General features: G+C 69.6%; 60 protein-coding genes and 1 pseudogene (1 of these 61 cut by a window edge). 26 read left to right on the top strand and 35 right to left on the bottom strand.

The genetic code is table 11. The features are described from left to right. Together AC3RXY_RS10030 and AC3RXY_RS10025 are read left to right on the top strand one after the other, a co-directional pair. A protein-coding gene (locus AC3RXY_RS10030; protein WP_491510775.1) for a Pls/PosA family non-ribosomal peptide synthetase crosses the window boundary here: on the top strand, positions 1–3,045 show its 3' portion. Its footprint begins 885 nt before the window's first position; 3,045 of the gene's 3,930 nt are visible here — the last part of the coding sequence; the start codon falls outside the window, past its left edge; its stop codon occupies positions 3,043–3,045. Positions 3,046–3,054: 9 nt separating this feature from the next. Beyond that, complete coding sequence (locus AC3RXY_RS10025; protein ID WP_491510774.1) at positions 3,055–4,422, top strand: M1 family metallopeptidase; 1,368 nt, start codon at positions 3,055–3,057, stop codon at positions 4,420–4,422. 12 nt (positions 4,423–4,434) lie between these two features. Here the strand turns inward: AC3RXY_RS10025 and AC3RXY_RS10020 are convergent, their stop codons facing one another. Next, a complete protein-coding gene (locus AC3RXY_RS10020; RefSeq protein ID WP_491510773.1) occupies positions 4,435–5,124 on the bottom strand; it encodes a 4'-phosphopantetheinyl transferase family protein in 690 nt (229 codons plus the stop codon). 164 nt (positions 5,125–5,288) lie between these two features. Here AC3RXY_RS10020 and AC3RXY_RS10015 point away from each other — a divergent pair, with 164 nt between their 5' ends. Both AC3RXY_RS10015 and AC3RXY_RS10010 read left to right on the top strand, forming a co-directional pair. Beyond that, entirely contained in the window at positions 5,289–5,996 is a 708-nt protein-coding gene (locus AC3RXY_RS10015; protein WP_491510772.1) for an ABC transporter ATP-binding protein, read from the top strand. Beyond that, the gene (locus tag AC3RXY_RS10010; protein WP_491510771.1) at positions 5,993–7,345 is read left to right on the top strand and encodes an FtsX-like permease family protein; all 1,353 of its coding nucleotides are present in this window, start codon (positions 5,993–5,995) and stop codon (positions 7,343–7,345) included. The genes AC3RXY_RS10015 and AC3RXY_RS10010 overlap by 4 nt, the downstream gene beginning before the upstream one ends. A gap of 74 nt (positions 7,346–7,419) precedes the next feature. Here the strand turns inward: AC3RXY_RS10010 and AC3RXY_RS10005 are convergent, their stop codons facing one another. After that, on the bottom strand, positions 7,420–8,019 hold the full coding sequence (locus AC3RXY_RS10005) for a helix-turn-helix domain-containing protein (protein ID WP_491510770.1): 600 nt from the start codon (positions 8,017–8,019) through the stop codon (positions 7,420–7,422). A gap of 72 nt (positions 8,020–8,091) precedes the next feature. Here AC3RXY_RS10005 and AC3RXY_RS10000 point away from each other — a divergent pair, with 72 nt between their 5' ends. Next, positions 8,092–9,354, top strand: a complete 1,263-nt coding sequence (locus tag AC3RXY_RS10000; RefSeq protein WP_491510769.1) for an MFS transporter — start codon at positions 8,092–8,094, stop codon at positions 9,352–9,354. Between the two features lie 26 nt (positions 9,355–9,380). On the opposite strand, the gene AC3RXY_RS09995 is transcribed toward AC3RXY_RS10000, so the two are convergent. The 3 genes from AC3RXY_RS09995 to AC3RXY_RS09985 all read right to left on the bottom strand — a co-directional run bounded on the left by AC3RXY_RS09995 (position 9,381) and on the right by AC3RXY_RS09985 (position 11,312). Continuing rightward, positions 9,381–10,046 carry a mismatch-specific DNA-glycosylase gene (locus AC3RXY_RS09995; RefSeq protein ID WP_491510768.1) on the bottom strand — a complete coding sequence of 222 codons (666 nt, stop codon included), beginning with the start codon at positions 10,044–10,046 and terminating at the stop codon, positions 9,381–9,383. Positions 10,047–10,073: 27 nt separating this feature from the next. Next, positions 10,074–10,634, bottom strand: a complete 561-nt coding sequence (locus AC3RXY_RS09990; RefSeq protein WP_491510767.1) for an alpha/beta fold hydrolase — start codon at positions 10,632–10,634, stop codon at positions 10,074–10,076. A gap of 351 nt (positions 10,635–10,985) precedes the next feature. Next, on the bottom strand, positions 10,986–11,312 hold the full coding sequence (locus AC3RXY_RS09985; RefSeq protein WP_491510766.1) for a nuclear transport factor 2 family protein: 327 nt from the start codon (positions 11,310–11,312) through the stop codon (positions 10,986–10,988). A 206-nt stretch (positions 11,313–11,518) separates the two neighbouring features. Between AC3RXY_RS09985 and AC3RXY_RS09980 the strand changes: the two genes are divergently transcribed. Next, positions 11,519–12,223, top strand: a complete 705-nt coding sequence (locus tag AC3RXY_RS09980; RefSeq protein WP_491510765.1) for a TetR/AcrR family transcriptional regulator — start codon at positions 11,519–11,521, stop codon at positions 12,221–12,223. Positions 12,224–12,341: 118 nt separating this feature from the next. Here AC3RXY_RS09980 and AC3RXY_RS09975 read toward each other — a convergent pair whose 3' ends face one another. Beyond that, on the bottom strand, positions 12,342–12,794 hold the full coding sequence (locus AC3RXY_RS09975) for an aromatic ring-opening dioxygenase LigA (RefSeq protein ID WP_491510764.1): 453 nt from the start codon (positions 12,792–12,794) through the stop codon (positions 12,342–12,344). A 107-nt stretch (positions 12,795–12,901) separates the two neighbouring features. Between AC3RXY_RS09975 and AC3RXY_RS09970 the strand changes: the two genes are divergently transcribed. Further along, positions 12,902–13,714 carry a hypothetical protein gene (locus AC3RXY_RS09970; protein ID WP_491510763.1) on the top strand — a complete coding sequence of 271 codons (813 nt, stop codon included), beginning with the start codon at positions 12,902–12,904 and terminating at the stop codon, positions 13,712–13,714. A gap of 70 nt (positions 13,715–13,784) precedes the next feature. Beyond that, positions 13,785–14,165 carry a hypothetical protein gene (locus AC3RXY_RS09965; RefSeq protein ID WP_491510762.1) on the top strand — a complete coding sequence of 127 codons (381 nt, stop codon included), beginning with the start codon at positions 13,785–13,787 and terminating at the stop codon, positions 14,163–14,165. Between the two features lies 1 nt (position 14,166). Here the strand turns inward: AC3RXY_RS09965 and AC3RXY_RS09960 are convergent, their stop codons facing one another. Both AC3RXY_RS09960 and AC3RXY_RS09955 read right to left on the bottom strand, forming a co-directional pair. Then, on the bottom strand, positions 14,167–14,745 hold the full coding sequence (locus tag AC3RXY_RS09960; RefSeq protein WP_498224639.1) for a hypothetical protein: 579 nt from the start codon (positions 14,743–14,745) through the stop codon (positions 14,167–14,169). A gap of 7 nt (positions 14,746–14,752) precedes the next feature. Beyond that, the gene (locus tag AC3RXY_RS09955; protein WP_491510760.1) at positions 14,753–15,214 is read right to left on the bottom strand and encodes a hypothetical protein; all 462 of its coding nucleotides are present in this window, start codon (positions 15,212–15,214) and stop codon (positions 14,753–14,755) included. Positions 15,215–15,345: 131 nt separating this feature from the next. On the opposite strand from AC3RXY_RS09955, the gene AC3RXY_RS09950 reads away from it, so the two are divergent. Then, on the top strand, positions 15,346–15,798 hold the full coding sequence (locus tag AC3RXY_RS09950) for a DUF7832 domain-containing protein (RefSeq protein ID WP_491510759.1): 453 nt from the start codon (positions 15,346–15,348) through the stop codon (positions 15,796–15,798). Between the two features lie 108 nt (positions 15,799–15,906). On the opposite strand, the gene AC3RXY_RS09945 is transcribed toward AC3RXY_RS09950, so the two are convergent. The 3 genes and pseudogenes from AC3RXY_RS09945 to AC3RXY_RS09935 form a co-directional block, all read right to left on the bottom strand. Further along, positions 15,907–16,590 carry a hypothetical protein gene (locus tag AC3RXY_RS09945; RefSeq protein WP_491510758.1) on the bottom strand — a complete coding sequence of 228 codons (684 nt, stop codon included), beginning with the start codon at positions 16,588–16,590 and terminating at the stop codon, positions 15,907–15,909. Further along, entirely contained in the window at positions 16,587–16,736 is a 150-nt protein-coding gene (locus AC3RXY_RS09940) for a hypothetical protein (RefSeq protein WP_491510757.1), read from the bottom strand. The genes AC3RXY_RS09945 and AC3RXY_RS09940 overlap by 4 nt, the downstream gene beginning before the upstream one ends. 71 nt (positions 16,737–16,807) lie before the next feature. Next, positions 16,808–17,140 (bottom strand): annotated as a pseudogene (locus AC3RXY_RS09935) (GTPase); the annotation flags it as partial. Positions 17,141–17,421: 281 nt separating this feature from the next. On the opposite strand from AC3RXY_RS09935, the gene AC3RXY_RS09930 reads away from it, so the two are divergent. After that, complete coding sequence (locus tag AC3RXY_RS09930; RefSeq protein WP_491510756.1) at positions 17,422–17,937, top strand: tetratricopeptide repeat protein; 516 nt, start codon at positions 17,422–17,424, stop codon at positions 17,935–17,937. 240 nt (positions 17,938–18,177) lie between these two features. Here AC3RXY_RS09930 and AC3RXY_RS09925 read toward each other — a convergent pair whose 3' ends face one another. From AC3RXY_RS09925 to AC3RXY_RS09890, 8 genes are all read right to left on the bottom strand, one after another. Further along, the gene (locus AC3RXY_RS09925; RefSeq protein WP_491510755.1) at positions 18,178–18,684 is read right to left on the bottom strand and encodes an AAA family ATPase; all 507 of its coding nucleotides are present in this window, start codon (positions 18,682–18,684) and stop codon (positions 18,178–18,180) included. After that, entirely contained in the window at positions 18,630–19,187 is a 558-nt protein-coding gene (locus tag AC3RXY_RS09920; RefSeq protein WP_491510754.1) for a HepT-like ribonuclease domain-containing protein, read from the bottom strand. Before AC3RXY_RS09920 ends, AC3RXY_RS09925 begins: the two co-directional genes overlap by 55 nt. Positions 19,188–19,284: 97 nt before the next feature. Next, positions 19,285–19,833, bottom strand: a complete 549-nt coding sequence (locus AC3RXY_RS09915) for a GNAT family N-acetyltransferase (protein WP_491510753.1) — start codon at positions 19,831–19,833, stop codon at positions 19,285–19,287. A gap of 128 nt (positions 19,834–19,961) precedes the next feature. Next, a complete protein-coding gene (locus AC3RXY_RS09910) occupies positions 19,962–20,477 on the bottom strand; it encodes a GNAT family N-acetyltransferase (protein WP_491510752.1) in 516 nt (171 codons plus the stop codon). After that, positions 20,474–20,776: a HigA family addiction module antitoxin gene (locus AC3RXY_RS09905; RefSeq protein ID WP_491510751.1), complete on the bottom strand. Its 303-nt coding sequence runs from the start codon at positions 20,774–20,776 to the stop codon at positions 20,474–20,476. Before AC3RXY_RS09905 ends, AC3RXY_RS09910 begins: the two co-directional genes overlap by 4 nt. Next, a complete protein-coding gene (locus AC3RXY_RS09900; RefSeq protein WP_491510750.1) occupies positions 20,763–21,044 on the bottom strand; it encodes a type II toxin-antitoxin system RelE/ParE family toxin in 282 nt (93 codons plus the stop codon). Before AC3RXY_RS09900 ends, AC3RXY_RS09905 begins: the two co-directional genes overlap by 14 nt. Positions 21,045–21,077: 33 nt before the next feature. Then, positions 21,078–22,151: a redox-regulated ATPase YchF gene (gene ychF, locus AC3RXY_RS09895; protein ID WP_491510749.1), complete on the bottom strand. Its 1,074-nt coding sequence runs from the start codon at positions 22,149–22,151 to the stop codon at positions 21,078–21,080. Between the two features lie 91 nt (positions 22,152–22,242). Next, complete coding sequence (locus AC3RXY_RS09890) at positions 22,243–23,223, bottom strand: NAD-dependent epimerase/dehydratase family protein (RefSeq protein ID WP_491510748.1); 981 nt, start codon at positions 23,221–23,223, stop codon at positions 22,243–22,245. Between the two features lie 225 nt (positions 23,224–23,448). Between AC3RXY_RS09890 and AC3RXY_RS09885 the strand changes: the two genes are divergently transcribed. Then, positions 23,449–24,705, top strand: a complete 1,257-nt coding sequence (locus AC3RXY_RS09885) for a DNA recombination protein RmuC (RefSeq protein WP_491510747.1) — start codon at positions 23,449–23,451, stop codon at positions 24,703–24,705. 61 nt (positions 24,706–24,766) lie between these two features. Here AC3RXY_RS09885 and AC3RXY_RS09880 read toward each other — a convergent pair whose 3' ends face one another. Beyond that, positions 24,767–24,988: a UDP-N-acetylmuramyl pentapeptide phosphotransferase gene (locus AC3RXY_RS09880; RefSeq protein WP_491510746.1), complete on the bottom strand. Its 222-nt coding sequence runs from the start codon at positions 24,986–24,988 to the stop codon at positions 24,767–24,769. Between the two features lie 20 nt (positions 24,989–25,008). Next, the gene (glpX, locus tag AC3RXY_RS09875; RefSeq protein ID WP_491510745.1) at positions 25,009–25,995 is read right to left on the bottom strand and encodes a class II fructose-bisphosphatase; all 987 of its coding nucleotides are present in this window, start codon (positions 25,993–25,995) and stop codon (positions 25,009–25,011) included. Positions 25,996–26,160: 165 nt separating this feature from the next. On the opposite strand from glpX, the gene fbaA reads away from it, so the two are divergent. Continuing rightward, complete coding sequence (fbaA, locus tag AC3RXY_RS09870; RefSeq protein ID WP_491510744.1) at positions 26,161–27,189, top strand: class II fructose-bisphosphate aldolase; 1,029 nt, start codon at positions 26,161–26,163, stop codon at positions 27,187–27,189. Positions 27,190–27,283: 94 nt separating this feature from the next. On the opposite strand, the gene AC3RXY_RS09865 is transcribed toward fbaA, so the two are convergent. Then, on the bottom strand, positions 27,284–27,886 hold the full coding sequence (locus tag AC3RXY_RS09865) for a TetR/AcrR family transcriptional regulator (protein ID WP_491510743.1): 603 nt from the start codon (positions 27,884–27,886) through the stop codon (positions 27,284–27,286). 93 nt (positions 27,887–27,979) lie between these two features. Between AC3RXY_RS09865 and AC3RXY_RS09860 the strand changes: the two genes are divergently transcribed. After that, a complete protein-coding gene (locus AC3RXY_RS09860) occupies positions 27,980–28,243 on the top strand; it encodes a putative antibiotic biosynthesis monooxygenase (protein WP_491510742.1) in 264 nt (87 codons plus the stop codon). 18 nt (positions 28,244–28,261) lie between these two features. Here AC3RXY_RS09860 and AC3RXY_RS09855 read toward each other — a convergent pair whose 3' ends face one another. Beyond that, complete coding sequence (locus AC3RXY_RS09855; RefSeq protein WP_491510741.1) at positions 28,262–28,855, bottom strand: DUF6264 family protein; 594 nt, start codon at positions 28,853–28,855, stop codon at positions 28,262–28,264. A gap of 8 nt (positions 28,856–28,863) precedes the next feature. Continuing rightward, a complete protein-coding gene (locus AC3RXY_RS09850) occupies positions 28,864–29,904 on the bottom strand; it encodes a 4-hydroxy-3-methylbut-2-enyl diphosphate reductase (protein WP_491510971.1) in 1,041 nt (346 codons plus the stop codon). Between the two features lie 127 nt (positions 29,905–30,031). On the opposite strand from AC3RXY_RS09850, the gene xseA reads away from it, so the two are divergent. The 6 genes from xseA (at position 30,032) to AC3RXY_RS09820 (ending at position 35,504) form a co-directional block, all read left to right on the top strand. Beyond that, complete coding sequence (gene xseA, locus AC3RXY_RS09845) at positions 30,032–31,312, top strand: exodeoxyribonuclease VII large subunit (RefSeq protein WP_491510740.1); 1,281 nt, start codon at positions 30,032–30,034, stop codon at positions 31,310–31,312. A gap of 70 nt (positions 31,313–31,382) precedes the next feature. After that, the gene (locus AC3RXY_RS09840) at positions 31,383–31,655 is read left to right on the top strand and encodes an exodeoxyribonuclease VII small subunit (protein ID WP_491510739.1); all 273 of its coding nucleotides are present in this window, start codon (positions 31,383–31,385) and stop codon (positions 31,653–31,655) included. Continuing rightward, positions 31,652–32,347, top strand: coding sequence for a DUF4245 family protein (locus AC3RXY_RS09835; RefSeq protein WP_491510738.1), 696 nt, complete (start codon positions 31,652–31,654; stop codon positions 32,345–32,347). Before AC3RXY_RS09840 ends, AC3RXY_RS09835 begins: the two co-directional genes overlap by 4 nt. Then, positions 32,347–33,006 carry a carbonic anhydrase gene (locus AC3RXY_RS09830; RefSeq protein WP_491510737.1) on the top strand — a complete coding sequence of 220 codons (660 nt, stop codon included), beginning with the start codon at positions 32,347–32,349 and terminating at the stop codon, positions 33,004–33,006. Before AC3RXY_RS09835 ends, AC3RXY_RS09830 begins: the two co-directional genes overlap by 1 nt. A gap of 61 nt (positions 33,007–33,067) precedes the next feature. Next, positions 33,068–34,462 carry a class II fumarate hydratase gene (locus AC3RXY_RS09825; RefSeq protein WP_491510736.1) on the top strand — a complete coding sequence of 465 codons (1,395 nt, stop codon included), beginning with the start codon at positions 33,068–33,070 and terminating at the stop codon, positions 34,460–34,462. A gap of 193 nt (positions 34,463–34,655) precedes the next feature. Beyond that, entirely contained in the window at positions 34,656–35,504 is an 849-nt protein-coding gene (locus AC3RXY_RS09820; protein WP_491510735.1) for a DUF559 domain-containing protein, read from the top strand. 118 nt (positions 35,505–35,622) lie between these two features. Here the strand turns inward: AC3RXY_RS09820 and AC3RXY_RS09815 are convergent, their stop codons facing one another. Next, entirely contained in the window at positions 35,623–35,841 is a 219-nt protein-coding gene (locus tag AC3RXY_RS09815) for a YbdD/YjiX family protein (RefSeq protein ID WP_491510734.1), read from the bottom strand. Then, positions 35,841–38,072 carry a carbon starvation CstA family protein gene (locus AC3RXY_RS09810; RefSeq protein ID WP_491510733.1) on the bottom strand — a complete coding sequence of 744 codons (2,232 nt, stop codon included), beginning with the start codon at positions 38,070–38,072 and terminating at the stop codon, positions 35,841–35,843. The genes AC3RXY_RS09815 and AC3RXY_RS09810 overlap by 1 nt, the downstream gene beginning before the upstream one ends. A 170-nt stretch (positions 38,073–38,242) precedes the next feature. On the opposite strand from AC3RXY_RS09810, the gene AC3RXY_RS09805 reads away from it, so the two are divergent. Genes AC3RXY_RS09805 through AC3RXY_RS09795 form a run of 3 tightly spaced genes read left to right on the top strand, consistent with a single transcriptional unit; the run spans position 38,243 to position 40,769 of the window. Continuing rightward, positions 38,243–39,184 (top strand): metal ABC transporter substrate-binding protein, encoded by a 942-nt coding sequence (locus tag AC3RXY_RS09805; RefSeq protein WP_491510732.1) that lies wholly within the window; start codon positions 38,243–38,245, stop codon positions 39,182–39,184. Beyond that, positions 39,181–39,942: a metal ABC transporter ATP-binding protein gene (locus AC3RXY_RS09800; protein ID WP_491510731.1), complete on the top strand. Its 762-nt coding sequence runs from the start codon at positions 39,181–39,183 to the stop codon at positions 39,940–39,942. Before AC3RXY_RS09805 ends, AC3RXY_RS09800 begins: the two co-directional genes overlap by 4 nt. Next, the gene (locus AC3RXY_RS09795; RefSeq protein WP_491510730.1) at positions 39,939–40,769 is read left to right on the top strand and encodes a metal ABC transporter permease; all 831 of its coding nucleotides are present in this window, start codon (positions 39,939–39,941) and stop codon (positions 40,767–40,769) included. The genes AC3RXY_RS09800 and AC3RXY_RS09795 overlap by 4 nt, the downstream gene beginning before the upstream one ends. A 52-nt stretch (positions 40,770–40,821) precedes the next feature. Here the strand turns inward: AC3RXY_RS09795 and phoH2 are convergent, their stop codons facing one another. Continuing rightward, complete coding sequence (phoH2, locus tag AC3RXY_RS09790) at positions 40,822–42,159, bottom strand: RNA 5'-3' helicase PhoH2 (protein WP_491510970.1); 1,338 nt, start codon at positions 42,157–42,159, stop codon at positions 40,822–40,824. Between the two features lie 253 nt (positions 42,160–42,412). Next, positions 42,413–43,195, bottom strand: a complete 783-nt coding sequence (locus tag AC3RXY_RS09785; protein ID WP_491510729.1) for an isoprenyl transferase — start codon at positions 43,193–43,195, stop codon at positions 42,413–42,415. Between the two features lie 166 nt (positions 43,196–43,361). Between AC3RXY_RS09785 and trhA the strand changes: the two genes are divergently transcribed. Continuing rightward, entirely contained in the window at positions 43,362–44,051 is a 690-nt protein-coding gene (gene trhA, locus AC3RXY_RS09780) for a PAQR family membrane homeostasis protein TrhA (protein WP_491510969.1), read from the top strand. A gap of 91 nt (positions 44,052–44,142) precedes the next feature. On the opposite strand, the gene AC3RXY_RS09775 is transcribed toward trhA, so the two are convergent. The 4 genes from AC3RXY_RS09775 to AC3RXY_RS09760 all read right to left on the bottom strand — a co-directional run bounded on the left by AC3RXY_RS09775 (position 44,143) and on the right by AC3RXY_RS09760 (position 47,961). Continuing rightward, positions 44,143–45,039 carry a carbohydrate ABC transporter permease gene (locus AC3RXY_RS09775; RefSeq protein WP_491510728.1) on the bottom strand — a complete coding sequence of 299 codons (897 nt, stop codon included), beginning with the start codon at positions 45,037–45,039 and terminating at the stop codon, positions 44,143–44,145. Beyond that, on the bottom strand, positions 45,039–45,965 hold the full coding sequence (locus tag AC3RXY_RS09770; RefSeq protein ID WP_491510727.1) for a carbohydrate ABC transporter permease: 927 nt from the start codon (positions 45,963–45,965) through the stop codon (positions 45,039–45,041). Before AC3RXY_RS09770 ends, AC3RXY_RS09775 begins: the two co-directional genes overlap by 1 nt. A gap of 195 nt (positions 45,966–46,160) precedes the next feature. Further along, positions 46,161–47,477 carry an extracellular solute-binding protein gene (locus tag AC3RXY_RS09765; protein ID WP_491510726.1) on the bottom strand — a complete coding sequence of 439 codons (1,317 nt, stop codon included), beginning with the start codon at positions 47,475–47,477 and terminating at the stop codon, positions 46,161–46,163. Between the two features lie 190 nt (positions 47,478–47,667). After that, on the bottom strand, positions 47,668–47,961 hold the full coding sequence (locus AC3RXY_RS09760) for a hypothetical protein (RefSeq protein ID WP_491510725.1): 294 nt from the start codon (positions 47,959–47,961) through the stop codon (positions 47,668–47,670). 67 nt (positions 47,962–48,028) lie between these two features. On the opposite strand from AC3RXY_RS09760, the gene AC3RXY_RS09755 reads away from it, so the two are divergent. Together AC3RXY_RS09755 and greA are read left to right on the top strand one after the other, a co-directional pair. Then, the gene (locus tag AC3RXY_RS09755; protein ID WP_491510724.1) at positions 48,029–48,442 is read left to right on the top strand and encodes a DUF4307 domain-containing protein; all 414 of its coding nucleotides are present in this window, start codon (positions 48,029–48,031) and stop codon (positions 48,440–48,442) included. A 112-nt stretch (positions 48,443–48,554) separates the two neighbouring features. Next, a complete protein-coding gene (greA, locus tag AC3RXY_RS09750; protein ID WP_491510723.1) occupies positions 48,555–49,043 on the top strand; it encodes a transcription elongation factor GreA in 489 nt (162 codons plus the stop codon). Positions 49,044–49,272: 229 nt separating this feature from the next. Here the strand turns inward: greA and ilvA are convergent, their stop codons facing one another. Next, entirely contained in the window at positions 49,273–50,529 is a 1,257-nt protein-coding gene (gene ilvA / locus AC3RXY_RS09745) for a threonine ammonia-lyase (RefSeq protein ID WP_491510722.1), read from the bottom strand. Continuing rightward, the gene (locus AC3RXY_RS09740; protein ID WP_491510721.1) at positions 50,526–51,743 is read right to left on the bottom strand and encodes an AI-2E family transporter; all 1,218 of its coding nucleotides are present in this window, start codon (positions 51,741–51,743) and stop codon (positions 50,526–50,528) included. The genes ilvA and AC3RXY_RS09740 overlap by 4 nt, the downstream gene beginning before the upstream one ends. Before the next feature lie 113 nt (positions 51,744–51,856). Between AC3RXY_RS09740 and AC3RXY_RS09735 the strand changes: the two genes are divergently transcribed. Then, positions 51,857–53,116 (top strand): winged helix-turn-helix domain-containing protein, encoded by a 1,260-nt coding sequence (locus AC3RXY_RS09735; protein ID WP_491510720.1) that lies wholly within the window; start codon positions 51,857–51,859, stop codon positions 53,114–53,116. Between the two features lie 163 nt (positions 53,117–53,279). Here the strand turns inward: AC3RXY_RS09735 and AC3RXY_RS09730 are convergent, their stop codons facing one another. Then, positions 53,280–53,846: a LemA family protein gene (locus tag AC3RXY_RS09730; protein WP_491510719.1), complete on the bottom strand. Its 567-nt coding sequence runs from the start codon at positions 53,844–53,846 to the stop codon at positions 53,280–53,282. Positions 53,847–54,016: the final 170 nt, after the last annotated feature.

Raw genomic sequence — 54,016 nt, 5'->3', positions numbered from 1 at the left:
CTGGTGGGCGATGAGCGTGAGCTCTGGAACACCTACGGGCCCACCGAGGCGACGGTCGTGGCGTGCGGCGCCCTGCTGGACGGCACCGGCCCCGTTCGCATCGGCCTGCCGCTCGACGGCTGGGCGTTGGCGGTGGTCGACTCCGACGGCAACCGCGTGGCCGACGGCGAGGTCGGGGAGCTCATCATCGGGGGTGTCGGGCTGGCCCGCTACCTCGACCCCGCGAAGGACGCCGAGAAGTACGCGCCGATGCCGACCCTCGGCTGGGAGCGCGCCTACCGGTCCGGCGACCTGGTGCGCACCGAGCCAGCTGGCCTGCTGTTCCAGGGTCGCGCCGACGACCAGGTGAAGATCGGGGGCAGGCGCATCGAGCTCGGCGAGGTCGAGAACGCGCTGCAGAATCTGAGCTCCGTCTCCGCCGCGACGGTGGTGGTGCAGCGGTCGGAGGGCGGGGTGCCGCTGCTGGTCGGCTATGTGGTGCCCACCGAGGGCTTCGACCGCCCGGCGGCGCGCGCCGAGCTCGCGGAGACCCTGCCCGCACCGCTCATCCCGCTTCTGGCTGTGATGGACGACCTCCCGGTGCGCACCTCCGGGAAAGTCGACAAGGCGGCTCTCCCCTGGCCTCTGGTGGACTCCGACGCGGTGGACTCGACGCTCTCCGGCACCGCGGCGTGGCTTGCCGAGCAGTGGGCTGCGGTGCTCGGCACGCGCCCGGCCGATGAGGACGCCGATTTCTTCCAGCTCGGTGGCGGTTCGCTCGCTGCGGCGCAGCTGGTCTCGCGCATCCGCAGCCGCGCCCCCGAGTTCACGATGGCCGATGTCTATGACCTGCCGCGGCTCAAGCAGATGGCGGACGCCGTCGAGGACGAGGCCGACGATGACGCTGGGCCCGCGGTGTACAGCACCGCGGCGCCCACGCCGCGGATCATGCAGGTGGTGCAGTCGCTCGCCGGCATCCCGCTGTTCATCCTGAGCGGCATCCGCTGGCTGCTGTGGCTGCTGACGGCCAGCTGGATCCTGCGGCTGTTCCCCGGTTTCGAGGCGCTCCCGGCGGCTCCCCTCTGGACACTCGTCGGAGGGCTGGTCGTGTTCGCCACCCCCTTCGGGCGGATGGGGCTGTCCGCGCTCGCGGCGCGCGTGCTCCTCGCGGGCGTCACACCGGGCGACTATCCCCGCGGCGGCGGGGTGCATCTGCGCCTGTGGCTGGCCGAGCAGGTCGCCCAGCAGATCGACCCGGTCGGCCTCGCCGGGGCGCCGTGGGTGAGCTACTACGCCCGCGCCCTCGGGGCGAAGATCGGCCCCGGCGTCGACCTGCACACCCTTCCTCCGGTCACCGGGATGCTCGAGGTCGGTGCCGGCGCTGCGATCGAGCCGGAGGTCGACCTCTCCGGGTACTGGATCGACGGCGGGACCGTGCGCATCGGCGAGATCCGCATCGGTTCCGGCGCGACCGTCGGCGCACGCTCGACCCTGGCTCCGGGGACGAAGATCGGGCGCGGCGCGGAGGTGGCACCCGGCTCTGCGGTGTTCGGCCGGGTCAAGGCGGGACAGCGCTGGGCGGGCTCCCCCGCCGCGCGTGTGGGGGGCAAGAGCGCCCCTCTCGCCCCGGAGCGTCCGCCCGCGCCGCGTCGCTGGCTGTGGGCGTACGCGGCGTCGTCCACCCTGCTCGCGCTGCTGCCGGTCGTGTCGTTCGCAGTCGGGGCGCTCGTGCTCCTGCCCGCGCTGCACAGCGCAGAATCGCTCGCCGCGGCGGTGCCAGGGCTCCTGGCCCTGCTCGTGCCGGCGGTGCTGGTGGCCGGCGTGGTCTTCGCCGGGGGTGTGCTCGTGCTGGTGCGGCTGCTGTCGATCGGCCTCGTCGAGGGCGTGCACCCGGTGCGCGGCCGGGTGGCGTGGCAGGCGTGGTCGACGGAGCGATTGCTCGACTCAGCGCGCACGCTGTTGTTCCCGATCTACTCCAGTCTCTTCACCCCGGTGTGGCTGCGGATGCTCGGCGCGAAGGTCGGCCGTGACGTCGAGGCTTCGACCGTGCTGCTGATCCCCTGCATGACCACCATCGACGACGGCGCCTTCCTGGCCGACGACACGATGGTCGCCACCTATGAGCTCTCCGGCGGATGGATGCGCATCGCGCGGGCCCGCATCGGCAAGCGCGCGTTCCTCGGCAACTCCGGCCTCGCCGGTGCGGGGCACCGGGTACCGAAGAACGCGCTCGTCGCGGTGCTGTCCGTCGCCCCGGCGAAGGCGAAGGCGGGCTCGTCGTGGCTGGGGTCGCCCGCGGTGCGCTTGCGTCGCGTCGTCAACGAAGCCGACATGGAGCGCACCTACCGGCCACGCGGCGGGCTGCGCGTGGCGCGCGCCGCGTGGGAGCTGTGCCGGATCGTGCCGGTGATCGTCACGTGCGCGCTGGGCGTGGCGGTGCTCCTGACGCTGGGCATGATCGTGCAGGCCTGGGGTCTCTGGGCAGCGGTGCTGCTCTCCGGCGCCGTGCTGATGCTGGCGGGCGCGGTCGCGGCCGCGATCACCACGATCGCCAAGTGGGCGTTCGTCGGGCCGATCCGCCCGGGCGAGCACCCGCTGTGGTCGAGCTTCGTGTGGCGCACCGAGGTGTCGGACACCTTCACCGAGATGCTCGCGGCGCCCTGGTTCGCGAACGCTGCCGCTGGCACGCCCGCCCTCGCCGTGTGGCTGCGCACGCTGGGCGCCACGATCGGCCGGGGCGTCTGGACCGATAGCTACTGGCTTCCCGAGCCCGACCTCGTGACCCTCGGCGACGGCGCCACGGTGAACCGCGGATGTGTGGTTCAGACGCATCTGTTCCATGATCGAGTGATGAGCATCGACACCGTCACCCTCGAACGGGGTGCCACTCTCGGACCGCACAGCGTGATCCTGCCCGCCGCGTCTCTGGGCCAGGACTCCACGGTCGGCCCCGCTTCCCTGGTGATGCGCGGGGAGACGGTTCCGGCGGGCAGCCGGTGGAGCGGCAACCCGATCGGGCCGTGGCGCGCGGTCAAGGTGCGCCGCTACCAGACGGCGGAGGACTGAGATCCGCAGATGAACGTCGACCCCTACACCCCGCAGAGCGGCGATCCGCGCATCCGTGTCGACCACTACACGCTCGCGCTGGACTACCGCATCACCACCAACCGGCTCAGCGGCACCGCCACGATCGACGGGCATGTCCGCGAGGCGACGAACGCGATCGCCCTGGATCTGGTGGGCCTGCGTGCGACGAAGGTGTCGGCCTCCGCCGGCGGTCGCACGAGCGCGAAGACGCCGTTCCAGCAGAACGACCGCAAACTCAAGATCACTCTGCCTGCCCCCCTCTCTCCGGGTGAACCCTTCTCGGTCACGGTCGCCTACGCCGGCGCCCCCCGCCCGCGCCGCACACGGTGGGGAACCATCGGATGGGAGGAGCTGGAGGACGGGGTGATCGTCGCGTCGCAGCCCACCGGAGCTCCCACGTGGTTCCCGTGCAACGACGTGCCCAGCGACAAGGCCACTTATCGGCTGGAGATCACGACCGATCCGGGCTACACCGTGATCGCCGGTGAGCTGATCGAGAAGAGCACCGTCAAGGGGCGGCAGCGCTGGGTGTTCGACAGCGATGTGCCCACCCCCACCTACCTGGTGACGGTCCAGATCGGGCGCTACACCAAGGACACCATCCCGCTCGGATCCGCGAAGGGGAAGATCTCCTACCCCTCCGCGCTCAAGGCCAGGGTGCGAGCGGACTTCGCCGATCTGCCCCGCATGATGGCGGTCTACGAGGAGGCGTTCGGGCCCTACCCGCTGCCGGCATACCGGGTCGTGGTCACCGCGGATGACCTCGACATCCCGCTCGAGGCGCAGGGCATGGGCATCTTCGGCGGCAACCACATCGATGGCGAGGGCGGGTTGGAACGCCTCATCGCCCACGAGCTGGCGCACCAGTGGTTCGGCAACAGCGTCGGGATCGGCCGCTGGGGCGACATCTGGCTCAACGAGGGCTTCGCGTGCTATGCCGAATGGATCTGGTCGGAGCGCTCCGGCGGCCCCTCCGCCCACGCGAAAGCACATGCCCACCATGCCCGGCTCGCCGCGCTGCCGCAGAACATGATCCTCTCCGACCCCGGTCCCGCAGACATGTTCGACGATCGCATCTACAAGCGCGGAGCGCTCACGCTCCACGCGCTGCGGCTCACCGTCGGAGACGCGGCGTTCTTCGCGATCCTGCGGGAATGGACGACAACTCATCGCGGGGGCGTCGCGACGCCCGCCGACTTCCAGGCGCTCGCCGAGACCGTCAGCGGCAAACCCCTCGCTCCGCTCCTGCACGCATGGCTCGATCGTCCGGAGCTGCCGCCCCTGCCCGGCACTGTGCCATCGGTGACGGCTCCGGTGACCGAGGCGATCCTCCTGCCCGGCCGACGCCAGGCCTGACGCGCGCGCCCGTCACCGGGCTGGTCCGGACGACGGGGAGAGCACGGCGACGCTCACCACGTGAGCCAGCGGGCCGTCGGCGTGCCGGAGGGTCGCGACCGTGATCCGCCCGCTCTGGCCGGGGAGCTCGGCGTGCCATCCGCCCAACCCGGTGGATGGCACGAGCCGCACATCGGCCGGAGACACCCGCAGCCCGCGACCGTCGGCTTTCAGGGCGGCTTCGACCCTGGTCCACCCGGCGACGTCGGGCGGGGGCGCCGGGGCGAAGAGGGGCGCGAGGTCGGACATGGGCAGGCCCGGCACCCGCGTCTCGACATCGACGCCGACCGAGGCGGCATGCGCACGGTGGGCGGCCGCAGCGACCACCAGCTGTCCGGCATAGCTCACGCTCACCACCACCGGGGCGCCCACCAGTGCGGGCGCACCGTGATCTGCGCCACAGCGTGCGCAGACGGAGTCCAGGCGCATGCCGCCCAGATCTGCGCTTCCTGGCTCTGATGCGGCGATCTCGGCGGCCAGTTCGGCGATCAGCATCCGCCCGGTGGCGAAACGCGCCGCATCGGTGCCGGCGAGCGCTCGCAGCCGACGACGCTGCGCGGGTCCGAGCGAGCACACGGCGCGCGCGGCGTCTCGCGAGATGACTTCCGCCGCGGCCCACCGCACGTGCACGACCCCCACGCGCACGCCGCCGCTCCGTCCCACGCCCCGCCTCCGCTCCGCCTGGTCCGGGAGATCCCCCGCCCTGTTCCTCCGCCCGATGACCTATTCTCGCGGAGCCGTCGCGGCGCCGCGCGTCATCCTCCCGGCGTATCCGGATACATCTCGGGACCGACGACACACCGCACGCCGGCCGGGAGGCTGGAAGCATGAACGCACCAGCTGCTCCGCTCCTCCATGCCACCGGGCTCGTCAAGACGTACGGGGACCTCACCGCCCTCGCGGGCGTCGACGTGATGATCGCCCCCGGCGAGGCCGTCGCCATCATGGGCGCTTCGGGATCCGGCAAGACCACGCTGCTGCACTGTCTGGCCGCGGTGATCGCGCCCGACGCCGGATCGGTGCGGATCACCCGGCCCGGCGCGGCTCCCGTCGAGCTGGCCGGCATGGACGAGAACCAGCGTTCAGCCGTCCGCCGCACGCTGGTGGGTTTCGTCTTCCAGGACCATCTGCTGCTGCCAGAGCTCACAGCACAGGAGAACGCCGCCCTTCCCCTGCTCGTCAACGGAATGCCGCGCGGCGAGGCCGAACGCCACGCGGCCGCCTGGCTCGCGGCGCTCGGCCTCGCCGGGATGGAGCAGCGCCGCATCGGCCAGCTCTCCGGCGGCCAGGCGCAACGCGTGGCGATCGCGCGCGCGCAGGTGACCGGTGCTCCCGTGGTGTTCGCAGACGAACCGACCGGCGCCCTCGACTCCGCCACCGGGGAGGAGGTCATGACCGCCCTCCTGCACGCCACGACCGGCCAGGGCCGGAGCCTCGTCGTCGTCACGCACGATCCGGTCGTGGCCGGGCGCTGCACCCGTGTGCTGCGGATGCGCGACGGGCGGCTCGAAGCGGCTGCGGAGCTCTCGCGATGACCGCGGCGACCGCATCCGCCCCGCGCACCCTCGGCGCCGCGCAGCGGGTGCTCACGCTCACCGTGCTCCTCGCGCGTCCTTCCCGGCAGGGGCGCGCAGCCATCGTGCTGCCCGTGATCGCCTTCGCGGTCACCACCGCGCTGCTGCTGGCCGTCGCGGGAGGAACGCGGATGTTCTTCACCGTCGCGGACGGCGAGTGGGCTGGGCTGTACGAGCTGCTGAGCATGCTGGCTCTCGCGCTGCTGGCTGTTCCGGTCGCGACGCTCGGCGCCGCCGCCGCACGGCTCTCGAGCCGCCGTCGGGAGGACCGCCTGACGACACTCCGCCTGCTGGGCGCCACATCGGGCGAGGTCGCAGCACTCACGGTGATCGAAGCGGCCGCCACCGCGCTCGCGGGCGCGATGGCCGGCGTCGCGCTGTATGGCCTGCTCCTGCCGCTGATCGGCCTCCTGCCGTTCTTCGGCGGTCCGGTCGGCGTGGCAGCCGTCTGGGCCGGTTGGGCGCTGACCGGCCTGACCGTCGTCGCCGTCACGGTTCTGGCGACCGCGAGCGCTGCGGTGAGCCTGCGACGGGTGCGGCTGACGCCGCTCGGGGTGCGCCGCCGCACAGATGCGCCGCCGCGGCGTCTGCTGGCGATCGCGATCGGTGCCGCCGGCCTGGGAATCGTCGTGATGCTGGTGGGCAATCCCGGCGCGCTCATGCAGCTGACAGGTCCCGCGGTGCTGATCGTGCTGCTGGGCGGCGCGATGCTCTTGATCAACGTCATCGGCGCGCCGCTCATCGCCGCCAGAGGCCGCAGCATCGCCCGTCGCGCCGGAACCGCTGCGCGCCTGATCGCCGGGCGCGAGCTCGCCGCGCACGCCGCCACCGCCTGGCGCCGAGTGTCGGGAATCGCGGCTATCTCGTTCACCGCCGTGATCGGCGGCGCGGGCGCTGGCATCGCGGCGATGGCGGAGGACGATGCCCTGGCGATCTTCGCCGACATCCGCACCGGCGTGCTGGTGACTCTCGCCGCGGGGTTCGTCCTGCTCGCCTGCTCCGTGGGGGTGACACAGGCGGCATCCGTTCTCGAAGACCGCGACCTGGTCGTCGCGCTCGATCGCCTCGGGGTTCCCGTGGCAGAGATCCGGCGCGCGCGGCGCATGACGGTGCTCGTGCCGCTGCGCTGGGCCGCTGTGGGCGGGGCCGCCGTCGGAGTGGTCCTGGCGTTTCCCCTCGTCGGGGTCGCCGTGCTCGTCGCGCCGGTGCCGATCGCGGTGGTGGCGCTCACCTTCGCCGCCGGCTTCCTCCTCGTGCTGGGCGCCCTCGCGGCGACCCGCCCGCTGTTCAACGCGGTGCGACGCAGCTGAGCCGGGCGCCGCGGGCGGGACGCAGCATCGCCGTCGCCGTGGCCCACCCGCGGCGGGCCGCTTCATGGGCCCGCTCAGATGCGTTCGTCGGCCGCCACGATGTCGACCTCATAGACCCGGGTGCCGGGATCGGCCGGATCGTGCTGCTCCTTCGCGAGACGCACCGCTTCATCGATGCCCTCCAACAGCGTCTGGAAGCCCGCAGGTGTCAGCGACAGCGCCACACGGGTGAAGGCACCGTGCACCTCACGGTCCCGCCCGGACGTGTACTCGGGAGCCCACGCGGCCATGCGACGGACCAGCGCGTGATGCTCCTCGATGAGCGCCCCCATCACAACCCCGCCCAGGACTTCATCGGCCACCGGCGTCTGGGGATCGCCCATCGAGAACGTCCCTTCGACCTGCGTCCAGACCCGGTCCCTCCGATCGCGTGCCCGCTCGGGCGCCTCGATGATCAGGCCGGCGTCGGCGAGCGCTCGAAGGTGAAAGCTGACCTTGTTCGCCGGCTCCCCGAGCTCCGCGGCGATATCGGCGGCACGGATGAACTCGCGGCGGCGCATGAGCTGCATGATCGCGCGGCGGAGCGGGTGCGTGAAGGCCTTCAACATCGCGGCCGTCATCGGCGTGGTGGGGGTGCGCGCGGCGGTGGGGTCCGCCTCGGCGTTCGCTTCCATGCCGTCAGTCTAGACAGGGGGTATTGCGCAACTAATATTGCGCAATTGCTCTTGCGGATATAGCGTGTGGCCATGACCACCGCCTCCCTCTGGCGCCGCCCCCGCTATCTGACCTGGCTCGCCGGCGACACCGCCAAGGGGCTCGCCGCCGCCCTCACGTCCTTCGCCGTCCCGCTTCTCGCGCTCATGATCACCGGCGATCCTGCCCAAGCCGGGGTGATCGGAGCGGTCGGCATGGCCGTGAGGGTCATCGCCACGCTGGCGGGCGGGGTCCTTGCAGACCGCCGGCGTCGGCTGGTGCTGATGACGATCGGGGCCGGCGTCGGCGTCGTGCTGTCGCTCGGCTTCACGCTGCTCGCCGCGGCCGACGCCCTCACGTTCACCGCCCTCCTGACGGTGAACGCCCTGTTCGCGCTGCGCAGCGGGCTCTTCGATGTCGCGGGCGAGAGCGCCCTCAAGCAGCTCGTCCCCGATGAGGCGATCGGCCGCGCACAGGCGGCGAACCAGGGGCGCGACGCCGTCCTCCAGCTCGCCGGAGGACCCCTCGGCGGGGCATTGCTCACGCTGGGCGGCTGGGCCGTCGGTGCCGCCATGACACTCTGCCAGCTCGTGTCGGCCGTCACGGTGGGCTGGCTGGCACGCACCGAACGCCCCCCGGCGGCGCCCGGCGATGCAGAACCGCCGCGCGCCGCCCTCAGCGCACTGCGCGAGGGGTTCGTGTGGCTGTTCGCACGTCGCGACCTGCGCGGCGTGCTGCTGATCGCGACGGTCATCAACCTGGGGTTCAACGCCGCGATGAACACGATCATCTACGGCCTCCAGCAGCAGGGGCACTCTCCCGTCGCGATCGGCTGGGTGTCGCTGGGCGGGGGCCTTGCCATGCTCATCGGCGCCGCCATCGCGCCGTTCCTCGTCGCCCGGGTCTCCGCCGGGATCCTGGTGATCGCGGGGCTCGCCGCGGCGACGGCGGGAGCGGCGGCGCTGTCACTCGTCGACACACCCCTGGGCGTCGCCGCCGTGCTGGCGGCATCGGTGATCCCGCTGCCGGCGCTCAACGCGGCACTCCTGGGCTACTTCATGGTGGCGGTGCCGACGGAGCTGCTCGGGCGCGCGAACAGCGTCTCAGCGGTGCTGGGCATGGGGGCGATGCCCCTGGCTCCCCTGATCGCCGGATTCGGCTTGAGCGGGTTCGGGCGCGAGCCAACGCTCCTGGTGTGCGCGGGGCTGTGCGCTGTCTCGCTTCTGATGGCCGTCGCCAACCGCCCCCTGCGGGCCCTGCCGAGAGAGGCCGACTGGGTGGCGCATGCCCGGCGCTTCGCGGGCGCCGCGCGGTGATGAACAGCGGCGGAGCGGCCGCGGCGTCACACGCCGGCCGCGGGCGCGACTCCGCCGCTCACCCCCCAGACCGCCCGCCAGCGGTCCGCGAGGGAGTCGATGGTCTCGTGCGCGTTCAGGCCGCTCGGCTGCGGAACGACCCAGAGCGCGACACCCTCCGGCCAGCCCGGGATCCCCCCGGTTTCCTGGATGCCCATCTGCGCCCGGGGCCGGTCGAAGGCCGTGCGGAACGCCGTGATTCCGGCGATGGCCACGACCGCCGGACGCAGCTCGGCGACCCGAGCCACCAGGGCCGCACCTCCGCGGCGCAACTCATCACGCCCCAGCTCGGAAGCCTTCACGGTCGCCCGGCCCACGAGGTTCGTGATGCCGATCCCCCGGTCCACGAGCTGCGCCTCGTCCGCGGGGAGCAGTCCGGCCGACGCGTCGACCGGACGATCGAGCATCCCCGCGCGCTGCAGTGATGGCCAGAACCGATTGCCCGGATGAGCGAACGGAGCGTTGACCGCCGCGGTCCACAGCCCCGGGTTGATGCCGACGATCAACAGCCGAAGGGGATGTCCGGGGGCGGGAAGCACATCATCGATCGCCTGCGGGTCATCGCTCGCGAAACGCGCGAGCTCGTCCCGTGACGGCCGCCGCCCTCCCAGCGGCGACGGCCGACGGGGCGCGGCGGGAGTGTTGCTCGTCATGCGGCCAGACGCGGTGATGACCGCCGGTCAGTCCCAGTCGAGGTAGTCCTCGATGGCCATCGCGGTGTCGAACGCGTGGGTCATCGGGAAGAGGTGCCCCGCATCGGCGAGCATCCTGATGCTGGCGCGATCGGTCGCGGTCTCGCGCAGCCGCTCGCCGTTCGCCGGCGGGGTGATGTCGTCCGCGGAGCCCTGGATCATGAGCACGGGCAGGCTCGGGGCGAGCGGCAGATCGGACTCCTCGACGCCGAGGAGCAGGATGCCGCCGGCACGACCGGCGTGGTTCAGTGCGAACGCACGGGCAACCGTGCCACCGACGCCGTGTCCGCCGATCCACGCACCGTCCAGGCCCACATGGGTCATGACGTCGGCGACGCCCTGTGCGAGCTCATCGAGCGACGCCTCCTCGGCGATATCCACACCGACGCGAAGCACCCGGAACCCCTCCTCGGAGAGGATGTCGGAGACCGTCCCGAGCGCGCCGCCCTCGAGTCCGCGCGACGGGATGAGCACGAGCGCCGGCCCGTCTCCCTCGTCGACGTAGGGGATGGCACGGCCCTCGGGCTCGAAGGTGCTGATCTCGGTCATCGTGGTCGGTCTCCCTGTCTCGTCGTCTGTCACGGTCGGGCGCGACATCCCACCCTAATCCGAGCGACTGCACACGTGCCCGACACGCGAGTAAGGCCAGCCTAATATGTCGCGACGGTGCGCGGTATCCGGTCCCGGCGCCGCGTGCGACGGCGGCCGCCCTCATTCCGAGAACGGCCGCCGCCCTCACGGCATCGGCGCAATGAATGCCCCCCGGGATCCACAGCACCGATGTCTGCACGCACACGCCGCGGCACCCCCGAGCACACCGTCCACGGAGCCGCGTTCCCGCAGCGCGTCGCGCCTGCGCGCCCTCCCCCCGGAACGCGCACCTCTCTGGCCCAGCCGGCGTCAGCCCTCGCGGATGGTCATCCGGGTGATCCGGTCACCGTCGACGTCGAAGACGAAATGAGACCGCCCGTTGGCGTGGCTGGACCGCCAGTCGCCCACGACCGTCACGGCGTCGCCGGCGACGGTGACCTCCTCGACGGTGAGCACACCATGAGCACCGATGAACTCTGCGTCGCTCCAGCGCGCGATCGCCTCGCGCCCGACGAAGATGCGACCCCAGTCGTCGACGACCCCGTCTGCGGTGAACGCATCGAGGAAGCCCTCCTCATCGTGCGCGTTCACGCGCTCGATGATCTCGGCGACGGGCTGCGGAACATCCTGCGCCATGAATTCCCCCTTCTCCCCCGTATCAGCGACGGTGTGCGTACCGCCGGGCGGCTTCCCCGCCCGGCATTCGCCCTCTCCGTGTCGCAACACGACGCGCACCGGATCCGGAGGACGCCCGGCCGGACAGCGTGAATACGCCCTCCGACATCGCCGCCGTACCGCTGATACACCACATCATATCGCTGCTACGCGCATACTCTAGCATCGTGACGGAACGGACGACCGGCGATACCCGAGAGCGACTGATCTCTGCCGTCGCCGACCTCGTGACCGCCGCACCCGGCCGGGACTTCTCGCTGCGCACGGTGTGCGCAGCGGTCGGCGTCGGCATGCCGACGCTGTACCACTTCTTCGGCTCGAAACAGGGACTCATCGACGCCGTGGCCGAGCGCGGGTTCGAGCTCTACCTCTTGCAGCGCGAGAATGCCGAACGGTCTGGCGACCCGATCCAGGACATCCGCGCCGGGTGGGATGATCACACCCGCTTCGGTTTGACCCATCCCGGTCTCTACACCCTGATGTACGGCCAGGTCCATCCCGGGTGCCCGTCTGCGGCCCAGGCGCGTCCGCGTGCATCCCTTCTGGCCCTCACCACCCGGGCGGCAGAGCAGCACCGCCTCGTCGTGTCGCCGGAGCAGGCCGCGGCGCACGTGCTGGCGACGAATGTCGGCGTGACGCTGAGCCAGATCATCCGCGGCACAGCGAATCCAGCGCTCTCGCTCGCGGTGCGCGAGGCGACGATCTCCGCGATCACCGGCGCCGGGGCCGATCGCGACGACCCCCTCGCCGCGGCGATCGAGATCGCCGCGGCGATCGAGATCGCCGCGGCGAGACCGGAGGTGCTCGGTGGCACCGAGACGCAGCTGCTCATCGAGTGGCTCACCGTCCTCGCCGAGCAGAGCGCACCCTGAGCCCGGACAGCGCGCTCTCCGCTGGCACAGGTGCGCTGCACTCGGAGAAACCAGCCGCATTCCCCCACGGGAAGAGCGCATATGCGAGCGAAGCGCAGATGCCCGTCGGCCTGCGCGGCTACTCCGCGCGACGCAGCTGCGCGCCCACGAGCGCCAGGAGCACCCCGAGCCCGGCGGACAGGGCGCTGACCCCGAACGCCAGGACGGAGGTCATCAGCGCGGTGCGCAGTGAAGCCGCCGTCGCCAGGGTCGTGCTCTTCTTACGCAGATCACGTTCTTCGTCACTGTCCGGCGCGACGGTCTGCAGTGCCGCACTGATGTCGGAGAACGTGCGGCCACCGGCGCCGCGCTCGGCGTCGCGCTTGATCACGAAGGCCTGCACGGTGGCGGTCACCGGGTCTTGTACGCGCCGGCCGGCCAGCACAGGGGCCTTGCCGGGGACGGTGATCTTCTCGTCGCGCAGCTGGCCGGTCACCGCGCACCAGGCGCCGATCCCGGCCACCGCGAACAGCGAGCCCCCGGCGACCAGCAGTCCACCAGCGCGTCGGAGGGCAGAGGACGAGGTGGTCATGGCGGTTCCTTCCGCGTCAAAGAACGTTCCCTCGATCGTCGCACGTCCGCGCCGCTCCCGGAAGCGCACGACGACGTATGACGACCGGCGGAACATATCCTGAGAGCATGGAATCTCCTGAGAGCATGGAATCCTGGGAGCCGTCGCTCGTGCCGGAGCTGCTCGTCTCGGACATCGGGCGCAGCCTGGCGTTCTGGTGCGGGCCGTGCGGGTTCACCGTCGCCTACCGAAGGGAGGCGGAGGGCTTCGCCGCCATCACCCGGGGTCGTGCACACCTGATGCTCGAGCAGGAGGGCATCGGCCGGAACTGGATCACCGGCGCTCTCGATCGCCCGCTGGGCCGCGGCATCAACTTTCAGATCGGCGTGGCAGACCTCGCCCCGATCCTGGCGGCGCTCGAGGCAGCGCAGACGCCGCTCTTTCTCGCGCCGGAGACCCGATGGTACGCCGTCTCGGACGACGAGGAAGCGGGCGTGGAACAGTTCCTCGTGGCAGACCCGGATGGCTATCTCATCCGTTTCCAGGCTTCGGTCGGACGCCGCCCGCGAACCGCGGAAGCTCCGATATCGGCACACAGCGGGGAGAGCTCGCCGACGAGCGACGACACCTCGGACAGCGCCGTCGCGCGGGCGCGGGACGCCATCCATGCCGCATACGGCACCCCGGAGGACGAGTACGGCGCCACCCTGTTCGTGCAGCACCATCTCGAGCAACTCGACGCGGACTACTGGACGACCGCCTTCCAGGAACCCGCCCCCGCCCCGGCCCGCATCATCGAGGGTCTCCTCGTGACCAGGAACGCCTCCGGCACGACGGGGCGCACGATCGACTTCGCACTCCCCGGCGCGGTGAGCGACCTGGTGATCTGCGTGGTGATGGACCCGCAGGGAGACGTCGTCTCGATCTCGTCGGAGAGCTGATGCCGGAGAGTCCCGTCCCCCGGAGCGCGAGGGGTGCGTTGCACGCACGCCCGCCCGTAGGATCGCTGGGATGAGCTACGACTTCGGGATCTGGCGACGCAGTCCGTCCACCCAGACGGCGATGCTCGTCGACGTCTGGGACGCGATCAACGAGGGTCGGGGTCACCCCGCGATGGGAGACTTCGACGCCGGTTCCGTGTTCGCCGAGATCAGCGCCCGCTTCCCGAGCGCCGAGGTCGACCCGGACGGCGCCCTCGTCGGAACGGACGGCCGCGACGGGGAGACGGCGTGGATCATCGTCCATGCGCCGTATTCGGCTGCCGCGGAGTACACCCGCGTGCTCATGGAGATCGCGCTCGCGCACGGCCTCATGCTCTGGGATCCGCAGCGCGGGGCCGTGTGGGGCAACCGCCGCCCACGGAAGCGGCCGCCGGCTGCGGAGATCGGCTGATTCACCGCCGGTAGCGGGTGTACCCGGGCGTGCGCGCTGACGCGGAGAGACCGGCGTCGTGGAGCGCGCGTGCGAGCTCCGCCGGCGGGTCCGGCAGGTCGGCACGGTGATCGCGCAGCGGCCGGGCGATGCCGACCAGGAATGAGTGGCGCGCGCCGGACGCCTGCACGACGATGCGCGCGTACTCGGTGCCCGTGCACCAGATGAGGTCGTCGATCTCGCGCAGCGGGATTCGGAGCGCATCGGATCCGAGGGTGATCGTGAGGCCGCCGGGGTCGTAGGCGAGCGTCGCCGGCCGCGTGCGGGCGCGGAAGGGTGCCTTCACAGCGAGCAGGAGCGGCAGGCTCAGGAAGAGCGCTGCTGCGACGATGAGGATCCGGGCCTCCCCCGCGGAGTGGGGTGTGAGCAGGATCGCCAGCACGCTCACCAGCGCGCCGGCGCAGAGCGTCACGACGGCTATCGACGCTCCGAAGGCCCACAGCGGCGCACGAACCGCAGTGAAGGTGAGAGTGCCGCAACCGGCGTCCGCGGTCCACTCGGGCGCGGGACGAGGGAGGGTGCGCAAGCGCGTGAGAACCACGGTGTGCTCACTGCCCGATGGTGCTCGTCGGATGGTCGTCACCGAAGGCCCCCTGCTGGCCGCGCCCGGCCGGCACCGGATGCTCCGCCTCCTGCTCGGCGGCCGCGGCTTCGGTGACGGCGCCGGCCCGGATCGTGGCGACGATACAGACGCCCTCGTCGGCCCCGTACGCCAGCGACACCACCGGCTCCTGCGTCGTCTCACGCCACGAGGCGCTCAGAGGCATCAACGCGGAGCGGGAGAGGAGCGCGCGGTCCTGCGGATCTGGCAGCAGCAGCGCGACCTGCTCCTGCAGCCGTCGGAGACCGAGCTCCGCCGCAAGAGCCAGATCGCGCTCGACGGCGCTGAGCGCAGCAGCGAGCTGATCATCGTCCGGCGCCGTGTCGAAGACGACACCGGACGCGAACGTGCGGTCGTCGATCTCGACGACGCAACCGAAGACGTTCGCGACCATCCGCGTGAACTGCATGCGATCGAGCCTAGACCGGTCCCGGTGCATTCCCGCGGGCGTCACGGGTCCCTGCCCCCGTCCCGGCACCGGCTGCGCCGGGGCACCGAGATGGCCGTGCGCCGGCGGCGCCGATGTGGTTTCCTCTTGACATGGCCAAGTACGACGACGCGAGCTGGCACTACGGTGGCACCTACCCCGACGATCTCCCAGACGAGGCCGCAGCGACCCACATCGGGATGTTCGTCACCTGGTGCATGCTCAACGGCCTCGCCAGCGAGGAGGTGGCCGATGATCTGGGGGACGAGCTCGACGAACTCACCGCGCGCACGACCACACCGGGCGAGTTCCTCATCGACGAATTGGACGAGAAGTTCACCAGCGACGACCTCACCGACGACGGCAACGCCTTCGCCGCGGCCTATTACCAGGGCACGGACGACGACTCCCGCTACGTCGACGACTACCTCGCAGCCTTCGACACCACGACCACCGACCTTTACCGCGTTCCGGATACATGGGAGACCTTCGATCAGATCGCTCCACGCATCGCCGAGCGGTACCGTGCGTGGCGCACGGCGGGGCGGCCGCCGGTCATCGCGTAGCCGTACCCGGTGGACACCTTCGTGACACCGACGGAGAAGGCCTCCACGGGGTGACATCTGATGTCACCCCGTGGAGGCCTTCTCCTGGTCCGCCGTGCGGATCCTGTGCTATCCGCAGAACTCGGGGAGATTCTCGGGCGTCGTCTGCACCAGGATGGTCTGCACCTCGGTCTCGTAGAAGGAGAACACCAGGTAGCGGTCCTCACCCGACGCCGTGCCCGAAACGACGAAGCGCGCCGGATGATCGGCGGACTCGAGAACACCGTCCGGGAAGGCGGCCTGGACGTCTTCCAGGGAGGACCCGATGCCGATGCCCTCGGCCGTGCGGGGCGATCCGCTGCTGCGGACGTCGGATGGGACATCACCGCCGATGGCGACGAGACCGATCTCATCGGATCCGCCGCTCGTCATGATCCAGATCGTCGGGTTCGTCTCGGAGGAGAGGATGGAGGTCGACGGGTTCGGGCAGCTCTCCGCCGGCTTCACCGTGTACGGCGCCGAGACGCCGCTGAGCGCGTCCGTCAGCGAACCACCGATCTGGAAGTCGCCCACGCCATTCATGTCGATCGTCCACGTGGTGGGATCGGTTGACGACGACGAAGCGGGTGTTGTCTCCTCCGGCGAAGCGGATGCCGCGGGCGACGCCACGGGTGCCGCAGAGGCAGACGGCGTCGCCGTCGCCGTCGCTGTCGGCTCCGCCTGCTCCGGTGCGGACGAACACCCCGCCAAAGACGTCGCTGCGACGAGAAGACCGAGCAGAACGCCTGCTGAACGTGCCGAGATACCGCTCATTTCGAACCTCCAGATATGTTTCCGTGGTGGAGTTCCACCACATCGTTGTGCTGCATGACGCCGCTATTCCTTTCCCTTTTCGCCACGCCTTTCGCGCGCGATTTCGGCACGGATCCGGTTGCGATCGGATCTTCGAAGGACATCACTTCGGCTTTGACGAAACCCGCATCGACGTCGGTGTGAATGACACAGGCGGCGCGCCGGGACTGTCCGCACCCACCGGGGCGATGGCGTCTGCCTCGCGGATGTTGGCCAGGAACTGGTTGCCCAGGCCCTCCCCCTCGCTGGCACCCCGGACGATCCCGGCGATATCGACGAACGACACCGTCGCCGGCAGGATCCGCTCACTCCCGAAGACCTCGGCGAGCTGAGCGAGGCGGGGGTCGGGAAGATTCACCACACCGACGTTCGGCTCGATGGTCGCGAACGGATAGTTCGCCGCGAGCACGTCATTCTTGGTCAGCGCGTTGAAGAGAGCGGACTTGCCGACATTCGGCGAATCGACGATCGCGGGAGCGAGGTTCACAACACCCGAGTTTACCGGCGGCATGTTCTCTCCCTAAGACCGGCGCCCGATAATGTAGTTGTCCTGACAGTGAAGAAACAGGAACCCGTACCCGGGCCCCGATTCTGTTCGCCCTGCGCAGCCGTGGACCCCGACGGCGCCGAGAGGATCACAGCGTCCGCCCCGTTGCAAGTGAGAGACTCTGGGAAGGGCCGCTCGGATGATGCAGGGGAACGCCACCGCGTCACGCCAGAGATGACGGCGTGCGGCCGATTCGCCCGCCCATTCCAGCCAGCACGGCTGCGCACCATGACAAGCTGGGTTCCATGGGTGACGCCGTGTACGACTGGGAAGCCTCGGTCAAAGAGCTCTGGGACAGATTCGACTCCCTCGGCCGGGATGACGGTGTCGCGGCCATGCGGGAGCTGGCCGACGCTTGTCCGGCCACCGATGGCCGGGCGGCATTCGAGCTCGCCGGCATGTATGACTCGATGGGCTTCGAAGCGGAGGCCGGTGAACAGTATGAGCGCGCACTCGACATCGGACTAGACGAGGCCCGGCATGCACAGCTCGCGGTGCAATACGGATCGACGCTGCGCAATCTCGGCAGACTCGACGAAGCGATCGCCGTCCTGAGCGCCGCGCCGACGCATGAATCGACGGGCTCCGCCCCGCGTATCGTGCTCGCCCTGGCCCTGCACAGCGCTGGCCGCACGGACGAGGCGCTGCGCGTCGCCATCGAAGCGCAGTGCGACACACTGCCTCGCTATCAGCGTTCAATGCGCGCCTACGCCGCCGCGCTCACCGCCCCACCAGAAGCAGACACCCCGCAGACAGCGTGAAGCGAAGCTCCGCCGGGTCGGGGTTGCGAGAGGCATGATGCACGCCCCCAGGCGCGCCTGCGAAGATTGATGCCCTCTCGGGCCACCGCCGGCGACGCACCTCGTTACCCCCACCACGGGCAGGGAGATCTGCACGCGGTGGCGGCTCATCTCTGGCCCCAAATTATCTCGACATCAAGATACATTCATCAGCGGCACCACGACACGAGTTGCTCGGAGCAGACGTCGAGGCGGAAGCCATCACACGTCCAAGCGGAACTCCACCCCGTTACGGTACGGATAGGCGTCATCAACCAGCTCATGAGCATGCCTCGTCAACGCCGCGACAGCATCAGCAAGGTCCGCGACAGGTCGGCGGCCGTCAAGTTCGATCGTCGCCCCTCGACGCAGGAGCGGCTCGACCTCGCGCACGTATCGCCGCACTTCTGCCCGTTGCACTGATGTTTGTCCATACGGGTTGTTCGTTCGCGGCGCGATGCGTTCGATCAGCACATCGAGAGGTGCGCTGAGGAGCACGACGTGATCGAACCGGTCATAGAACATCCCTTGGTTCTCAACCGTCCCAGACACGACGATGTCGGGATGATCGGAAAGAAGCGCGTTCATGCGAGGTTCGTCCCACCCGCTTCCGGGCACCTCCCAACCGTCATAGTCCGTGTCCACGGCGAGATGGCCTCGGCGCCGCAACTCATTCAGCAATGTCGACTTCCCCGCGCCGGACATTCCCGTGACAAGGATTCGAGGCATGACTCAGACCTCGCCGCGGTGCGAACGGAGCGCCTCCGCGAGCGGCGGCAGATGAGTCTCCACAACGTCGCCCACAACCTCGATATCGACGCCAAAAAATGGTGCACGAGAATGTTCCGGAACTCGCGAATCTGCGGCCAGGCGATCTCTGGATGCGCATCCTTGATCTCCGCGGGGAGGCGGTTCGCCGCCTCACCGCTGATCTGGAGGTTGCGCTCGATCGCGTCCGCCGCCATCTCCTCGAGTTCAGGATCTTCGCCGAACGCACGGAAGTACCGCTGACACTTCTCCACCGGCTCGAGGATGTCCGCAATGCGCTTCTGCGGATCGCGGCGCTGAGCGAGATTGTCGTTGCTGCCGTGGGCGTTGCCGCGCGCGACCGCCCCGAAGAGACGCGGGTTCACCGCAGAATATCTCGCAAGGAGCTCTCGGAACTCACTCGCGCGCGCCTCAAGAAGCTCGCGGAGCACGAGCGTCTCAGAAGTCGCTACCGGGCCACACATGACGCCAAAATATTTGGCGTCACCCGCTTGGTGCGGGCGTCGGCTACACGTTGAAGCGGAACTCCACCGGACTGCGTCAGCGTTAGCGGTGCGCTGGTCACCAAGGCCGCCCTCGAAGGTCGATCTCCCCGTCGGGCCACTCCGGCGACGAGTGCAATGGAAAGACAAGAAGTGGCGGACCCGGCGGATCGGTGGACGGCACGCCCGCCCGGTTCAGTGACCGCTCGACGGCGGCCACGCGCTTCCACCCGCAGGACTCATAGAACGGCACGACTTCTTCACGGCATCCGAGGTAGCCGAATTCGATATCACCGGGGTCCCTCATCGACGCAACAGCCTCACGCATGAGCCGCTCGCCGAGCCGCAGACCACGAGCAGTATCGGCGACAAGAACGCCACCGACGCCAGCGATCACCACGTCCCGCTGTCCCACGCTGATACGGCGGCGCGCCCAGCCGATATGACCGACCGTCTCGTCGCCGCGGGAAGCGATCACGTGGACATCATACGGCGCATAGCCGTATGGCTGTTCGGGATTCCAGTCGCCGAACTCATCGAGATACTCCGCATCGAACAGCGCCCGTAGTCCAGAGAGATCGCCGCGGGTCAACTCATGATGCCGGACGACACGGATGGTCGAGTTCATCGGATCGACGCTACCTGCGTTTCGTCTCGCTTCGCTCGCTCAACGACCGGCGTCGGTCACACGTTAAATCGGAACTCCACCGGGTTGCGTCAGCGTTTGCGGTCTGGCTCGGCGGCACGGCGCGACATCTATCCGCGCCTGAGCAGCACGCCTTCGCCGCCGGTGAACTCGATGCGCGCGAATGTCGTCGCTCGCCGCACCACTTCGAATCCGAGACCCTTGTGAAGCTGGATGGACGCGAGGTTCTGCGCATTGACCGCACTGAACACCGGCTCCCCGACTGCAGAACGGTGAACCTTGTCGACCACGTCCTGTAACAGACGAGCCGCGATTCCTCGCCGGCGGTGTGCGGGAACAACGGCGAGCCCCGCAATCAGCCATTCCGGATCTCTGCCAGGCTCGATCACGAACAGCTGCGCACCGCTGTAGCCGACCAACGCACGATCGATCTCCGCGACCGACAGCACCGGCAGCCGCTCAATGAGCGTGTGAGCCTGCTCGCGATACGCGGCGATGTCACCGCCGCGAGTTGCCATCACGACGGACAGCGCTTCGATGTCGGCAGAAGTAGCCGGTCGCATGCTGAGTGAATCGCCAGCACGTTCGGCGCGCGCCGACGGCTCAAAGGCCACGAAATCAGTCACGCGACCTTCAGCGGAGTGATCGCCGCAATCTGCTCGGCGACCCGGTCCTCGGCCAGGTCCAACTCGTAGCGCGTCTGCAGATTGAGCCAGAACTGCGCCGAGACCCCGAAGTAGCGCTCGAGTCGAAGGGCCGTGTCGGCCGTGATCCCGCGCTTACCGTGCACGATCTCATTGATCCGCCGCGGCGGAACTCCGATTGCGACGGCGAGCTTGTTCTGCGTGATCTCGAACGCCTTGATGAAGTCCTCCATAAGAACCTCACCGGGGTGAATCGGAGGAATCTTCTCAGTGGTAGTCAACGATCTCCACCTCCTCTGGCCCAGCGTCGGTCCACACGAAGCAGATCCGCCATTGGTCATTGATCCTGATGCTGTGCTGACCGGCACGATCGCCTTTCAGCGCTTCGAGCCGGTTTCCCGGCGGGAGTCGAAGGTCATCCAACTTCTCGGCGGCCCCCACCTGACGCAGTTTTCGCAACGCTGTCGAGTGGATCCGAGGATCGATCGACGGCACGCGATCACGACGCCACAGACGTTCGGTGTCCTTGCTCCCGAACGACCTGATCACACGACGATCATATAACGCGATGCGTCAATAACGCTACACGTTAAATCTGAACTCCACCACGTCGCCGTCCTGCATGACGTAGTCCTTGCCCTCCATGCGCGCTTTGCCCTTCGCGCGGGCTTCGAGCACGGACCCGGTCGCGATGAGGTCGTCGAAGGAGATCACCTCGGCCTTGATGAAACCCTTCTCGAAGTCGGTGTGGATGACACCGGCGGCCTGCGGGGCCTTCCAGCCCTTGCCGATCGTCCACGCGCGGGCTTCCTTGGGGCCGGCGGTGAGGTAGGTCTGCAGCCCGAGGGTGTCGAAGCCGATGCGGGCGAGCTGATCAAGACCAGATTCGGTCTGCCCCGTCGAGGCGAGCAGCTCGGCGGCATCCTCCGGATCGAGATCGATGAGCTCCGACTCGATCTTCGCGTCCAGGAAGACCGCCTGCGCGGGGGCCACGAGAGCGGCGAGCTCCGCCTTGCGCGCGTCGTCGGTGAGCACGCCCTCATCGACGTTGAAGACGAACAGGAACGGCTTGGCGCTGAGAAGGCCGAGCTCCCGGATCGGGCCGATATCGAGTCCCGAGGTCGACAGCAGCACGCCGCGCTCCAGGGCGTCCTTCGCCGCGTTCGCCGCATCGAGCACGCTCGGGTCGAGCTTCTTCCCGCGCACCTCCTTCTCGTAGCGCGGGATGGCCTTCTCGAGAGTCTGCAGGTCGGCGAGCATGAGCTCCGCATTGATGGTCTCCATGTCGGAGGCCGGGTCGACCTTGCCCTCGACGTGCACGACGTCCCCGTCGGCGAAACCGCGAACCACCTGGGCGATGGCGTCTGCCTCGCGGATATTGGCGAGGAACTGGTTGCCCAGGCCCTCCCCCTCGCTGGCACCCCGGACGATCCCGGCGATATCGACGAACGACACCGTCGCCGGCAGGATCCGCTCACTCCCGAAGACCTCGGCGAGCTGAGCGAGGCGGGGGTCGGGAAGATTCACCACACCGACGTTCGGCTCGATGGTCGCGAACGGATAGTTCGCCGCGAGCACGTCATTCTTGGTCAGCGCGTTGAAGAGAGTGGACTTGCCGACATTCGGCAGGCCGACGATCCCGATAGTAAGAGCCACGGTCCACAAGTCTACCGGCGGCGTCTCCCGGGAGAGCGCCGGGGTGCTCCCGCGCCAGCCCGGCACGCGGCGGGCCGCCCGGATCCCGGGCTCACACCAATCGCGGACGCGCGGAGCCGTCCGGCAGGCATCTCAGGACAGCGGCCTCCTCCGCTCCGCTCAGCCCGGTCCGTCTTGGCCGGTCGATACCGCGCGCCACCTCGTCAGCGAGGACGTGATGCAGGGTCTGCGCGAGAGGGCGGGTTGTTCCGCCGCGCGCCCGGAACGACGCGTCGTCGCGCTGCACGATCCACTCGTCTGCTCTGGGCAGCCAGAGAGGCAGGGAACGCGGACCAGCCCAGGCGCGCACGTCGTGGGCCAGCAGTTCGTCGTCGGAGACCGCGACGGTGTCGCCGGAGAAGCCGGTCTCCTCCTGCGCCGCGCGGAGAACAGCGCCCAGATCCCGGATCGGACCGACCGCATCGACCTCTCCGGTCTGGCTCTCCCCCGCGGCCGACGCGATCCAATCCGCAAGGTCGGCGACATCGATGACCTGCGCGCACCGGCCGGTCGCGATCGGCGTCAGCACATCGCCGCCCCGGGCGAACCGCGCCGGCCAGTACCCGAAGCGATCGCTCGGGTCGCCGGGACCGACGATCAGCCCGGGACGAACGATGAGGAGACGCTCGCCGAGACGCGCGGCGGAGGAGCGTTCGGCCGCGGCCTTCTGGTCTGGGTAGCGGGACAGGTCGGCGGGCTCGATCGTCATCGCGGCGCCGGCGTCGTCCGGGCGCCCGTAGACCGAGATGCTCGAGACCAGCGTCCAATGCTCGGCCCGCTCAGCGAGGGCGTCCAATGCGGACGAGATCAGCCCAGGGTCGGTCGCGAGCTCGATGACCCCGTCCCAGTCCTGCGCGACGTCGAGATAGGCACGACGGTCTCGGCGATCAGCACGAATCAGGTGAGCGCCCTCCGGCGCTGCGCCCGATTCGCCGCGCGCGAGGCAGACCACCCGATGCCCGCGACGAAGCAGCGCGGCCACGACCTCGCGACCCAGCCAGCCCGTTCCTCCCAGCACCAGCACGTGTCCCATTGCCTCAGCATGGCGCACGACGCTCGGACCGGCCGCCGCGTTCGTTGGCAGCGCAACCCCCGCGCCGTGAGCCACGCTCGCACAGGCGCACCTCCGTCATACGTTCGCCGCGAGTCGCTGCGAACGTGCGGCACATGTGCGGGCAGGCCGCGCAAGCGGCGCCCCTGGGCCGCACCCGGCACGCACGCGGCGCGCGATGTCGGTGGCCGAGGGCACACTGACGATATGGATGCTCCGCAGATCGTGCTGCTCATGGTCGTCGCTCTCGCCGTGGGGGTCGCAGCCGGATGGTTCGCACGCGCCGCACGCGGTGCAGCCGACCTCGCGCACGCGAAGGCATCCGCCGAGGCCCTGCGCGAAGACCGCGACCGGCAGCACGACCTCTACCGCGATGCGGTGGCTCATGCACGCTCGCAACAGCAGGAGTCCGTCGACCGAGAGCGCCGGCAGAACGCGGTGCTCACCGCGATCGCGCCGGTCCGCGACACGCTCCAGCGAATGCAGGGCACCGTCGCCGAGCTCGAACGCGAGCGGCAGGTGCAGTACGGCGCGATCGCCGAGCAGCTGCGGCGCGCACAGGAGGCTGACGAAGCACTGCGCGCCACCACAGAATCGCTCGCGGGCGCCATGCGATCGACCACCGCCCGTGGCGTGTGGGGTGAAGCGCAGCTGCGCCGCATCGTGGAGGCCGCCGGGCTGCTGCGTCATGTCGACTTCGATGAGCAGGCCTCGATCTCCTCGGATCACGGAACGGGCCGGCCGGACATGGTCGTGCGCCTGGCGGGCGGCGCATCGCTCGCCGTCGACGCCAAAGCTCCGCTCGACGCCTACCTCGAAGCGTCGGCCCTGCCGGATGCCGATCCGCGGCGTCGCGAGCTGCTGCAGCGCCATGCGAAGGCGGTCCGGTCCCACGTCGACGCCCTGGGCAAGAAGGCCTATTGGACGGGCCTGGCGGAGAGTCCGGAGTTCGTGGTGTGCTTCCTCCCCGGCGAGGCGCTGCTGTCGGCCGCGCTCGACGCCGATCCGACGCTGCTCGAGCACGCATTCTCCCGCCGGGTGGCGCTCTCATCGCCGGTGAACCTGTGGGCCGTGCTGAAGACGGTCGCCCACACATGGTCGCAGCAGGAGCTCTCCGCAGAGGCACGGACGCTGCTCGACCTCGGCACCCAGCTCTACGACCGCGTGGGCACGCTCGCCGGTCACGCCGACGACCTGCGCCGTGCTCTCGAGCGCACGGTGGACAGCTACAACCGCTTCGCGGGATCGCTGGAGACACGCGTTCTCGTGACCGCACGCAAGTTTCCGGGCATCGATGCCGAGGGGCTCGCATCGCCCGAGGTCTCCCCCGTCACGGCGACGCCGCGCCGGTTCACCGCACCCGAACTTCTCGACCTCGCCGACGGCGTCCCGTCTGCGCCAGAAGCACACGGCAGCGTGAGCCATGCCGACGTCGGAGACGTCCGCGACCGCACCGCGGACTGACCGCCGGCTGCCCGGCGGATCTCACCGGCCCGACGACGCATCACCGGACCTGGCGTGCGTCTCAGGCGTTGCCCGGCAGCACACTCAGCAGCAGGATGACGGTGCCGGAGAACACCGCGAACGCACCGATGTTCCACCACACGCTCGCCTCGTGGCCCTCGGCGCGGCGCACGCGGAACAGCACGTCGGCGCGCCGAGCCGGATCGAACTCGACGATCGGGAGGCTCCCGGTCACGACGGGGACGCCGGCCTTGGCCGCGTCCGTGATCTTCTGCTCGGTCATGATGCCTCCGCCGTTCCGGCTCAGAACCACTTCTCGATCACGTGGTCGGAAACGATGCGACGCAGAGTGCCCGAGGCGCCGCGCAGCACCACGCTCTCGGTGTGCACGAAGTCGCCCTCGCGCCGCACACCGCTGACCAGCTGACCGTCGGTGACACCGGTGGCCACGAAGATCGTGTTGTTGCCGCGTACGAGGTCGTCCGCTTCGTAGACCTTCTCCATATCGAGCCCGGCGTCGACACCGCGCTGGTGCTCCTCCTCGTTGCCCGGCTTGAGGATGCCCTGGATGTGCCCGCCGAGCGCCTTGATGGCGCACGCGGTGATGATGCCCTCCGGGCTGCCCCCGATCCCGACGCACATGTCGGTACGCGCCCCGATGCGTGCGGCGTTGATGCCGCCCGCCACGTCGCCGTCACTCATCAGGCGGGTTCCGGCTCCGGCATCGCGGATCTCCTGGATCAGCTGCTGGTGGCGCGGACGGTTGAGCACCGAGACCACCAGCTCGTCGATCGGCTTGCCGAGCGACTTCGCCAGCAGCCGGATGTTCTCGGCGATCGGGAGGCGGATGTCCACGACGCCGACACCTGCCGGGCCCGTGACGAGCTTGTCCATGTAGAACACGCTCGACGCGTCGAGCATCGCGCCGCGGTCGGCGACCGCGATCATCGAGAGCGCGTTCTGGCGGCCTTCGGCGGTGAGGGTGGTGCCGTCGATCGGGTCGACCGCGATATCGCACTTCGGACCGCGGCCGGTGCCGACGTGCTCGCCGTTGAAGAGCATCGGGGCGTTGTCCTTCTCGCCCTCGCCGATCACGACGCACCCGTCGAACGCGACGGTGCCGAGGAACGCCCGCATGGCATCGACGGCAGCGCCGTCGGCCTTCTCCTTCTGGCCTCGACCGATCCACGGCACGGCGCGGATCGCGGCTGCCTCCGTGGCGCGCACCAACTCGAGTGCGAGGTTGCGGTCAGGGTGCAGGGGGCTCATGTCCCCGGTCAGGCTCACCATGCGGCCATGCTACCGAGCATCCGGCCCCGACCCACGTTCCGCGGCAGAAATGCAACAATGCGGAAATTCGAGAACGGCGTGCACGTCCTCCCAGCGCGCGCACCGCGAGCGCCCCACGCCCTAGAGTTGCTGTGAAACCGCACCCTCGCAGGCAGGAGATTGCCCATGCCCGTCGCCACCCCGGAACAGTACGCCGAGATGCTCGACCGCGCGAAGGCGGGAGGTTTCGCCTATCCGGCGATCAACGTCTCGAGCTCGCAGACCATCAACGCCGTGCTCCAGGGCCTCACCGAAGCCGGCTCAGACGGCATCCTCCAGGTCACCACGGGCGGTGCGGACTACTTCGCTGGCCACACCGTGAAGGCCCGCGCGACGGGCGCACTGGCGTTCGCCCGCTACGTGCACGAGGTCGCCAAGAGCTACCCGATCACGGTCGCCCTGCACACCGACCACTGCCCGAAGGACGCTCTGGACGGCTTCGTCCGCCCGCTCATCGAGGCATCCGCCGAAGAGGTGCGCGCCGGCCGCAACCCGATCTTCCAGTCCCACATGTGGGACGGCTCCGCCGTGCCGCTCGAGGAGAACATCCAGATCGCCGCGGAGCTCCTCCCGCTGATGAAGAACATCAACGCGATCCTCGAGGTCGAGATCGGCGTCGTCGGCGGCGAGGAGGACGGTGTGAGCCACGAGGGGTCCAACGATGCCCTCTACACGACCACCGGTGATGTCGCCCAGGCCGTCGAGGCGCTCGGACTCGGCGAGCAGGGCCGGTACATCGCCGCCCTCACGTTCGGCAACGTGCACGGGGTCTACAAGCCGGGCAACGTCAAGCTGCGTCCCGAGCTGCTCGGCGAGATCCAGGAGGGAATCGCTGCGAAGTTCGGCACCGGCCCCAAGCCGCTCGACCTCGTCTTCCACGGCGGCAGCGGCTCGAGCGACGAGGAGATCGCCCTCGCGGTGGCGAACGGCGTGATCAAGATGAACATCGACACGGACACGCAGTACGCGTTCACGCGTTCGGTCGCCGGCTACATGTTCAGCAACTACGAGGGTGTTCTGAAGGTCGACGGCGAGGTCGGCAACAAGAAGGTCTACGACCCGCGCGCCTGGGGCAAGGTCGCCGAGACGGCGATGGCCGCCCGCGTGGTCGAGGCCACCCGTCAGCTCGGCTCCTACGGCCAGTCGCAGAGCTGATATCGCGAACGAGAGGGGGCGGGTGCTACGGCATCCGCCCCCTCTCGCGTTCTCCGACGGCCCTGAGGCCGGGGACGTACCGGGGTCGGCGCCGTCATCCTTCTGACGCGACGGCCCGATCGAGCGCGTCGCGCGCGGCGAGCGTCGCCAGACGACGGATCGCCTCCCGCCGCGCGACACGCGCGTCCGCTCCGTCGCCGAGAAACATCGCCCCGAGCTGGGGGAAGACCGCCCAGCCGTCGGTGAGCGTGACGATCGTCAGGAGCAGCTGTCCCGCTTCGACCTGGTCGATGCCGGGGAGCACCTGCTGGAGCACCTGGATCCGCGCGCAGCAGTGCTCCTGGCGCGCGATGCCCGCGGCGATGCTCCGGCCCTCGACGAGCCCTTCCCAGGCCATCAGCCGCCCGATCTCCGGCTTCTCCTCGATGCGGTCGAGCAGGCGGGCCGCATAGTCCCCCACCGCCTCCGGCCCCTCTCCGTCGAGAGGGACATCGGCGGTGACGCGGCCGAGCTCGTTCGCGATCACCGCCGCGAAGATCGCGTCCTTGGGGCCGAAGTAGGAATAGATGCGCTCTTTGTTGATGCCGGCGCGCTGCGCGATACGGTCGATGCGCGCACCGGCCGGACCGTACTCGCTGAACTCCGCGGTCGCCGCCTCCAGCAGCATCCGCCGCGTCCGCTCGGTGTCCCAGGCCATGAACCCAGCGTAGCAACTCCAACCGTTCAGTTGTTTTTATGGAACGAGAGGAGTACTGTCGTGCCGAATCCCAAACAAACAGTTGGAGTCCAGATGAACGCCCAGCCGTCCACCGGCCAGCATCCGACCGCGCCGCCGGCGCCCGCGATGCCCAGCGTCCACATCCGCGCGATCATCACCTGGATCGCGATCTTCCCGCTCGTCGCGATCGGCATGCTCGCGATGGCGCCCTTCACCGAGACCTGGCACCCGGTTCTGCGCGCCTTCGCCCTGACCCTCGTCGTGGTTCCCGTCGCGGTCTACGTCGTCGTCCCGCAGCTCTTGCGCGCATACGGTGCGATGCGGCGGCGCCGCTGAGCCATACGGCGGCGCCGGTCAGCCGCCGATCGTGTCCTGCACGAGCTGCCAGAGCGCGGGGTCCTGAATGAGCGGGACGACGAGCAGACCGCCCGAGATCAGCGGGAAGACCGCTCCCCCGAGCACCGGGATCCACCAGCTCAACCGCCCGGCGCGCAGGCTGCGCCACGTCACGAGCGCTGTGAGCATCCACCCGACCGCGAGCACGACCGATGCGGCGACCCCGTAGACGCGACCGGACGGCGGATCGGCGAGCGCACCGTCGACGCCCATCGTCTCGAGGAAGATCGCGATGAACCCCGGGTAGTCCAGGTATGACGCGACCGAGGCCAGCACCGTCATCAGGCCGTAGACGAGCAGGGCGATCGTCACGAAGCGGTCGACCGGGCGCCGGCGCGGCGCCGCCGCTGCCGCAGGAGCCGACGACGCGAGCGGTGCAGCGGCAGCGGGGGGCGGCGGCGCCGCGAACAACGGATTGCCCGGCACCGGTTCGGCAATGCGGGCGCGCTGCTCATCGGGGGTGGCGTACTCGCCGTACCGCGGGCGGGAGCGCGGCTCCTCCGCGGGGCGGGGCGGTTCCGCATCGCCCCCCGTCGAGCTCTCGTGCGGCATGCGATCGTTCATGCGCTGGCCCGGCCGCCGAGTGCGCGGGCGTCCCGCTTGCCCGCCGCATCCTGGCGCAGCTCCTTGGGGAGCGAGAACATCAGGTCCTCCTCCGCGGTGCGCACCTCCTCGACGTCGCGGTAGCCGGCGTCCGCGAGGGCTTCCAAGACGTCCTCCACCAGCTCCTCCGGCACCGATGCGCCGCTGGTGACGCCGACGGTGCGCACACCGTCGAGCCACTCCTGGCGCACCTCGTCTGCATAGTCGATCCGGTAGGCGGCCTGGGCCCCGTGCTCGAGGGCGACCTCGACCAGACGAACGCTGTTGGACGAGTTCGCCGAGCCCACCACGATCACGAGATCTGCCTCGCTGGCGACCTTCTTGATCGCCACCTGGCGGTTCTGCGTGGCGTAACAGATATCGTCGGACGGCGGGTCCTGCAGCTCAGGGAAGCGGCTGCGCAGGCGACGCACCGTCTCCATGGTCTCGTCGACGGAGAGCGTGGTCTGGGAGAGCCACACGACCTTCGAGGGATCCTTGACCGCGACGGTGTCGGCCTCGTCCGGCGAGCCGACGATCGTGACGTGGTCTGGCGCCTCGCCCGCCGTGCCCTCCACCTCCTCGTGGCCGGTGTGGCCGATGAGAAGGATCTCGTAGTCGTCGCGCGCGAAGCGCACAGCCTCGCGGTGCACCTTTGTCACCAGCGGACAGGTCGCGTCGATCGCCTGCAGGCCACGATCCTCGGCCGCCGAGACGACGGCGGGTGCCACGCCGTGGGCGCTGAAGACGACCGTGGCGCCCTCCGGCACCTCGTCGACCTCGTCGACGAAGATCGCGCCCTTCTTCTCAAGCTCCGTGACCACGTGGATGTTGTGCACGATCTGCTTGCGCACATACACCGGCGCACCAAAACGGTCCAGCGCCTTCTCGACCGCGACCACGGCGCGGTCGACACCGGCACAGTAACCGCGGGGCGCGGCCAGGAGCACGCGCTTGCGCCCGGCGACAGGGTTATCCTGAAGGCGCGCGCCGCCCGCCGTCGCGCCGGATCGGCGCAGGCGGGGCACGGGAAGAGACGTCGGGGCCACGCTCTGATTCTAGGGCTGAGCTCCTGATGAGGGGCTGGATGACAGCGCCCGCGCCGCAACCGCGCGCACCCCAGACGACGAGACGAGAGCCCGCCGCATGACCTCTTTCGAGCCGGCAGACGGCCCCGGCCCCGTGCCGCCCGACGCGGTCGCGCCGCGTGACTCGACGCCGGAGACGCCCACCTCGGTGGCCCGGCTGAACGCCACGATCCACGATTTCGTCTCACGCTGGAACTCGGTGTGGGTGGAAGGCGAGGTGACGAGCTGGAACATCCGGGCGAGCGGCGTCTTCGCCCGTCTGAAGGACTCCTCGTCCGACGCCACGATCTCGATCCGGGTGTGGTCGAGCGTGCGGTCACGCATCCCGGCGGACATCGGCGTCGGCGATCACGTGATCGCGTGCGTCAAGGCCGACTACTACGCCCGGGGCGGCGATTTCGGCTTCGTCGTGTCGGCGATGAAGCACGTGGGCCTCGGCGAGCAGCTGGAGCGCCTCGAACGGCTGCGCGCGCAGCTGCGACAGGAAGGGCTCTTCGATCCGGCCCGCAAGCGACCGCTGCCTTTCCTGCCGCACACGATCGGCCTCATCACCGGTGAGCGGTCCGATGCCGAGAAGGATGTGCACCGCAACGCCGAGCTGCGCTGGCCGCAGGTGCGGTTCCGCACCGAGCACGTCGCCGTACAGGGCGACCGTTGCGTGCCGGAGGTGGTCGCCGCCCTGGAACGCCTGGACGCCGACCCCGCCGTGGACGTCATTGTCATCGCCCGCGGCGGCGGCGACCCGCAGACGCTCCTCGGCTTCAGCGATGAGCGACTCGTGCGCGCTGTCGCCGCGGCATCCACCCCGGTGGTCAGCGCCATCGGCCACGAGAACGACCACCCCCTGCTGGACGATGTGGCCGACCTCCGCGCATCGACGCCGACCGACGCCGCCAAGCGCGTCGTGCCCGACGTCGGTGAGCAGCGCGCGATCGTCGCCCAGCTGCGCGCCCGCGCGACGTCTCGGCTGTCGCAGCGCATCGGGCACGACATCGCCCAGCTCGAGCAGCTGCGCTCGCGCCCATCGCTGCGCTCCCCCGAGCCGATCATCTCCGGTCGCGCGCAGGAGGTGTGGCTGGCCGTCAGCCGCGGACGCGATGTCATGACGCGGCTGCTGGACCGCGCCTCCCGCGAGACCGCCGAGCTCACCGCATCTCTGCGCGCCCTCTCCCCCGCCGCGACCCTGGCGCGCGGTTATGCGATCGTGCACCGGGCGGGCGGCGTGATCGTTCGCGATGCCGCGGACGCCCCCGACGGCACCCCGCTCACCCTCACACTCGATCGCGGCTCGGTCTCGGCGGTCTCTCGGGGCGAGGTCGCCGAGGATCCGACGGGCTGAGACGCGGCATCCGTCCGACGGCGGGAGATCGGTCACAGCCCGGCATGCCCTGTCAGCGGGGGCCCCTAGGATGGGAGGCGTGAGCGAGTCGACTCAGGAGAACGCATCCACCGGCGCTCGGACCGGCGTCACGCCGGACGCCGGGGCCGACATCCCGACCCTCACCTTCGAGCAGGCCCGCGACGAGCTCGTGCGCGTCGTCGCCGAGCTCGAACAGGGCACGCCGACCCTCGAGCACTCTCTGGAGCTCTGGGAACGCGGGGAGGCTCTGGCGGCGCGCTGCGAGGAGTGGCTGCTCGGCGCGAAACGCCGTCTCGACGCCGCCCGCGAGGAGGACGCATGATGGCCAAGCCCACGGAGCCTCGCGTCGTCGCCGAGCTCGGACGCCCGGAGACGCCAGAGGAGACCGCCGCGCGCAAAGCCGAGTTCTCCGCTGCCTACCGGTCGAGCCAATCCGCCAGGCACCTGATCGCGGCGGTGCTCGTCACGCTCGGCATGCTCGCGCTCATCGTGCTCATGGTGCCGCGCGGCGAGCCCGTCGACCGGCCAGGCGTCGACGCCGCCGTGGTCGCCGAACAGGTGTCCGACGCGATGGGCCGGCCCGCCGTGCTGCCGGACACCACCGCCCCCGAGCTCGCCGCGATCGCGGAGACCTGGCGGGCGAACACCGCCGCGCTCGGCTCGACCAGCTCCTGGCGCGTCTGGGAGGTCAACTACGCGGTGTGCTGCACCGGTGAGAACAACGATCTCCCCCTCGGCTTCGTCTACGTGGCGCAGGGATTCGACGCCGACCAGACCTGGGCGCTGGTCCACCTCGACGGAGCGCGTCCCGACGGGACCGTCTCGATCGCCGGCTCGGAATGGGACACCTTCACCTTCGCCCGACCCGAGCAGGCCCGCAACGTGAGCACCGCGATGGGCATCACGGCGGGCGATGACTACGTGCTCCTGTACGGGTCGCTCCCCGAAGACGCGATGCGCGCCATCGCCGAGCAGATCACCCCCCAGGTGCGCGAGATCGCAGAGAGCAGCTGATGCCCAACTACCCGATGCCGACCCCCGACGAGGCCTGGTCCGCGATGCATGCCGGCAACCGGCGCTTCGTGGCGGGCACGCCAGCGCACCCGAACCAGTCGGTCGAGACACGCGGTGAACTGGTCGCCTCGCAGCGACCGACCGCCACGCTCTTCGGCTGCTCCGATTCCCGCCTGGCGGCCGAGATCATCTTCGACCAGGGGCTGGGCGACCTCTTCGTCATCCGCAACGCCGGCCAGATCGTGTCCGACTCTGTGATGGGCAGCCTGGAGTACGCCGTGGAGGTGCTGCGGGTGCCGCTCATCGTCGTACTCGCGCACGACAACTGCGGCGCCGTGCGCGCCGCGATCGACGGCACCGCGATCGACGCCGCCCCGCTGCCGGCCAACATCTGGCGGCTGATCGCCCCGATCGTGCCCGCTGCCCGGCGGGTGCTGGCGGCGTCCGGAGGGGGCTCCGTCGCCGACATCGACCCGGAACAGGTCGGCCGGGAGCACCTGCGCAACACCGTCGCGGCGATCCTGCGGTCCTCTGAGCTCATCAGCGAGGCCGTCGCCGATGGCCGGCTCGCGATCGTCGGGGCCAACTACCGCCTCGCCGAGGGCGAGGCGGTCCCGATCGTGAGCGTGGGCCTGTCGGACGACGCCGCCCACTCCTGAGTCTGCCCGTTCACCACATCTGCCATTCACGACATGTGATGTCACACCTGGAGGTAAAGCCGTGACCGACACCGAGTACCGCATCGAACACGACACCATGGGCGAGGTGCGCGTGCCCAAGGACGCCCTGTACGGCGCCCAGACGCAGCGCGCCGTGGAGAACTTCCCGATCTCGGGCAGCGGCCTCGAGCCCGCGCAGATCGCCGCCCTGGCGCGCATCAAGAAGGCGGCCGCCCTGGCGAACAAGGAGCTCGGCACCCTCGACGCGCAGATCGCGGACGCGATCGCCCAGGCCGCCGACGAGGTCGCCTCCGGCAAGCACGACGGCGAGTTCCCCGTCGACACCTATCAGACCGGCTCCGGCACGTCGTCGAACATGAACATGAACGAGGTGCTCGCGACGCTCGCCACCGGCATCCTCGGCTCGGATGTGCACCCGAACGACCACGTCAACGCCTCGCAGTCGTCGAACGACGTCTTCCCCACCTCGGTGCACATCGCGGTCACCCAGGCCCTCATCGACACCCTGATCCCGGCGCTCGACCACCTCGCCGTGGCGCTCGAGGCGAAGGCGGAGCTCTGGAAGGACGCGGTCAAGTCCGGCCGTACCCACCTCATGGACGCCACTCCCGTGACCCTGGGGCAGGAGTTCGGCGGCTATGCCCGCCAGGTGCGCCTGGGCATCGAGCGCGTGCAGGCCACGCTCCCCCGGGTGGCCGAGGTTCCGCTGGGCGGCACCGCTGTGGGCACCGGCATCAACACGCCGCTCGGCTTCCCGCAGAAGGTCATCGCCCTGCTCGCGGCAGAGACCGAGCTCCCCATCACCGAGGCGAAGGACCACTTCGAGGCGCAGGCGAACCGCGACGGCCTCGTGGAGGCCTCCGGGGCTCTCCGCACCGTCGCCGTCTCGCTGACGAAGATCAACAACGACCTGCGCTGGATGGGCTCCGGCCCCAACACCGGTCTCGGCGAGCTGCACATCCCCGACCTGCAGCCGGGCTCCTCGATCATGCCGGGCAAGGTGAACCCCGTCGTGCCGGAGGCCGTGCTGATGGTGTGCGCCCGCGTGATCGGGAACGACGCGACCGTGGCCTGGGCCGGCGCCTCCGGCGCGTTCGAGCTGAACGTCGCGATCCCGGTCATGGGCACCGCGCTGCTGGAGTCGATCCGCCTGCTCGCCAACGCCTCGCGCGTGCTGGCGGACAAGACCATCGACGGCCTGCAGGCCAACGTCGAGCGCGCCGCGGCGTTCGCCGGCATGAGCCCGTCGATCGTGACGCCCCTCAACAAGCTCATCGGCTACGAGGCCGCGGCGAAGATCGCCAAGCATGCCGTCGCCCAGGGCATCACCGTGCGCGACGCCGTGATCGACCTCGGCTATGTCGAGCGCGGCGAGCTGACGCTCGAGCAGCTGGACGAGAAGCTCGACCTGCTCTCGATGACGCACGCGGGCTGAGCCCCACCCCGCGGGCTGCGCGCCCGATCTGCGTTCGATGCCCCGATCCGCGGACGGAACCTCACGGTTCCTCCGCAGATCGGGGCATCGTCCGTTGATCGGGCCGTGTCTGCCGAGGGCAGTCCCGGGGAGTTGTCCACCGTTGCTGGATCCACGGCCGGGAGCGACGCCGCAGCGCATCATCCTGGGACGCATGCTCTCCGCATATGTCATCATCCGCCGCCTCGGCGGCCTCGCCCGCGGCACCCATCTCCAGCGGCTCGGCTTCACCCGCCGGGACCTCTCGCGGCGGGTGGCGGCCGGAGAGATCGTGCGCGTCCGCGACGGCGTGTTCGCCGCGCCTCCCGTCGACCACGACATCCTCCAGGCCACAGCCCACGGCGGCGCCCTCACCTGCGGGAGCGTCCTCCGCAAGCATCGCGTGTGGGTGCTCTCCGGCTCCCCCGATCCGCACGTGTGGGTCGGTGCGCATCGACACGTGCACGAGCATGATGGATGCCGGTGCGTCACCCACTACTACCGTGGCCGTCCGCCGCTCGGGACGGCGACGGTCGAGACCGCCCTCGTGCATCTGCACCGATGCTCGGGCGACGAGTCGTTCTTCGCCGCCTTCGAATCGGCTCTGCGGCTCGGGCTGCTGAACCGCGCCGCGCGCGGGCGCATCCGATCGGCGCTGCCGGCCTCCGCACGCTGGCTCGTCGACCTCGCGCGCCATGACGCCGACAGCGGCCTGGAGTCTCTGCTCCGCTTCCGGCTGCATCTCCTCGGCATCCGCCTCGACTGCCAGGTCGAGATCGGAGGCGTCGGTCGCGTCGACTTCGTGATCGGCGGCCGACTCGTCCTGGAGGTCGACGGGCGGGAGAACCACGACGGCCTGTCGATGCGGCACAAGGACCTGCGGAGGGATGCCGCGGCATCCGCACGCGGCTACGAGACCCTGCGATTCGACTACGCGCTGGTCGTGCACGACTGGCCGACCGTGCAGGCGGCTGTGCTCGCCGCCCTGGCCCGTCTGGACATCGCCCGTCCGGACCTGGCCTGACGCGCGCCCGATCTGCGTCGCCTGTCCCGTTCTGCGGGGGTACTCGGCGGGTAGCGACGCAGATCGGGGCATCGAACGCAGATCGGGCGCAGGACACCCGGGATGACGAAGCCGGTCGTCAGCAGCACCGGCTGCCGGGATTGGCATCCTGTGCGGCGTAGTGCTGGCGCCAGAACTCACGCTCCGACAGCGGCTCCTCTCCCGGATGCGCTGTCCTGGCATGGTCCACGTAGGCGGCGTACTTCGACTCGCCCGTCAGTCCCTTCATGTACCAGGACAGGGCCCGCCACGCGCGCGGCAGCCACGTGCGCGGGCCCGAGAGGGAGCCGGCCGTCATCAGTGTCCTCGCACCGGCTGCTGATCCTCCGGAAGGGCGTCCCACTGCTTCTGGATCGCCTTCTCCTCGGCGCTCGTGAACAGCCCGGCCGGAGCGAAGCGCCGCGAGGGCACGAACGGGTCCTCGTGGTCGACGACCTCATTCGAGCGCAGTGCCTGGATGACCCGGACGACAGACGTGACGATCACGATCAGCGAGAGCACCAGGAAGATCACCGAGAGCGTGCCCTGGATGAAGGTGTTGCGCACGACCGCGTCGATCGCCTCCGCGGAGCGGGCGGTGCCGAACTCGGAGAGCCCCTGCGCCTGCGCATCGCGGAACGCGACGTGCTGCGCCCAGTAGCCCACCGCCGGCACCGGCGAGAAGATCTTGTACAGCGAAGCGGTGACGGTCACCACGGTGACGAACGCCAGCGGCAGGATCACCACCCACAGCGCCCCGAGGGTGCGGCGCCGGGTGACGATCGTCAGCACGATCGCGAGGGCGATCGCGGCCAGCAGCTGGTTTGCGATGCCGAACAGCGGGAACAGCGTGTTGATGCCGCCGAGCGGATCCGTCACGCCCATGAGGAGGACGGCGCCCCAGCCCGCGACCATGATCGCCGTGCAGACCCACGCCCCCACGCGCCACGAGGTGTCCTTGAAGCGGGGGATCACGTTGCCGATCGAGTCCTGGAGCATGAAGCGCGCCACCCGGGTGCCGGCGTCGACGGCGGTCAGGATGAACAGCGCCTCGAACATGATCGCGAAGTGGTACCAGAAGGCCATCATCTCCGCGCCGCCGATCCACTGGTGCATGATGTGCGCGAGGCCGAGCGCCAGCGTGGGAGCGCCGCCGGTGCGCGAGATGATCGACTCCTCTCCCACGGCCGCAGCGGTCGATGTGAGCACATCCGGCGTCAGATGGACCCCGGTGAGCCCGAGGCTGTTCACGAACGCCACAGCGCCCTCCACGGTGCCCTGCGTGGCCGCTGCGGAGGAGTTCATCGCGTAGTAGATGCCCTGGTCGATCGAGATGGCCGCGACGAGCGCCATGATGGCCACAAACGACTCCATCAGCATGCCGCCGTAGCCGATGAAGCGCGTCTGACGCTCCTTCTCGATCATCTTCGGCGTCGTTCCCGACGAGATCAGCGCATGGAACCCGCTCAAAGCCCCACAGGCGATGGTGACGAACAAGAACGGGAAGAGCGGACCGGACCACACCGGCCCCGTCTCGCCGCCCGCGAACTGGCTGAACGCGGGGACGGTGATCTCGGGCCGCACGAAGATGATCGCGACGGCCAGCGCGGCGATCACGCCGATCTTCATGAAGGTCGACAGGTAGTCGCGCGGCGCGAGCAGGATCCACACCGGCAGGACCGCGGCGATGAAACCGTAGATGATGATGCCCCACGCGATGGTGACGCGGTCGAGGTGGAAGATCGCCTGGCCCCACTCCGTCGCGCCGACCCAGCCGCCGGCGACGATCGCGAACATCAGCAGCACGAACCCGATGATCGAGATCTCGGTGATGCGCCCGGGACGGATCCAGCGCAGATAGACGCCCATGAACAGAGCGATCGGGATCGTCATCGATACCGAGAAGACGCCCCACGGGCTCTCGCCGAGGGCGTTGACCACGACGAGCGCGAGGATCGCCGTGATGATGATCATGATGAGGAGGGTGGCGAGAATCGCCGCAGCACCGCCGAATCGACCCAGCTCGTCTCTGGCCATCTGCCCGAGCGAGCGGCCGCCGCGGCGCATGGAGAAGAACATCACGAGGTAGTCCTGCACAGCGCCGGCGAGCACGACGCCGACGATGATCCAGACCGTGCCGGGGAGGTAGCCCATCTGGGCGGCGAGAACGGGGCCGACCAGGGGCCCGGCGCCGGCGATCGCGGCGAAGTGGTGGCCGAACAGCACACGACGGTCGGTGGCGACGTAGTCCTTGCCGTCGGCCCGGTACTCCGCGGGCGTCGCCCGGGCGTCGTTGGGCTTGGTGATGTGCTTCTCGATGTACCGCGAGTAGAACCGGTAGAAGATCAGGTAGGTGCACACGGCCGCGAACACGAACCAGATCGCGTTGATGGTCTCACCGCGCACGATCGCGATCATCGTCCAGGCCACGCCGCCCAGCAGGGCGATCAGGACCCAGACGATCACCTTCACAGGGGTCCAACGGGGTTTCTCATCCGAAACCGCGACCGGCGGCAGCGCCGCCTCTGCCGCGGGATGGGGCTTCACCATGCGAACGTCTCCTTTGATAGTCCTCGGGTAGCGGGTGTGGACCTCCGATCCGGAAGCCTACCTAAGCCCGCACGTCCCGTCTGGATCTTGCGGTCACCACGTTGGTCGGCTATGCGGGTCGGGGCAGCCAGGACTTGATTTTTCGGTGCACCGAAATATAGGTTTTCGGCATGCCGAAAAATCTCCGTCGAGCGCTGCCGCTCGTCCTCGCCACCGCACTCGCTCTCACCGCCCTGAGCGGGTGCGGCACCGCCCCCGCCGGCTCCGAGACACCGGCGCCCGCCTCCGATCGGCCGCTGGTGCTCACCACGTTCACCGTGCTCGCCGACATCGCCCGCAACGTCGCGGGCGACCACCTGCAGGTGGCCTCCATCACGAAGCCGGGCGCGGAGATCCACGGCTACGAACCGACGCCGGGCGACATCCGCACGGCGTCGGATGCCGACCTCATCCTCGACAACGGCCTGCACCTGGAGGCCTGGTTCGAACGCTTCGTGGCGGATGCCGACGCACCCCACGTCACGGTCTCCGACGGCATCACCGTCATGGCGATCGCCGACGGCGACGCCGAGGGGCTGCCCAACCCGCACGCGTGGATGAGTCCGCTCAACGTGCAGCGCTACGTCGACAGCATGGTGACGGCGTTCAGCGACCTCGACCCCGCGCACGCGGCCGACTACGCCGCGAACGGCGAGCACTACAAGGCGCAGCTGCAGGAGGTGCACGACGATCTGCGCGATGCCCTCGCCGGCCTCCCCTCCGAGCACCGCGCTCTGGTCACGTGCGAAGGCGCGTTCTCCTATCTGGCCAGGGATGCCGGCCTGGAGGAGGCGTACATCTGGGCGGTCAATGCCGAGCAGCAGGCCACCCCCCAGCAGATCGCCTCCGTGATCGAGTTCGTGCGCGACAACGACGTACCGGCGGTGTTCTGCGAGTCGACCGTGTCCGATCGCCCGATGCAGCAGGTGGTCGAGGCGACCGACGCCGTCTTCGGCGGCGTGCTGTACGTCGACTCGCTCTCGGCGGAGGACGGCCCGGTGCCCACCTACCTCGACCTCATCCGCCACGACGCCCGGATCATCGTCGATGCCCTGACCGGGGCGCCCTCATGACGATCGCGGTGGAAGACGTCACCGTGCGCTACGGCGATGTGCTCGCCCTCGACGGCGTCACGGCGACGATCCCCGCCGGCACCGTGACCGGCCTGGTGGGCATGAACGGATCGGGCAAGTCGACTCTGTTCCGCTCGATCACCGGCCTTCTCCGCCCGGCGGCCGGCCGGGTGCGCATCGCAGGGCGTTCCCCCGCCGACGCGCGCCGGGCCGGCCTGATCGGATATGTCCCGCAGAGCGAGGACATCGACACGACCTTCCCGATCTCGGTGCGCGAGATCGTCGAAACGGGGCGGTACGGGCGCCTCGGACCCACCAGACGACTGCGCGCGGCAGACCACGCGGCGGTCGGCGAGGCGCTCGAACGCGTGGAGCTGACCGGGTTCGCCGGCCGCCAGGTCGGGCGCCTGTCCGGTGGGCAGCGCAAGCGGGCCTTCGTCGCCCGGGGGATCGCTCAGGGAGCCAGCGTGCTGCTCCTGGACGAGCCCTTCGCCGGGGTCGACAAACGTTCTGAGGCGACGATCGTGCGCCTGCTCCGCGAGCTGGCAGACGACGGCCGCACCGTGCTGGTCTCGACGCACGACCTCCACGCGCTGCCGCAGCTGGCCGACGAGGTCGTGCTGCTGAACCGTCGGGTCGTGTTCCACGGCCCCGTTGGCGAGGGCCTGCGCTCCGACGTGCTCGCGCGGGCGTTCGGGCTCGACGTCCTCGGCCGCTCTGAGGCAGAGGCAACGCCCGCACCGGAGGAGGAGGCATGAGCGTCATCGACCTCCTCCTCGAGCCGCTGCAGTACGAGTTCATGGTGCGCGCACTCGGAGCCACGGTCATCGCCGCGGTCGTGTGCGCGATGCTGTCGTGCTGGCTTGTTCTGATCGGCTGGTCGCTGATGGGGGACGCGGTCTCCCACGCGGTGCTGCCCGGGGTCGTGCTCGCCTACATCGTCGGAGCGCCGTTCGCAATCGGGGCCCTCGTGTTCGGGGTGCTCGCCGTCGCGCTCATCGGTGCGGTCCGCGACAGCGGGAAGGTCAAGGAGGACGCCGCGATCGGCATCGTCTTCACCACGCTGTTCGCTCTCGGGCTTGTCCTGATCTCCGTGACGCCGAGCCAGACCGACCTGTCTCACATCGTGTTCGGCAACATCCTCGGCATCTCCGCGGCCGATCTGTGGCAGATCGCCGTGCTGGCGGTCATCGCCCTGGGGGTTCTGATGTTCAAGCGACGCGACCTCACGCTGTTCGCGTTCGACCCGGCGCACGCCTTCGCGATCGGTCTGTCGCCGCGTCTGCTCGGGGCGATCCTGCTCGGCGTGCTCGCACTGACCACGGTCGTGGCCCTGCAGGTGGTCGGGGTGATTCTCGTGGTGGCGATGCTCATCATCCCTGGCGCGACCGCGCGCCTGCTCACCGAGAGGTTCGGCCGGATGCTGGTGATCGCGCCGGTGCTGTCTGCCGCGTGCGCGGCGTCGGGGATCTACCTCAGCTACTGGCTGGACGCCTCCCCCGCGGGGCTCGTGGTTCTCGTGCAGGGAGCGGCGTTCGCCGTCGTCTTCGGGGCGAAGGTCGCCCTCCCGCGACGGCGCCACTGAGCCTGGCCATCCGTGCGTGGGGGTCGCGACCCCCACGCACGGAGTCAGTCAGTCAGCTCAGCTCAGAGCCTTCCAGAAGCTCGGTCACCAGGGCGGCGATCGCGGAACGCTCGGAACGCTGCAGCGTCACATGCCCGAACAGGCTGTGCCCCTTGAGCGTCTCGATCACGCTCGCGATGCCGTCGTGACGCCCGACGCGCAGGTTGTCCCGCTGACCGACGTCGTGCGTCAGCACCACCCGCGAGTTCTGTCCCATGCGGCTCAGCACCGTCAAGAGCACATTGCGCTCGAGCGACTGCGCCTCGTCGACGATGACGAAGGAGTCGTGCAGCGAGCGACCGCGGATATGCGTGAGCGGCAGCACCTCCAGCATCCCCCGCGCGATGACCTCTTCCAGGACGTTCCCGGACACCACCGAGCCGAGCGTGTCGAAGACCGCCTGCCCCCAGGGGCTCATCTTCTCCCCCTGGTCGCCGGGGAGATAGCCGAGCTCCTGCCCGCCCACCGCGAACAGCGGACGGAAGACGAGGATCCGCTTCTGCTGCTGACGCTCGAGCACCGATTCCAGGGCGGCGCACAGGGCGAGCGCCGACTTGCCGGTGCCGGCCCGACCGCCCAGCGACACGATCCCCACGTCGGGGTCGAGGAGCAGGTCGATCGCGATGCGCTGCTCCGCGGAGCGACCGTGCAGACCGAAGACCTCACGGTCGCCGCGCACCAGCCGGAACTCGCCGTCCGAGACCACCCGCCCCAGCGCCGAGCCGCGCTCCGACGTGATGACAAGGCCCGTGTTCACCGGAAGCCCCCGCACGCTCTCGCTCGTGCCGATCTCGGTCTCGTAGAGGTCGCTGATCTCGTCGCCGGAGAGCGCGGCGGTCGCCACCCCCGTCCAGCCGGAGTCCACCGCCTGCTCGGCGAGGTACTCCTCGGCGTTGAGCCCGAGCGAGGCGGCCTTCACGCGCATCGGGAGATCTTTCGAGACGACCGTGACGTCCTCCCCCGTCTGCGCCAGGTGCACGGCGACGGCCAGGATGGTCGTGTCGTTGTCGCCGAGACGGAGCCCGGCGGGCAGCACCCGGGAGTCGGTGTGCGCGAGTTCGACGCGCAGGGTGCCTCCTGCCCTGCCGACGGTCACGGCGTCGTCGAGCCGACCGTGTTCGATGCGCAGGTCGTCGAGGTGGCGCAGCGCGCGGCGCGCGAAGTAGCCCAGCTCCGGGTCATGGCGCTTCGCCTCGAGCTCGGAGATCACGACCACCGGAAGCACGATGGCGTGCTCGGCGAAGCGGAAGAACGCCTCAGGGTCGCTCAGCAGCACGGAGGTGTCGAGCACGTACGTGCGCAATCCCTCCGGTGTGCCGGATACGTCGAGATCCACGTCGGCCGGATGCAGCGAGGCATCGGGGAAGACGGTGTCGGATTGCGGTGCGATACGTGCGGTCACGGCCTGCTCCCACCCCGGGGTTCTCCCGGTTCTCGACGAGTCGGCCAGGCCACGAGTCGCGATGCTGCCGAGCCGACTCGACCGGGCGATATGCCCGATGCCACGACGCTAAGCCCGTCAGCGCTCCGTGTCGAGCCCCGACACGCGCCGCGTGGATGACCGGAAGGTGAACGAGTGCGGACGCGAGCGCGTGCCGCGCGGCTCAGCGGCCGAACCGACGGTCGCGGTCGGCGTAGTCGCGGATCGCGCGGAGGAAGTCGACCTGGCGCAGATCGGGGCCGAGCGCCTCGACGAAGTAGAACTCGCTGTGCGCGCTCTGCCACAGCAGGAAGTCGCTCAAGCGCTGCTCGCCGCTCGTGCGGATCACCAGATCGGGGTCTGGCTGGCCGCCGGTGTAGAGGTGCTCGCCGATCATCTCGGGCGTCAGCTGCGCTGCCAGGTCTTCCATTGTGCCGCCCCGGCCGTCGTGCGCGGAGATGATGCTGCGCACCGCGTCGACGATCTCGTTTCGGCCACCGTATCCGGCAGCGAGGTTGACGTGCAGACCACTGTGGTCTCGGGTGCGCTCCTCCGCCTCGCGGAGGACCCTGGCGAGCTCGGGCGGGAGCAGGTCGGCGCGCCCGACATGCTTGACCCGCCAGTTCTCCTCCCAGGAGAGACCGTCGGCGAGCTCTGCGATGATCTCGATGAGCGCTTCGATCTCCGCGGAATCGCGCTTGCGGATATTGTCGGCAGAGAGCAGGTACAGCGAGACCACCCGGATTCCGAGCTCATCGCACCAGCGCAGGAACTCCCGCATCTTGGCGGCACCGGCACGGTGCCCGTCGGCGGGGGAGCTGAGACCGAGCTGACGCGCCCAGCGCCGATTGCCGTCGATCATCATCGCCACATGCCGGGGCATCGCCGCCGGGTCCAGTCGACGCCGGAGCCGCGATTCGTAGAGCCAGTACAGCGGCCCCCGGCCTTGTCCCCCGCGTCTGCTCACAGGCCTACGCTACCGTCCGAAACCGCAGCGCATCCGACTTTGAGGACATGTTCCGCATACGGAATACGTCGCGTCCTAAAGTGTGCGTATGAGCGCGTCCCCGTCATCGCCCGACCACCCGACCGACGCGGACGGCATCCTCGATTCCGGCGATCTGGGTCCCGACATGCCGCAGCTCCCGCTCATCGAGGCGGCGGGGGAGGCGGAGGTTCGGCCGAGCTGGCGCGGGTGGATCCACGCCGGGACGTTCCCCGTCGCGATCGCCGCCGGAGTTGTGCTGATCGCGCTCGCACAGGGGGGCGCGGCAAAGGCCGCCGCCGCGGTGTTCATGGCCACCTCGCTGCTCCTGTTCGGCAATTCTGCGCTGTACCACCGCTTCGACTGGAAGCCTCGCGTCAAAATCGTTCTCAAGCGCATCGACCACGCCAACATCCTGCTGCTGATCGCCGGGACCTACACCCCGCTCGCGACCCTCGCGCTCCCGCCCGGCAAAGGGGCGCTGCTGCTGACGCTGGTCTGGTCCGGCGCGATCCTCGGGATCCTGTTCCGGGTCTTCTGGATCAACGCACCACGGTGGCTCTATGTCGCGCTCTACCTGCTCCTGGGCTGGGCCGCGGTGATGTATCTCGGCGATCTCCTGGCCGCCAGCGTCGCGATGATGGTGCTGGTGATCATCGGCGGCCTGCTGTACACCGTTGGTGCGGTGATCTACGCCACCAAGCGTCCGAATCCGTGGCCAGGGCACTTCGGCTTCCACGAGATCTTCCACGTGTGCACGGTGCTGGCGTTCCTGTGCCACTGGACCGCGTGCCTGCTGATCTCGCTCTCCCCCGTCACGCCCTCCCTCGGCGCTTAACCCCCTCCCCTTTCCTTCTCCCCCGCCTTCGCCCTCGGGGTGCCGAGGGTGAGTGCGGGTGCGGGTGCGGGGCCAGGGCTAGGGCCAGGGGCTAGCCCTTCACGGCGCCGGAGACCAGGCCGGAGGTCATGCGACCCTGCACGATCACGAAGAAGATGATCACCGGGACCGCGACGATCGTCGAGGCCGCCATCACCTGGCCCCAGTCGATCGCCTGGGTCGAGCTCTGCTGCACGAAACCGCGCAGCCAGAGCGGGAGCGTCTTGTTGTTCTCCATGATCACGAGGGCCACCGTGAACTCGTTCCAGCACTGCAGGAACGCGAACACCCCCGACGCCACGAGGCCCGGCGCCAGCAGCGGCAGAGTGATGCGCAGGAAGGCCTGGGTGCGGCTCAGACCGTCGATCATCGCCGCCTCCTCGAGCTCGGCCGGCACACCGGCGACGAAGCCGCGGAGCATCCAGATGGTGAACGGCACGACCGCCGCGACATAGAGGATGCTGAGACCGAGCACGTTGCTGAGCAGCCCGAGACTCGACATCATCTTGTACTGCGCGATGAACAGCCCCTCCGCCGGCAGCATCTGGATCAGCAGGATGGCGACGATGAAGGAGACGCGCCCGCGGAAGCGGAACCGGCTGATCGCGATCGACGCGAGGAAAGCGAACGTGAGGCACACCGCGACGGACAGGAGCGTGACGGTCACGCTCACGCCGAGCGCGGCGAAGAAGCTCGGGGTGAGCACGCGCTCGAAATTGCTGAGGGAACCGCCCGCCGGGAAGAACGTCGGGGTGAAGGCCTCGAGCGTCGCCGTCGACAGCATCGAGGAGTTGATCATCCAATAGACGGGGAATGCCCACACCAGGGCGAGGACGAGGGCCAGCAGGCTCAGCAACCACTTGCCCGGGCGGAACCGCCGGCGGGTGCGCACCCGGCTGCCGGACGCGGGGACGGATGACACGCGGTCACCCTGCACGAGAGTCGTCATCACTGCGTCTCCTCCTTGACCAGGCCCCGCACGTAGAACCAGCTGAGGGCGATCGTCAGCGCGAGCACGAAGATCGACATCGCCGCTCCCCCGCCGTAGTCGAATCCGGCCACGCCGGTCTTGTAGATGAACGTGCCGAGCAGGTCGTAGTCGGTCGATTTCGGTCCGGCGTCCTGCAGCAGCGTGATCTGCGCGAAGACCCGCAGATCCCAGATCAGGTTGAGCAGCAGCACGATCGCGATCACGGGGTTGAGCACCGGAAAGACGATGAAGCGGAACCGCTGCATCCCGTTGGCGCCGTCGAGGTGGCTGGCTTCGAGCACCTCGCCGGAGACCTGCGTCAGGCCCGCATACGCGGAGAAGGCGACGAACGGGACCGACATCCAGATGATGATCACCGACGCGACCGCGAAGAACAGCAGCGGGCTCCCGCCGATCCAGTTGAATCCCTGCATATCGACCCCTGGCAGCAGGCTCAGGAGATAGTTGACCACCCCCCGGCGGCGGTCGAACAGCCAGATCCACACGGTCATCGCGGCGATCACGGGCATCGCCCACGCGAGCAGCAACGCGATCTGGAGGATGAAACGCATCGTCGCGTGCACCTTCGTCATCAGCAGCGCCAGGAGCACGCCGACGACCACCGTGATGAAGGCGGTGATGAGGCAGAACAGCACGGAGCGGAGGACGACGTCCCAGAACACCGGGTTGGTCGCGATCGCGACGTAGTTGTCGAACCAGATCCACTCCGGCGCCTTGCCGCCGAGCTGCTGCATCGCGCCGAACTTCTGCATAGACGTCACGACCTGCCAGTAGACCGGGTATCCCATACCCGCCAGCAGGACGACGACCGCTCCGGTCAGCAGCAGATAGGGCGCAGAGCGCGCCAGGCGTGACGGGCCCTGCCGGGCGGCGGATGTCGTCATCGTGGTCCTTCTCTCGATCATCGGTGCGGTCCGCCGGCACGCTGCGGGCATCGGGGGCGCGTGACGTCGCGGTGCGTCCGAGGGACATTCTCGTGCGCCGCGGGCTCGTGGTCACCCGGCGGCGTGACGGGCGCGCTCGCTCCGCGGCGGCGGAACGGGGGCCGGAACGATGGTCCCGGCCCCCGGAACGGCGTGTCAGCCGTTGATGATGGCGTCGATCTTCTTGTCGTACTCCGCCGCGAGGTCGGTCACGTTCCCGCCGTCGGCGACCTTGCCGAAGAACTCCTCCAGGATGCGCTGGCCCTCCACGGCTGCCCAGCCGGGCGCTGCCGGGGTGAGCTGCGAGCCGAGCGCCGAGGCGATCAGCGCGGTGGCGAACTGGTCGTCGCCGAGGGCGGAGACGAAGTCGGTGTTCGCGGGCCCCAGCCCGTTCTCGCCCAGGAGCGTCTGGTACTCGTCGGAGAAGATGATGCGCAGCAGTTCCTTGGCCCCCGCCTGGTTCGGGCTCTTCGCCGAGATCGCGATGTTCGATCCGCCGGCGAAGACCGGTGCCACGGTGCCCTCCTCGAGGCCGGGCAGCGGGAAGACGCCGAACACGTCGTCATTCCACTCGCGCACCTCTGAGCCGTCCTTGTCGCCCTGGTAGTCGCCGATCGACCAGTGCGCCCAGCCGGGTGCGATGATCGTGGCAGCCGTGGGCTGGGCGCCGTTCTTGTCGTTGTTGATGTTGATCCAGGGGGTCGAGTCGTCCTCGGTGACCGGGGCGTTGGACGCTCCGGCGAAGATCTCCTGGAACTGCTCCAGACCCGCGATCGACTTCGGGTCGGACAGCGTCGACTTCCAGGTGTCGCCGTCCTTCTGCGCGAGCTCTCCGCCGTTGGCGAAGATCCACGAGATGCCGTTGCGCCAGTCCTGACCGCCGATATAGAAGCCGGCGTGCTCGGGGCTCTTGAGCGCGATGACCGAGGCGTTGAACTCGTCGAGGGTCTTCGGCACCTCCAGGCCCGCGGCGGACCAGAGGTCCTTCCGGTAGGTGATGTAGCGCGACCCGAAGTAGTACGGCAGCGCATACTGCTTTCCGTCGACGGTACCCACCTCGACGAACGACTCCAGCAGCTTGTCGCCGCCGAGGTCCTGGTAGATCGGGCTCAGGTCGGTGAAGGCTCCCGCGGTGGTGAAGGTCGGCGACCAGGTGTTGCCGATCTCCGTCACGTCCGGCGTGTTCTTGGCGTCGGGCAGCTGGTTGCTGAGCTTGGTGAGGGCGTCGCTCCAGTCCTGCTGCTCGATCGTGAGGGTCCCGCCGGTCGCGGCGGCGTACTGCTCCACGAGGTACTCGCGGGCCACCTCTGGGGTGTCCCCGCCCATCACCCAGAACGTGATGTCCTGGCCCTTGGCGCCTTCCGGGTCGAATCCGGTGGACTCGGCGGGCGCCTCCCCGCCGCCGGAGGTGCAGCCGGCGAGCGCGACCGCGGCGACGGTGATGAGCGCGATGGCGCTCAGCTTCTTCTTCATCCCTGACTCCTGACGTCGGTTCGTGTGGCGGCGTGTGCTGCCGGCCGGTGGGATGTCGCGCTGCGCCCGTCTCTGCGACAGGGTGCGGGTGCGCCATCCTTGCCGACCTGTTTGTTAGTACACCTCACGAACTAATTGAATGCAAGGGGTGTCAGGGGATCGATCGACCAGTTTTACCGAACCGTTATGATCAGTGCGCGCGCGGCGCAGAACCGTCCCGGGGCTCCTCCGGAGAGATATCCGTGCGTGCGCTGCCCTCCGCGGCCGCCGCGATCGCAGCCTCCTCCGCGTCCAGCTCCGCACGGACCTCCTCGCGGTAGCGCACCCGGCGAAGACGGCGCTGCATGTCCCAGACCAGGACGAAGACACCGAGCACCAGCACGCCCATAGCGAGGAACCCGACCGGTCCTGGCGTCACGAGGGACGGGTCGACCGTCGGGGTGGGCGTGGGCGATACCGCCAGAGCAGCGATCACGTGCCACATGTGTAAGACCCTTCCGTCACCGCGCGTTAGCCTGGAGGTACCAGCCTAACGATCGGATCGATGCGTCGTGACCACTCCCCCGGACGTCTATGAGGACGAGATCGAGGCGGACGACCCCTCTCCCCGCACGGGCGGCCGCGGAACACGGGCCGGCTGGATCGTCGGCGGCGTCATGCTCCTGGCCGTGGTCGGCTTCGGGGTATGGACATCGTCGCTGGACGCGACCAGCCAGGTGGACGTGGATGGCACCGCCTTCGCCCTCGTCGACAAGCACCGCATCGACCTCACCTTCCAGGTGACCGCTCCGACCGACCGCACCGTGTACTGCGCCCTGCAGGCGCAGGACGAGGACTTCGGCGTCGTGGGGTGGAAGGTCGTCGAGCTGCCGGCGTCGGATCGACCGCTGCGCACCTTCACCGAGCCCATCCCCACGGTCGCCGAGGCGACCACCGGTTTGGTGTACTCCTGCTGGCTCGCCTAAGATCGGTCGCGAACGACGCCCCGGGAAATGACCGGGGCGTTTTGCCATATCCGCGAGGCTGACGCCGCACGGCGCACACCAGCGGAGTGTACTCAGAGAAGGATTGATCGCCATGTCGAACGACACTCAGGTGCCCTTCCTCACGCAGGAGGCTTACGATCGGCTCGCCGCCGAACTGGAGCACCTCTCCACGGTCGGGCGGGACGAGATCGCCAAGCGCATCGAGGCCGCCCGCGAGGAAGGCGACCTCAAGGAGAACGGCGGATACCATGCCGCCAAGGACGAGCAGGGCAAACAGGAGGCGCGCATCCGCACGCTGCAGGACCTGCTCAAGAACGCCAAGGTGGGCGAGGCCCCGCAGAGCAGCGGCGTCGTGGAGCCCGGCACGGTCGTCACCGCGATCGTCGCGGGCGGCGAGGAGCGGTTCCTTCTGGGCAGCCGCGAGATCGCCGCGGGCTCCGACCTCGACGTCTACAGCGAGGCGAGCCCCCTGGGCACCGCGATCGTGGGGCTCAAGGTCGGCGGCAAGACATCGTACGAGGCGCCCAACGGTCGGTCGATCGCGGTCGAGATCGTGAACGTGGAGACCTACACGGGCTGAGCCCCTCCGCGCCGCGCCTCCCGCGCGCGCCGCGCGCGTGTGCCGCGCGCGTGTGCCGCGCGCGTGTGCCGCGCGCGTGTGCCGCGCGCGTGTGCCGCGCGCGTGTGCCGCGCGTATGCCGCGCGTGCCGAATCACCAGGATTTTCAGGCCCCCGGGGGCCTGAAAATCCTGGTGATTCGGCCGGTCGGCCGGAGGCCGGCCACGCGGATCGACCGGTTCGGTGCCTACCTAGTCCTCCACGACCATCGGCGCAAAGCCCGCGTCGCGCAGGGTCGCCAGGGTGAGCTCGGAGTGCTCCGGGCCGCGCGTCTCGATGCTCAGCTGCAGCACGACCTCGCTGACCTGCAGACCCTGCCCGTGCCGGGTGTGCATCGCCTCGATCACGTTGGCACCGGCCTGCGCAAGCAGCCGCGACACCTCGGCGAGCTGGCCGGGACGGTCGGGCAGCGGGATACGGATGGTGAGGTATCGTCCGGACGCCGCCAGCCCGTGCGACACGATGCGCTGCAGCAGCAGCGGATCAATGTTGCCTCCCGAGAGCACCGCCACCGTCTTGCCCGTCCCCGTGACCTTGCGCGACAGCAGCGCCGCCACGCCCACGGCGCCCGCCGGCTCGACGACGACCTTGGACTGCTCCAGCAGCAGCAGCAGAGCGCGGGCGATGTCGTCGTCGGAGACCGTGACGACCTCGTCGACGAGGTCGCTGATGATCGCGAAGGGCACGTCGCCGGGCCGGGCCACCAGGATCCCGTCGGCGATCGTGGGCTGGGTCTCGATCTCGACGGGGACGCCCGCTTCGAGCGAGGGGCCGATCGCAGCGGCGTTCTCCGCCTGCACGCCGATGACGCGCACGCTGCGCCCGCGGCGCGCCGCCTCCGCCTTCGCCGCCAGCGCCAGGCCCGCGATCAGGCCGCCACCGCCGATGCCGACGAGGATGGTGTCGAGATCGGGCACGTCCTGCATGATCTCCAGGCCCAGGGTGCCCTGACCGATCACCACGTCGCGGTGGTCGAAGGGGTGGATCATCACCGCTCCGGTACGCTCGGCGAACTCCGCGGCGAGGCGGAGCGATGTCGCGACCGTCTCCCCCTCCAGCACCACCTCGGCGCCATAGCTGCGAGTGGCGAGGAGCTTGGGCACCGGGACGCCGAGGGGCATGAAGACGGTCGCCGGGATGCCGAGCGCCTGCGCCGCCAGAGCAACGCCCTGGGCGTGGTTGCCCGCCGATGCCGCAACGACACCGCGCGAACGCTCCTCCGCGGTGAGCCGGGACAGGCGGTGCGTGGCGCCGCGCACCTTGAACGAGCCGGTGCGCTGGAGGTTCTCCATCTTCAGCAGCACCGGCGCTCCGACGATCTCCGCGAGCGGACGCGATGGGAGCACCGGGGTGTGGGAGATCACGTCGGCGAGGCCGATCGCGGCCTCCTCGATCTCGGCGAGCGTCGGGCGCGGGGCGGTCGGTGCGTCGGGGTGTGCGGTGCTCATCGGGTGCGGCCTGCCTTCGTCTTCTTGTCACGCGTCGTGGTGTCTCGCACGGTCTTCTCCCGCGGCACCGTGCTCCAGATCATGTCGCCCCCCGGCACCGACCCGGTACGCCAGGACCCGGAGCTGATGGTGAGCGCGAAGACGTTCACGAACGCCGCGAGCGGCACCGCGAACAGCGCGCCAGGGATGCCGGCGATCATCGCGCCGCCCGCGACGACGAGCACGACGGCGAGCGGATGCACCTTCACCGCGGCGCCCATGAGGATCGGCTGCAGAATATGCCCCTCGAGCTGCTGCACCCCGAGGACGACCACGAGCATCCAGATCGCGATGATCGGACCGTTGTACACCAGGGCGAGGAACACCGCCAGCGCTCCCGTGACCACGGCTCCGACGATCGGGATGAACGAGCCGAGGAAGACCAGCACGGCCACCGGTATCGCCAGCGGCACACCGAGGAGGTAGGCGCCGAGGCCGATGCCCACGGCGTCGATCGTGGCGACGAGGAGCTGCGTCCGCGCATAGTTGACCACAGTGCCCCAGCCGTTGCGGCCGGCGACGTCGACCGCCTGGCGAGCCCGCCGCGGGAACATGCGGAGGGTCCAGCGCCAGATGCCAGCACCATCGGCGAGGAGGGTGATCAGGATGAACAGCGCCAGCACCGCGCCCGTCGCGACGTGTCCCGCGGTCGTCCCGATCGCGAGGGCACCAGACCACAGCAGCTGAGCCTGCTCCTGGACGAGGGCGAAGCCCTGATCCAGCCAGGACTCGATCTGCTCCGGCGAGACGTGGAGCGGCCCGGAGATCAAGAACTCACGCAGATCGGCGATCCCGGTGCTGGTGCGCTCACGCACCGACGGCCACTCGTTGACGACCTGCCAGCCGACCAGCCAGAACAACCCGGCCACGACCGCGAGCGTGCCGATCAGCGCGATGATGATCGCGAGCCACCGCGGCACCCGCTTGCGCAGCATCAGCTCGAACAGCGGCCACAGCAGCGCGGTCACCAGGATCGCGACGAGGAGCGGGATCACCAGGAGCTTGAGCTGGATGATGAGCCAGATCAGGATCGCGGCCGCGCCGGCGATCACGATCAGCCGCCACGCGAAGGCCGCTGCCGTGCGCAGTCCGCTCGGAACGGCCTGATCGACGTCGGTGGTCACGTTCCGGTTGCGGATCAGATCACGCCACCCCGGTCGGCTCTGCTCGTTCACTCGCCCATTGTAGAGGCCGCACACGGCGGTCTCCGGCGAACGAACGGATGTCCAGGCGGATGCAGGACACGGGGCGCGCGGACGGTGTCGGAGGGGGGCGATACGCTGGCGCGATGCCGCATCCCCGTCCTGTTCTCGGCGCCGCGGAGGCGCGTCGCGTCGCCCTCGCTGCACAGGGGTTCACCCGGCCCCGCCCGCAGACCCCGCAGGCGCGTCATCTGCACGCCGCCATGCGCCGGCTGGGGGTCCTGCAGATCGACTCGGTGAACGTGTTCGCCCGCTCGCACTACATGCCGATGTTCTCACGGCTGGGCGCATACGATCCGGGCCTGCTCGACCGGGTCTTCCTCGCGCCGGAGGGACGGCACGCTGGTCGCTACGTGGAGTACCCCGCGCACGAGGCGACGTTCATGCCCGTCGAGGACTGGCCGCTGTGGCGCTTCCGCCGCGCGGCCTTCGCCGAGAGGTTCCGTGCCGGCGGGCGCGGCGTGACGCCGCAGACCCTCGATTGGATCCGCGATGAGCTGCGCGGCCGCGGCCCCTCCCGGCCCGCCGAGATCCGCGGCGACGCCCCACGCGCCGGGGGCGGATGGTGGAACTGGGATGCGGTGAAGGAGGGCCTGGAGATCCTCTGGCGCACGGGCGACGTGGCGGTCTCCGGCCGGCGCGGCTTCGAGCGCATCTACGCCCTGGCCGCTGACGTGATTCCGCCCAGCATCCGCGAGCAGGAGATCTCCGATGACGACGCCATCCGCGAGCTGGTTCGCCGGGCCGTGCGATCGCATGGCGTCGCCACCGCGGCCGACGTGGCCGACTACCCGCGCCTGCGAGACCGCGCGCGGGTGCACGCATCGCTGGACGACCTCGTCGACGCGGGAGAGATCGCACCGGTCACCGTGCGCGGCTGGGAGCGCGGCGGACGGCCGATCCCGGCATGGCTGCACGCCGATGCCGCGATTCCGCGGCAGGTGAGCGGCGCCGCACTGCTCACCCCGTTCGATCCGGTGGTGTGGTTCCGCGACCGTGCCCTGCGTGCGTTCGGTCTCGACTACCGGATCGAGATCTACACGCCGGCCGCCCGGCGCCGGTACGGCTACTACTGTCTGCCGGTGCTGGTGGGAGACCGCATCGTCGCGCGCGTGGATCTGAAGGCCGATCGCGCGGCATCGGCCCTGCAGGTCCAGGCGGCCTGGTGGGAGCCGGCCGCCCATGCGGAGCGTGCCCATGCCGCCCGGCGCGGGCCGGACGCCGAGGCGATCGCCGGCGAGCTGCGCCTCGCCGCCGCGTGGCAGGGTCTCGATCGCATCGTCGTCGCGGAGCGCGGCGACGCGGCAGACGAGCTGCGCGGGATCCTCTCGGCTCTCGGCCGCTGAACCGGCCAGCACGTCATCTCTCGTGCCGGCCGCAGAGCCCGGGCTGAGGCTGTCAGCACAGACCCCAACTCAGGCAAGATCCACGTGCGGACGCCAGCGGCGCGGCTTTCGGGGTCGGCCCCCGAGTATTGCCTGAGTTCGGTTTCGGGCGGGGCGGGGCCGGTTAGAACTGCACCCGCGGGGGCTCGGCGATGGCCGCACCGTTCACGACTTCGAAGAACTCCCGGTCGGTGAATCCGAGGCTGCGGGCGAAGAGGTTGTTCGGGAAGATCTTGATCTTGGTGTTGAGCTCGCGCACGCCGCCGTTGTAGAACCGGCGAGACGCCTGGACCTTGTCCTCGGTGTCGACGAGAGCGTGCTGGAGCTGGAGGAAGTTCTGGCTCGCCTGCAGCTGGGGATAGGCCTCTGCGACCGCGAAGAGGCTCTTGAGCGCCTGCTGCAGATGCCCCTCGGCCACGCCGGCTTCGGCGGGGGTGGCCGCCGAGATGGTCTCGGCCCTGGCGCGCGTGACGTTCTCGAAGACGGCCTTCTCGTGCGAGGCGTAGCCGCGCACGGTCTCGATGAGGTTCGGAACGAGATCGGCGCGACGCTTGAGCTGGACGGTGATGTCGCTCCAAGCCTCATCGACGCGCACGTTCAGCTGCACGAGCGAGTTGTACGTCACCCAGAGGTAGATGCCGGCGAAGACCAGCACGGCGATGATGATGATCGCGGGGATCAGGAATTCCATGGGTGCGCACCTTCCCGTTTGCCCCCTATCCTACGTTCGCCCCCTGCTCGCATGCTGGGCGGCCGCTGTGGTTTCGCCGCGCGTGAGCCGCACGGATGCTCCTATGGATGTCAAGGTCGGGTGAGGACGTAGTAGATCTCGCGGGCGATGAGTCGTTTGAGGCAGCGGAT

The organism is Microbacterium longlingense (assembly GCF_058349825.2).
This window is presented reverse-complemented; position numbering and strand designations above follow the sequence as displayed.

Coding starts and splice junctions, on each gene's coding strand:
- AC3RXY_RS10025 (WP_491510774.1), top strand. CDS start 3,055: ATGAACGTCGACCCCTACACCCCGCAGAGCGGCGATCCGCGCATCCGT.
- AC3RXY_RS10015 (WP_491510772.1), top strand. CDS start 5,289: ATGAACGCACCAGCTGCTCCGCTCCTCCATGCCACCGGGCTCGTCAAG.
- AC3RXY_RS10010 (WP_491510771.1), top strand. CDS start 5,993: ATGACCGCGGCGACCGCATCCGCCCCGCGCACCCTCGGCGCCGCGCAG.
- AC3RXY_RS10005 (WP_491510770.1), bottom strand. CDS start 8,019: ATGGAAGCGAACGCCGAGGCGGACCCCACCGCCGCGCGCACCCCCACC.
- AC3RXY_RS10000 (WP_491510769.1), top strand. CDS start 8,092: ATGACCACCGCCTCCCTCTGGCGCCGCCCCCGCTATCTGACCTGGCTC.
- AC3RXY_RS09995 (WP_491510768.1), bottom strand. CDS start 10,046: ATGACGAGCAACACTCCCGCCGCGCCCCGTCGGCCGTCGCCGCTGGGA.
- AC3RXY_RS09990 (WP_491510767.1), bottom strand. CDS start 10,634: ATGACCGAGATCAGCACCTTCGAGCCCGAGGGCCGTGCCATCCCCTAC.
- AC3RXY_RS09985 (WP_491510766.1), bottom strand. CDS start 11,312: ATGGCGCAGGATGTTCCGCAGCCCGTCGCCGAGATCATCGAGCGCGTG.
- AC3RXY_RS09975 (WP_491510764.1), bottom strand. CDS start 12,794: ATGACCACCTCGTCCTCTGCCCTCCGACGCGCTGGTGGACTGCTGGTC.
- AC3RXY_RS09970 (WP_491510763.1), top strand. CDS start 12,902: ATGGAATCTCCTGAGAGCATGGAATCCTGGGAGCCGTCGCTCGTGCCG.
- AC3RXY_RS09965 (WP_491510762.1), top strand. CDS start 13,785: ATGAGCTACGACTTCGGGATCTGGCGACGCAGTCCGTCCACCCAGACG.
- AC3RXY_RS09955 (WP_491510760.1), bottom strand. CDS start 15,214: ATGCAGTTCACGCGGATGGTCGCGAACGTCTTCGGTTGCGTCGTCGAG.
- AC3RXY_RS09950 (WP_491510759.1), top strand. CDS start 15,346: ATGGCCAAGTACGACGACGCGAGCTGGCACTACGGTGGCACCTACCCC.
- AC3RXY_RS09945 (WP_491510758.1), bottom strand. CDS start 16,590: ATGAGCGGTATCTCGGCACGTTCAGCAGGCGTTCTGCTCGGTCTTCTC.
- AC3RXY_RS09930 (WP_491510756.1), top strand. CDS start 17,422: ATGGGTGACGCCGTGTACGACTGGGAAGCCTCGGTCAAAGAGCTCTGG.
- AC3RXY_RS09925 (WP_491510755.1), bottom strand. CDS start 18,684: ATGCCTCGAATCCTTGTCACGGGAATGTCCGGCGCGGGGAAGTCGACA.
- AC3RXY_RS09920 (WP_491510754.1), bottom strand. CDS start 19,187: ATGTGTGGCCCGGTAGCGACTTCTGAGACGCTCGTGCTCCGCGAGCTT.
- AC3RXY_RS09915 (WP_491510753.1), bottom strand. CDS start 19,833: ATGAACTCGACCATCCGTGTCGTCCGGCATCATGAGTTGACCCGCGGC.
- AC3RXY_RS09890 (WP_491510748.1), bottom strand. CDS start 23,223: ATGGGACACGTGCTGGTGCTGGGAGGAACGGGCTGGCTGGGTCGCGAG.
- AC3RXY_RS09885 (WP_491510747.1), top strand. CDS start 23,449: ATGGATGCTCCGCAGATCGTGCTGCTCATGGTCGTCGCTCTCGCCGTG.
- AC3RXY_RS09880 (WP_491510746.1), bottom strand. CDS start 24,988: ATGACCGAGCAGAAGATCACGGACGCGGCCAAGGCCGGCGTCCCCGTC.
- glpX (WP_491510745.1), bottom strand. CDS start 25,995: ATGGTGAGCCTGACCGGGGACATGAGCCCCCTGCACCCTGACCGCAAC.
- fbaA (WP_491510744.1), top strand. CDS start 26,161: ATGCCCGTCGCCACCCCGGAACAGTACGCCGAGATGCTCGACCGCGCG.
- AC3RXY_RS09865 (WP_491510743.1), bottom strand. CDS start 27,886: ATGGCCTGGGACACCGAGCGGACGCGGCGGATGCTGCTGGAGGCGGCG.
- AC3RXY_RS09860 (WP_491510742.1), top strand. CDS start 27,980: ATGAACGCCCAGCCGTCCACCGGCCAGCATCCGACCGCGCCGCCGGCG.
- AC3RXY_RS09855 (WP_491510741.1), bottom strand. CDS start 28,855: ATGCCGCACGAGAGCTCGACGGGGGGCGATGCGGAACCGCCCCGCCCC.
- xseA (WP_491510740.1), top strand. CDS start 30,032: ATGACCTCTTTCGAGCCGGCAGACGGCCCCGGCCCCGTGCCGCCCGAC.
- AC3RXY_RS09840 (WP_491510739.1), top strand. CDS start 31,383: ATGGGAGGCGTGAGCGAGTCGACTCAGGAGAACGCATCCACCGGCGCT.
- AC3RXY_RS09835 (WP_491510738.1), top strand. CDS start 31,652: ATGATGGCCAAGCCCACGGAGCCTCGCGTCGTCGCCGAGCTCGGACGC.
- AC3RXY_RS09830 (WP_491510737.1), top strand. CDS start 32,347: ATGCCCAACTACCCGATGCCGACCCCCGACGAGGCCTGGTCCGCGATG.
- AC3RXY_RS09820 (WP_491510735.1), top strand. CDS start 34,656: ATGCTCTCCGCATATGTCATCATCCGCCGCCTCGGCGGCCTCGCCCGC.
- AC3RXY_RS09815 (WP_491510734.1), bottom strand. CDS start 35,841: ATGACGGCCGGCTCCCTCTCGGGCCCGCGCACGTGGCTGCCGCGCGCG.
- AC3RXY_RS09810 (WP_491510733.1), bottom strand. CDS start 38,072: ATGGTGAAGCCCCATCCCGCGGCAGAGGCGGCGCTGCCGCCGGTCGCG.
- AC3RXY_RS09805 (WP_491510732.1), top strand. CDS start 38,243: ATGCCGAAAAATCTCCGTCGAGCGCTGCCGCTCGTCCTCGCCACCGCA.
- AC3RXY_RS09800 (WP_491510731.1), top strand. CDS start 39,181: ATGACGATCGCGGTGGAAGACGTCACCGTGCGCTACGGCGATGTGCTC.
- AC3RXY_RS09795 (WP_491510730.1), top strand. CDS start 39,939: ATGAGCGTCATCGACCTCCTCCTCGAGCCGCTGCAGTACGAGTTCATG.
- trhA (WP_491510969.1), top strand. CDS start 43,362: ATGCCGCAGCTCCCGCTCATCGAGGCGGCGGGGGAGGCGGAGGTTCGG.
- AC3RXY_RS09775 (WP_491510728.1), bottom strand. CDS start 45,039: ATGACGACTCTCGTGCAGGGTGACCGCGTGTCATCCGTCCCCGCGTCC.
- AC3RXY_RS09770 (WP_491510727.1), bottom strand. CDS start 45,965: ATGACGACATCCGCCGCCCGGCAGGGCCCGTCACGCCTGGCGCGCTCT.
- AC3RXY_RS09765 (WP_491510726.1), bottom strand. CDS start 47,477: ATGAAGAAGAAGCTGAGCGCCATCGCGCTCATCACCGTCGCCGCGGTC.
- AC3RXY_RS09760 (WP_491510725.1), bottom strand. CDS start 47,961: ATGTGGCACGTGATCGCTGCTCTGGCGGTATCGCCCACGCCCACCCCG.
- greA (WP_491510723.1), top strand. CDS start 48,555: ATGTCGAACGACACTCAGGTGCCCTTCCTCACGCAGGAGGCTTACGAT.
- ilvA (WP_491510722.1), bottom strand. CDS start 50,529: ATGAGCACCGCACACCCCGACGCACCGACCGCCCCGCGCCCGACGCTC.
- AC3RXY_RS09735 (WP_491510720.1), top strand. CDS start 51,857: ATGCCGCATCCCCGTCCTGTTCTCGGCGCCGCGGAGGCGCGTCGCGTC.
- AC3RXY_RS09730 (WP_491510719.1), bottom strand. CDS start 53,846: ATGGAATTCCTGATCCCCGCGATCATCATCATCGCCGTGCTGGTCTTC.